Here is a 42,996-nt window from a genome sequence, read left to right on the forward strand (position 1 = left end):
CCTTTACTAATTGACTTACTTCATAAATTACAATTTAATTTCGATATCCACACCCGACGGCAGATCCAAGCGCATCAAGGCATCCACAGTTTGTGGAGTCGGATTAACAATATCGATCAAACGTTTATGTGTACGTTGTTCGAATTGTTCCCGGGAATCCTTGTACTTGTGTACCGCACGGAGAATTGTAACAACTTGCTTCTCAGTTGGAAGCGGAATCGGCCCGGATACACCAGCACCGGAACGTTTTGCAGTTTCAACGATCTTCTCAGCGGATTGATCAAGAATTCTGTGGTCGTAAGCTTTCAAACGAATACGAATTTTTTGCTTTGCCATTTTAGTCCCTCCTTCTATCGCCCAATTTGGTATCGGACATACTCCGTGAAAATTTTCTGACCACTGCTCCATGGCAAAGGGGCCGGGTGTGTCAGTAACCTCTCACATCATCGCAACGTCACAGAACAACATTCATTATTATATAGAAAAGATAGGCGTTATGCAAGCTTATTTTAAAAAAAATGAATAATTCTCAAAGCTAATTATTGCCGGCATCTTCGAGCGTTAGCCCTCTTCACAAACGTCCCATCTATCGACCTATATATAATAGTAAAAAGTCGTTTATTCCGGCCCGCATTCACTTGCTTGCCGCTAGAGTAAAGGGCTGAGTTTTTTTTTTTTTTCAGCCCCTCCTCATCAAACCGTACGTGAGGTTTTCCCTCATACGGCTTTCCGATGTTCGTCATTCATGTGCGTGCGACTTACAAAAGCGTTTTGAGTCCATACATTTGGCAGAGCAACTTAACCTCATTTCCAGAACTGCGCCAGCGACTACGTTGGCGCTTCTTTGCGTACCACTTCGTTAGCCTTGTGCGGATGTACCCATCTAACTTTGTCATCCATTTGGAACTGTATGGCGTCGAATAGTAGTTCTTCCAGCCTTGGATTCTCAGGTTGAGCCAGTCCACATGTTCTTGGAACGAAACGTGCCGCATTTTCGGCGGCGCGAGTCGTTCTTTAACGACTTCCCGAATGTGTTTCTCTGCTTTAACACAGAGCCATTGTTGCGTCGTATAGTACACGCGGTTCTGCCCCGTTTCTGCTTTCGTCTTCCGGTGGTGCATGCCGAGGAAGTCAAACCCTTCTTCTCCCGTCCATATCCCCACAATCCGCGTCTTTTCCGGATGCAAGGTCAGTTCCAGACGCTCCATTATCGCTTGAATGAGTTTGTACCCATGGAGCGCATCTTTCTTTGTCTTGCACACGACGACAAAGTCGTCTGCGTACCGCGTGAGTTCCCCGACCTCTTTGCCATGCTTTTCCCACAATCGGTCGAAGTAGTTCAGGTAGATGTTCGCCAGTAGCGGCGAGATCACCCCGCCCTGCGGCGTTCCCAGATCGGAACGTCTGACCGTTCCTTCCTCCGTCACTCCTGCTCCGAGCCATTGCCGAATGAGCTTGAGAATGCGTCTGTCGCTGATTCGCATTTCTACCAGTTTCATGAGCTTCTCTTGGTTAATGTTGTCGAAGTAGCCTTGGATGTCGACGTCGACCACCCAATTGCCTTTGCGGTTGCAGGCTTTACGGATTTGCTCCAGCGCTTGTTTTGCGCCTCGCTTCGGTCGAAAGCCAAACGAGCATTCCTGAAAATCGGCTTCAAAGATCGGTTCCACTATGAGTTTCGTTGCCATTTGCACGACGCGGTCCCTTACCGTTGGAATGCCGAGCGGGCGTTTCCGTCCGTCTTTCTTCGGAATGTAGTGACGGCGCACGGGCTGGGGGCGGTAGGACTTCTTCTGGAGCCGTTCTCGGCATTCCGCTACGAATCGGTCTTCACCCATCTTCGCTATATCTGCCAAGGTTTCACCGTCGATGCCTGCCGCTCCTTTGTTTGCCCGTACTCTCCGCCACGCTTCCTGTAGCACATCCAATCGATGGACTTTGTCGTACAGTGCATGGAACTTTCTGCTCTTGCTCGTCTTGGCCGCATGACCTAGCTTCTCTTGGAGTTGTTGAACTTTTTCTGTTGGTGTCGTTAGCCTTCTGGCATTCACTCACTCGTACCTCCTTGTGAAGCTTGAACAAAGCAGGGCGCCTTCCCTCCCGCAGGTTGTGTTGTCCTGCGTTCCCCGGTACTATTCGCCCCTCGGACTCCCTTCCTGCAGACGGATCACTTCACCTTTTGGCTTATAGAGCGTCTCTTTACGGTTTCGAAAAAAAAATCTCCGTGCAGGGGAGGGTCTCCCCAGTTCACTGCATCCTCTTTCATCCCATGCCGATCCCTCTACGCCGGAGGATTCTTCGCTGACGCTCCAAGTTCTTATCAGCTTCCATGGCCTTCGCCCATGCTCGCGGGGCTCGGCTTCCTCTTTTCCCTCTTGCGAGGCCTTTTTGACGACGCGGCAGGATTCACTTTATGTTACGGCCTGACATGTTGCTCGCCCTGTCTCCGACAGGTACTTTCGTCGATACGCTTCTACGCACAGCTTTCGCCATACGCAGGTATCCTAGCTACACAGGGGCTTGGCCCCTCCTGTGACCGGACTTTCACCGGCTAGAAGATGCGTGCTTAGCTGGGCACGCCAGGCACAAAAAAATCCGGCACCGCCAAAGCGACACCGGATTCTCTAACTTGCGTTCACAGTACATTGTTACTCTTCACAGCACATTGTTGCTTTATAAAGATAAGGTTAATCAACCTTATTATTTGGAGATTGTAGCTACGGAACCTGCACCTACTGTACGTCCGCCTTCACGAATGGAGAACTTAGTTCCTTCTTCGATCGCGATAGGGGAGATCAGGGATACAGTTACAGTGATGTTATCACCAGGCATAACCATTTCAGTACCTTCTGGCAGATTTATAACGCCAGTTACGTCAGTTGTACGGAAATAGAATTGTGGACGGTAGCCAGTGAAGAAAGGTTTGTGACGGCCACCTTCTTCTTTAGTCAAAACGTACACTTGAGCTTCGAACTCAGTGTGTGGTTTAACGGAAGCTGGTTTAGCCAATACTTGACCGCGTTCGATTTCTTTACGGTCAACACCACGAAGCAGTGCGCCGATGTTGTCGCCGGCTTGAGCGGAGTCCAGCAATTTGCGGAACATTTCTACGCCAGTTACAACGGATTTTTTAGTTTCTTCGTGGATACCCACGATTTCGATTTCGTCGCCAACTTTAACAGTACCGCGCTCTACACGACCAGTAGCAACTGTACCACGGCCAGTGATGGAGAACACGTCCTCGACAGGCATCAAGAATGGCTTGTCAACTTCACGTTCAGGCAACGGAATGTAAGTGTCGATTGTTTCGAACATTTCGACGATTTTTTGAGCCCATTCGCCGTCTGGGTTTTGCAAAGCTTCACGAGCGGAACCGCGAGTGATTGGAGTGTCGTCGCCTGGGAAGTCGTATTCGGACAACAGGTCGCGTACTTCCATTTCAACCAATTCCAGAAGCTCTTCGTCTTCTACCATGTCGCATTTGTTCAAGAATACAACGATGTAAGGAACGCCTACTTGGCGGGACAACAGGATGTGTTCGCGAGTTTGCGGCATTGGGCCGTCAGCTGCGGATACAACCAGGATCGCTCCGTCCATTTGTGCAGCGCCAGTGATCATGTTTTTAACGTAGTCGGCGTGTCCTGGGCAGTCAACGTGTGCATAGTGACGGCTAGGAGTTTCGTATTCTACGTGTGCAGTGGAGATAGTGATACCGCGTTCGCGTTCTTCTGGAGCTTTGTCGATTTGGTCGAAAGCTACCGCTGCGCCACCGTATTTTTTGGACAATACAGTTGTGATTGCAGCTGTCAAAGTTGTTTTACCATGGTCGACGTGACCGATAGTACCGATATTAACATGGGGTTTTGTACGTTCGTATTTAGCCTTAGCCATTTTAAACAATTCCTCCTCAAATTTAAGGTTTGTTATGTTAGGTCAGAGCGAAGGGGCCGCTATGCGGCACTTCCGCTCCAACAGGTGAAACGATTATTCTCCGCCTTTGTTCTTGGAGATGATCTCTTCAGCGATGTTCTTAGGAACTTCTTCGTAGTGGGAGAGTTCCATAGAGAACACACCGCGTCCTTGAGTACCAGAACGGAGGGTTGTAGAGTAACCGAACATTTCGGAGAGAGGCACTTTAGCACGGATAATTTGAGTACCACCGCGGGAATCCATACCTTCGATACGGCCGCGACGGGAGTTCAGCATACCCATAACATCGCCCATGTACTCCTCAGGCACTGTTACTTCTACTTTCATGATTGGCTCAAGCAATACAGGCTTACATTTGTCCTTAGCCGCTTTAAGAGCCATGGAGCCTGCAATCTTAAACGCCATTTCACTGGAGTCGACATCATGGTAAGAACCGTCTACGATAGTGGCTTTTACGTCTACAACCGGGAAGCCGGCGAGCATACCATTTTTCATAGCTTCTTCAATACCTTGTTGTGCTGGTCCAATGTACTCTCTAGGTACAGAACCGCCGACGATTTTGCTGTCGAACTGACTGCCTGTTCCTGGCTCGAGAGGTTCGAATTCAACCCAAACGTGACCGTATTGACCACGACCACCGGACTGACGAACAAATTTACCTTCAACGCGCGCAGGCACTGTAATGGTTTCGCGGTAAGCAACCTGTGGTTTACCCACATTGGTTTCTACTTTGAACTCACGGCGCATACGGTCGATGATGATATCCAGGTGAAGCTCACCCATACCGGCCAGAATGGTTTGACCTGTTTCTTCGTCTGTATGAGCGCGAAGCGTAGGGTCTTCTTCTGTCAGCTTGCTGAGTGCAACACCCATTTTATCTTGGTCGGCTTTGGTTTTAGGCTCAACCGCGATTTCGATTACCGGATCAGGGAAGTTCATGGACTCCAGGATAACCGGATTCTTCTCATCACAAAGTGTATCACCTGTGCCTGTATCTTTCAAACCAACCGCTGCCGCGATGTCACCAGAGTAAACTTCACTGATTTCTTGACGGCTGTTAGCGTGCATTTGAAGGATACGGCCGATCCGTTCACGTTTGCCTTTTGTAGCATTCAATACGTAAGAACCGGATTGCAAAATACCGGAGTATACGCGGAAGAATGTCAATTTACCCACATAAGGGTCAGTCATGATTTTAAATGCCAAAGCCGCGAACGGCTCTTCGTCAGAAGAATGACGAACCGCTTCCGAACCATCTTCAAGGTGACCCTTGATCGCTGGAACGTCTACAGGAGCTGGCAAGTAATCAATAACAGCGTCCAGCATCAGCTGAACCCCTTTGTTACGGTAAGAGGAACCGCAGATAACCGGGAAGATTTTAACTTCAACAACACCCTTACGGAGTGCAGCTTTCAGTTCTTCGACAGTGATTTCCTCGCCTTCGAGGTATTTCATAGTCAGGTCTTCGTCCAGTTCCGCTACTTTCTCAACCAGTTCGTTGCGAAGCTCTTCAACTTGGTCGAGGTATTGTTCCGGAATTTCAATTTCTTCGATATTTTGACCCAAATCGTCTTTATACATATACGCTTTTTGGCCAACAATATCGATAATGCCTACGAAGTCGTTTTCTGCACCGATTGGCAGCTGGATTGCAACTGCGTTCGCTTGCAGACGATCACGCATGTCCTTAACAACGTTCAGGAAGTCGGCACCGATGATGTCCATTTTGTTGACATAAGCGATCCGAGGAACGCCATAACGGTCTGCCTGTCTCCAAACGGTTTCAGACTGCGGCTCAACGCCTTCTTTAGCACTGAAAACGCCTACGGCCCCGTCCAATACACGCAGGGAACGTTCAACTTCTACTGTGAAGTCAACGTGTCCCGGAGTATCAATGATATTGACGCGGTGACCTTTCCATTGAGCGGTTGTAGCAGCGGAAGTGATTGTAATCCCGCGCTCCTGTTCTTGCTCCATCCAGTCCATCGTTGCTGCACCTTCATGCACTTCACCGATTTTATGCGTACGGCCTGTATAGAACAAGATACGTTCAGTGGTAGTTGTCTTACCGGCGTCAATATGCGCCATGATACCGATGTTACGTGTATTTTTCAAGGAGAACTCTCTTGCCATGAATGGGATCTCCCTTCAAAATTGAAGTATTGGTTTTATAGGCCGAATCCTACCAGCGGTAGTGAGCAAACGCTTTGTTCGCTTCAGCCATTTTGTGTGTGTCTTCACGTTTCTTAACGGAAGCGCCAGTGTTGTTGGATGCGTCGATGATCTCAGCAGCCAGACGCTCTTCCATCGTCTTCTCACCGCGGTTGCGGGAGTAGTTGACAAGCCAACGTAATCCCAGGGATGTACGTCTTTCTGGTTTAACTTCGATCGGCACTTGGTAGTTTGCACCACCGACACGACGAGCTTTAACCTCCAGAACTGGCATGATATTCTTAAGCGCTGCTTCAAAGACTTCCATTGGATCGTTGCCAGTACGTTCTTGAATCAGGTTGAACGCATTGTACAAGATACTTTGAGCAACACCACGTTTACCGTCAAGCATGATACGGTTGATCAGACGGGTAACAAGCTTGCTGTTGTAAACCGGATCTGGCAACACGTCTCTTTTTGTAACAGGACCTTTGCGTGGCATGGATATCCCCCTTTCAAAAAAAATTCTAAATCATTGTTATGTTAAACTTAAGATTTTTTAGCTTTAGGACGTTTAGCGCCGTATTTGGAACGAGCCTGCATACGGTTGTTAACACCTGCAGTATCCAAAGCTCCGCGTACGATATGGTAACGTACACCCGGCAAGTCCTTAACCCGGCCACCACGAATCAGCACGACACTGTGCTCTTGCAGGTTATGACCGATACCCGGAATGTAAGCTGTCACCTCTACGCGGTTCGTCAAACGAACACGGGCATATTTACGAAGTGCAGAGTTCGGTTTCTTAGGAGTCATTGTACCTACACGTGTGCAGACACCACGTTTTTGTGGAGCGCTCAGTTCAGTAGCCTCACGTTTCAAAGCGTTAAAACCACGTTGCAAAGCAGGTGATTTGGACTTTTCAACTTTAGCTTGGCGTCCTTTACGGACTAGTTGGTTAATAGTTGGCATGTTGTTGCCACCCCCTTCCTCGAATTTTAAAAGCTCTTTACAAACCAGAATTTTAAGCCCACAGAGCCAGGCGGTTCATAAAAGAACAAAGGAAAAGTTTTTACCTCCAGGCTTCCCCTTCAGCAAAAACGTTTCAAGCCATTATGGTCTTACAATCGCAGCCATTGCTGCACCAACCTCGATGCCGCATGCCTTGCCCAGATTCTTCATCGTATCGACATAAGTAATCTTCACGGATGATTCTTCGCAAAGCGCTACAATCTTTGAAGTAATTCGCGGATCTGCATCCTGCGCTACATATACTTCATCAGCTAGTCCCATTTGAACCATTCTCATGGTTTGTTTGGTGCCGATTCTTACATGAGCATCCTGTAGCCCGTTGTCATTCGACATGGTCAACCCTCCGAAGAAAGACAGGAATTCTCGTACTCACGCACTTTGATATATTATCACTACGGTCAATGGATGTCAAGAATGGTTTCTAATCTTTTTGTAAAAAAAGACCGGCGCAGGCCGAGAGAGAAAACCGGAAACCCGATTTTCTCCCGCGTCCGCGCCAGTACCCTTCCACTGAAGCTTTTCTCTATGCCGGTATTATTCTACCGATACAGTCTCCAGGCCTTCAGCTGTTTCTTCATCCACCGGTCCGTCAAATTCCACATTCCGGTAACGGTTCATACCGGTACCTGCTGGAATCAGCTTACCGATGATCACATTTTCCTTAAGACCCAGCAATTTATCCACTTTACCTTTGATTGCTGCATCAGTCAGGACACGTGTCGTCTCCTGGAAGGATGCTGCAGACAAGAAGGAGTCCGTTTCGAGCGACGCTTTGGTGATACCGAGCAATACCGGCTTCGCAACAGCCGGCTCTTTGCCGGACAGGATCGCTTCTTTGTTCGCTACTTCATATTCATACAGGTCGACGAAAGATCCTGGCAGCAATTGGGTATCACCGGCATCTACGATGCGGATCTTACGCAGCATCTGCTTGATCATAACTTCGACGTGTTTGTCGTTGATTTCTACACCCTGGTTCCGGTATACGCGTTGAACTTCCTGAAGGATGTAGTTCTGTACGCCGCGGATGCCTTTGATGCGCAGAATTTCTTTAGGGTCGATGGAACCGTCGGTGAGCTCGTCGCCCGCTTCGATTTCCATGCCTTCGCTTACGCGCAGGCGGGAACCATAGGTTACGGAGTAAACTTTTGTTTCCGCTTCGCCTTGTACCTCGATTTCACGGCGATCTTTAGCTTCACGGATTTCTTTGATTACGCCGTCGATTTCACTGATGGTTGCTTGACCTTTCGGATTCCGGGCTTCGAAAAGCTCCTGGATACGCGGAAGACCTTGCGTGATGTCGTCGCCCGCAACACCGCCGGTGTGGAACGTACGCATGGTAAGCTGGGTTCCCGGTTCACCGATGGATTGAGCAGCGATGATACCAACCGCTTCACCGATTTCAACGTGTTTGCCTGTCGCCAGGTTGCGTCCGTAACATTTCTTACATACGCCATGACGAGCGCGGCAGCTGAGCACGGAGCGGATCTGCAGCTTCTCGATGCCTGCATTAACAATCGCATTCGCTTTATCCGTATCGATGAGCTCATCACGATGAATGATGATTTCACCGGTTTCCGGATGACGGATGGTTTCGAAGCAATAGCGGCCTTCGATACGGTCGAAGAGATCTTCGATGATTTCTTTACCGTCCTGGATCCGTGTTACCACGATACCTTTATCGGTTCCGCAATCCTCTTCACGGACGATAACGTCCTGCGCCACGTCTACCAGACGACGAGTCAGGTAACCGGAGTCCGCGGTACGAAGCGCGGTATCCGCCAGACCTTTACGCGCACCGTGCGTCGAGATAAAGTACTCGAGGACGGTCAGGCCTTCACGGAAGTTCGCTTTAATCGGCAGTTCGTAGATCCGGCCGGATGGTGTTGCCATCAGACCCCGCATGCCGCCCAACTGGGTAATCTGCGATTTGTTACCCCGCGCTTTGGAGTCGACCATGAGCATGATGGAGTTGAAGCGGTCCATCGATTTCATGAGGACGTCGGTCAGCTGGTCTTTCGCTTTGGACCAGATGTCGATAACGCGGTCATACCGTTCTTCGTCTGTAATCAGACCACGGCGGTACTGATTCGTAACCACCCGGACTTTTTCATCCGAATCGGACATGATTTGTTTCTTCTCTTCTGGAACCACAACGTCGGATACCGCGATGCTGACACCGGCGCGTGTGGAATAAGTGAAGCCAAGCTGTTTGATTTTATCGAGAATCACGGACGTTTCCGTCGTGTGATAAGTTTCGAAGCAGCGGGCAATGATCGAGCCCAGATATTCTTTACCCACGGCGCTGGCTACAGGAGCTGCATCCAGCAGCGCTTTGACGTCGGCACCCTTCTCATAAATGAAATACTTCTCAGGTGTACCGTTGAACAGGTTATCCCGGGTAGCTTCATTGATGTAAGGGAACGTTTCAGGGAAAATTTCGTTAAAGATAATTTTACCCACGGTTGTAATCAGCAAGGCATCCTGCTGTTTCTCGTTAAAGATCACTTTGTTCAGCGCTTTAACCGGAATCGCAACACGGGCATGCAGGGAAGCAGCGCCGCGCTGGTAAGCCGAAACCGCCTCGTTGACACTGCCCAGGATCATGCCGGAACCTTTGGCTTCCTTGTTATCCATAGTCAGATAGAAGGAACCAAGGACCATATCCTGGGACGGCGTTACAACCGGTTTACCGTCTTTAGGGTTCAAAATGTTGCCGGAAGCCAGCATCAAGATACGTGCTTCAGCTTGAGCTTCGGCAGACAAAGGAACGTGCACCGCCATTTGGTCACCGTCAAAGTCGGCGTTATAAGCCGTACATACGAGCGGGTGAAGACGGATCGCGCGGCCTTCGACCAGAATCGGTTCGAACGCCTGGATACCGAGACGGTGAAGCGTAGGGGCACGGTTCAGCAGAACCGGATGCTCCTTGATCACTTCTTCGAGAACGTCCCAAACTTCTGGGCTCACGCGTTCTACTTTGCGTTTTGCACTCTTGATGTTATGAGCAAGGCCTTTATTCACAAGCTCCTTCATGACAAACGGCTTAAACAATTCCAAAGCCATTTCTTTAGGAAGACCACATTGATACATTTTCAGGTAAGGACCTACGACGATAACGGAACGACCGGAATAGTCAACCCGTTTACCGAGCAGGTTCTGACGGAAACGGCCTTGTTTACCTTTCAGCATATGGCTGAGAGATTTCAAAGGACGGTTGCCCGGACCTGTTACCGGACGGCCGCGGCGGCCGTTGTCGATCAAAGCGTCAACCGCTTCCTGAAGCATCCGTTTCTCGTTCTGAACAATGATGTCCGGAGCGCCAAGATCAAGCAGACGCTTCAAACGGTTGTTACGGTTGATTACGCGGCGGTACAGATCGTTCAGGTCAGACGTTGCAAAACGTCCGCCGTCCAGCTGTACCATCGGACGCAATTCCGGAGGGATGACCGGAAGCACGTCGAGAATCATCCATTCCGGCTGGTTGCCGGAGCTCTTGAACGCTTCAATTACTTCGAGGCGTTTGATCGCTCGGTTCCGACGTTGTCCTTGAGCCGTGCGGAGTTCCTCTTTCAGGAACTCCAGCTCTTTATCGACATCCAGATCCTGCAACAATTTCTTAACCGCTTCAGCACCCATGCCCGCCTGGAACCCGTAGCCGTATTTCTCACGGTAGCTGCGGTATTCTTTCTCGGACAAAAGTTGTTTCTTCTCCAGCGGCGTATCACCAGGATCGGTAACTACATAAGATGCAAAATAAATGATCTCTTCCAGCGATCTAGGGGACATATCCAAAGCCAGACCCATGCGGCTAGGAATCCCTTTGAAATACCAGATATGAGATACAGGAGCTGCCAATTCAATGTGGCCCATACGTTCACGGCGCACTTTGGCCCGTGTAACTTCTACACCACAGCGGTCACAGACAACGCCTTTATAACGGACACGTTTGTATTTACCGCAATGACATTCCCAGTCTTTTGTAGGGCCAAAAATCTTTTCACAGAACAGCCCTTCTTTTTCCGGCTTAAGTGTACGATAGTTAATCGTTTCCGGTTTCTTAACTTCTCCGCGGGACCAAGAACGAATTTTTTCTGGGGAAGCAAGCCCAATTTTCATAAACTCGAAGTTGTTGACGTCCAACAAGGAGCATCCCTCCTTAACCAAGTCCTGATTTATACTCTATTCTACGCCGACTTCCGATCCTTCAAGATTCAAGCTCAGCTTATCGCCGGCTGTATCATCCTCATCATCCAGCTCTTTCATTTCGATCTCTTCTTCGTTCTCGCTCAGGATCTTAACGTCCATCCCCAAGCTTTGAAGCTCTTTGATCAAAACTTTGAAGGATTCAGGCACGCCTGGTTCCGGTACATTCTCGCCTTTGACGATGGATTCGTAGGTTTTCACCCGGCCGACCACGTCATCGGATTTAACAGTCAAAATCTCTTGCAGGGTATAGGCGGCACCGTAAGCTTCCAGCGCCCACACTTCCATCTCACCGAAACGCTGACCGCCGAACTGAGCTTTACCACCCAGCGGCTGCTGTGTAACGAGAGAGTAAGGACCTGTGGAACGGGCATGGATCTTGTCGTCGACCATGTGCGCCAGCTTGATCATGTGCATGACGCCGACGGTAACTTCACGTTCAAACGGCTCGCCTGTACGTCCGTCGTACAGCATCGTTTTACCGTTGCGCTGCATGCCGGCTTCTTCCATCGTGTCGAATACATCGTATTCGTTCGCGCCGTCAAATACCGGCGTTGCCACGTGGATACCGAGCTTCATAGCAGCCATACCGAGGTGGATCTCAAGCACCTGGCCGATGTTCATCCGCGATGGTACGCCCAGCGGGTTGAGGACAACCTGTACCGGCGTTCCGTCTGGCATAAACGGCATATCTTCTTCCGGCAGAATACGGGCAACGACACCTTTGTTGCCGTGACGTCCGGCCATTTTATCGCCTTCGGAGATTTTACGTTTCTGCGCAATATAAACACGGACGAGCTGGTTTACACCTGGAGGCAGCTCATCGCCGTTCTCGCGGGTAAACACTTTAACGTCAACAACAATTCCGTCCGTACCGTGAGGCACACGCAGAGAAGTATCGCGAACTTCGCGGGCCTTCTCACCGAATATCGCATGCAGCAAACGTTCTTCGGCAGTCAATTCGGTAACGCCCTTAGGAGTTACTTTACCAACCAGAATGTCACCAGCGGCAATTTCGGCACCGATGCGGATGATACCGCGTTCGTCAAGATTGCGGAGCGCTTCTTCACCGACGTTTGGAATGTCGCGTGTAATTTCTTCAGGTCCAAGCTTCGTATCGCGGGCTTCGGATTCATATTCTTCAATATGAATGGAAGTGTACACGTCTTCTTTAACCAGCTTCTCGCTCAGCAGGATCGCATCCTCGTAGTTGTAACCTTCCCAAGTCATGAAGGCAACGACTACGTTGCGGCCCAATGCCAATTCGCCCATTTCCGTGGACGGACCGTCAGCCAGGATATCGCCTTTCTTGACGATGTCGCCGCGTCTTACGATCGGACGCTGGTTGATGCATGTCCCGTGGTTCGAACGCTTAAATTTGTGTAATTTATGTTTAATGATGTCGCCTTTAACTTCCTTGCCGTCTATAATCTCCGTACGGCGCAGCCAAATTTCATCAGCTGTGGAACGTTCGATAACACCATCATATTTCGAAACGATACATACCCCGGAATCTTTAGCAGCTTTATGTTCCATACCTGTACCTACAAGCGGAGCTTTCGGAATCAGAAGAGGAACGGCCTGACGCTGCATGTTGGACCCCATGAGCGCACGGTTGGAGTCGTCATTCTCGAGGAACGGAATGAGCGCTGTCGCTACGGATACAACCTGTTTAGGGGAGATATCCATGTAGTCGACCCGGTCGCTAGGCATCGTCAAAATGTTATCGGACTGTTTGTTGTAACGAACGATAACCATATCGTCTTTGAACTTGCCGTCTTCGGTAAGCTCTACGTTCGCCTGAGCGATAACGTAGTTATCTTCCTCATCAGCTGTCAGGTAAGCGATCTGCTCGGTGACTTGACCCGACTTCGGATCGACCCAGCGGTATGGCGCTTCAATAAAGCCATATTCGTTGATGCGGGCGAACGTCGACAAGGAGTTGATCAAACCGATGTTCGGACCTTCCGGCGTCTCGATTGGACACATACGGCCATAGTGAGAGTGGTGAACGTCTCGAACTTCCATGCCCGCGCGTTCCCGTGTCAGACCACCAGGTCCGAGTGCGGAGAGGCGGCGTTTATGAGTCAGCTCGGCCAGCGGGTTCGTTTGGTCCATGAACTGGGACAGCTGCGAGCTGCCGAAGAACTCTTTAATGGACGCAATCACCGGACGAATGTTGATCAAGGCTTGCGGCGTAATGACGTTAGCGTCTTGAATGGACATTCTTTCACGAACCACACGTTCCATCCGGGACAAACCGATACGGAACTGGTTCTGCAAAAGTTCACCTACAGAACGCAAACGACGGTTGCCCAAGTGGTCAATATCGTCGGTGCTGCCGATGCCGTGCAGCAAGTTAATGAAATAACTGATCGAGGAAATAATATCAGCAGGCGTAATGTGCTTAACGGATTTATCAATGTTCCGGTTCGCAATGACCTTAACAACCTTGCCATCCTCGATAGGCGAGAAGATATCAATTGTTTGCAGCGGAACATCTTCCGCACCAAGAACACCGTTAGCCAGGTGATAATCCTTGAAGCTTACGCCCTGCTCAAGCAGCGGCAGGATTTCATCCAGCAGTCGGCGGTCAACCAATTGGCCGGCTTCGGCAATGATTTCACCGGTTGTGGTGTCAATCAGGGATTCAGCCAGACGTTGGTTGAACAAACGATCTTTAATATGCAGCTTTTTGTTGATTTTGTAGCGACCTACGTTCGCGAGGTCATAACGTTTTGGATCAAAGAAACGGGCTACGAGCAAGCTTTTCGCATTTTCCAGCGTTGGCGGCTCACCCGGACGAAGGCGTTCGTAGATCTCGATGAGCGCTTTCTCCGTCGAATCCGTGTTGTCTTTATCCAGCGTGTTGCGGATATATTCATCGTTACCGAGCAAATCCAGAATTTCAGCATCCGTACCAAAACCAAGAGCGCGAAGCAATACCGTTACCGGTATTTTACGTGTCCGGTCGATACGGACATAAATAATGTCCTTCGCGTCCGTTTCAAGCTCCAGCCATGCGCCGCGATTTGGAATGACGGTAGCGGTGTACGTCTTTTTGCCGTTTTTATCGACTTTCGTACTGAAATAGACGCTTGGGGAGCGTACCAACTGGCTGACAATAACCCGTTCTGCGCCATTGATAACGAAAGTCCCGGTTTCTGTCATCAGCGGGAAATCCCCCATGAACACTTCCTGTTCCTTGACTTCGCCGGTTTCCTTATTAATGAGCCGAACTTTAACTCTAAGCGGCGCTGCATACGTAACGTCGCGTTCTTTCGCATCGTCTACCGTATACTTCGGTTCGCCTAGGCTGTAGTCGATAAATTCCAAAACCAGGTTACCTGTGAAATCCTGAATCGGCGAGATGTCCTGGAACATTTCCCGCAAACCTTCCTCCAAAAACCACTCATATGATTTCTGTTGGATTTCAATCAGGTTCGGAATTTCGAGAACCTCGTTAATCCTTGCATAACTCCGCCGAGTGCGTCGACCATATTGAACAAGATGTCCTGCCAACTTAAACTCACCCCTCATGTCTACTCACTTAAAAATACATTGCGAACCCGTGTTTGTACGCTTATAATAAAACCCATGAACGGATTCCACAAACAAGCAAAAACGGCTTTACGACCTGTAATTTAGGCCGACACCCGTTTGCGTAACCGAAAGACACATTTTATTCTCCCGGCAAAGAAAAAGCCCCTACCCGATACTTCGAAGAAAGAGCATATTGATTCCGCGTCTTCCTTGACGGAATCCCCCATATTCAATAGATTTGCCCAAAATGTACATATTATACGTAAACAAGCGCCGAAATATACGCCGCTGCTTCAAAATATGCTTGACATCTTCACAAACTAAAGACATAGAGGGCATCCTAATGCTGACATTTTATAATAATATCACGTGCCTAGATACAAGTCAATAGCCCTTTGAGAAAAAAGTCAAGGTTATCTTTTCTTATTTGACAGCTTTGAAAATTCGATAACCTTTATCTTTCGTAACTTCCTCTACGGAACTAAAGAGCTGTTCCAGCTTCTCTTTGGCAGAAGGCGCACCCTGCTTCTTCTGAATCACGATCCAAAGAGATCCACCCGGCTTCAAACGAGCATAAGCCCCTTCAAACACCGCATGAACAACACTTTTCCCGGCCCGGATCGGCGGATTGGTCAGAATTGTATCGAACCTTTCGGCTCCCGGTACATTGGAATAGATATCGCTTTGAAGGACCGTCACATTAGAAATGCTATTAGCTTTGGCGTTGTCGGTCGCAAGCTGAACAGCCCGTTCGTTTACGTCAATCATTGTCACATGTCCGCTATCCGCCATCACCGCTGCCGACAGGCCAATAGGCCCGTAGCCGCATCCTACATCCAGCACCTGATCTCCGCTTCCAACCTGCATCGCTTCAATCAGCACTTTACTGCCGTAGTCTACCCCTTGTTTGGAGAAAACACCTGCATCGCTTGTAAATCGAAACTTGCGTCCGCGAAGGACCGTTTCAATCGTCCGCCTGTCATGTGCCGCTTCGGGTTTACTGGAATAATAGTGATCTGTCATGCTAAACCTCCGTCAAAATAAAAGCCAGATCCATTCCGCACTTTTATTAGGATTTATAAAAACAAACCCCTTGAAAGACTCAAGGGGTTTGTCTCATAAAAGGAAGAAATTATTTAACTTCTACAGTTGCGCCTGCTTCTTCCAATTTAGCTTTAACAGCTTCTGCTTCTTCTTTAGCTACTTTTTCTTTCAATGGTTTTGGAGCGTTGTCTACCAGGTCTTTTGCTTCTTTCAGACCCAGGCCAGTGATTTCGCGAACGACTTTGATAACGTTGATTTTGGAAGCACCAGCGTTAGTCAAGATTACGTCGAACTCGGATTGCTCAGCAGCTTCAGCTGCGCCGCCGCCACCTGCTACTACAACTGGAGCTGCAGCAGTTACGCCGAATTCTTCTTCGATTGCTTTAACCAATTCGTTCAGTTCAAGAACGGACATACCTTTAATTTCTTCCAAGATTGTTTCTTTGCTCATGAGTTAAACCTCCAATATATTAGTTAATTTAATTTGTTGTTACGCTACGAACTTTGGAGCAAATCGCTTACGCGCTTGCTTCGCCTTCGCCTTTGTCTGCAACGGCTTTGACTGCCAGCGCAAAGTTGCGAACTGGAGCTTGAAGCACGCTGAGGAGCATGGAAAGGAGACCTTCGCGGGATGGAAGATCAGCCAGCGCTTTAATTTGATCAACGCCAACTACACGACCTTCAACGACGCCACCTTTAATTTTCAAAGCTTCGTTTTTCTTCGCGAAATCGCTCAGAATTTTTGCGGGCGCTACAGCATCATCCGCACCGAATGCAATAGCAGTAGGACCTGTCAGAACTTCATCAAGTTCAGTCAGTTCCGTAGCTGCAGTCGCACGACGAACGAGCGTGTTTTTCAATACTTGAAACTCAACACCCGCTTCGCGAAGCTGCTTGCGCAGTTCCGTAACTTGGGAAACATTAAGACCACGATAGTCCGCAATAACTGTAGTTGGGCTGGATTTCAGCTTGGAAGCCACCGCGTCAACCGCTGCCTGTTTGGACTCGATTACTTTTGCGTTTGCCAAATTGTACACCTCCTATAAAGATTACTTAATCCGTAAGACACTTGCTTCTTCACAAAGAAGCTCCGGGATATGAAAAGACCTTCGCAGTAGAACTACGAAGGTCTGATGATTCATCATTTGCCAAGCAAATTCCGAACTTATATCACAACACCTCGGTAGGAAATTAAGCTTTACAGCACCTACTGTCTACGGTAAGCATATTCGATTTAATTGAAATCAATGCAACCATTACAGTATAACCGAATTGCCTATAAGAGTCAACCCTTATCCCTAAGCCGAAGCTTGGGAATTATTATCTGTAAACAGAAGTAGCAACGCGGACGCTTGGTCCCATCGTCGAGGAAACGGCGATGTTCTTCAAGTAAACGCCTTTAGCTGCTGCAGGTTTAGCACGGTTCAAAGCATCAACCAATGCTTTCAAGTTCTCGTTCAGCTGTTCAGCGCTGAAGGAAGCTTTACCGATTGGAGCATGGATTTGACCAGCTTTATCCAGACGGTACTCGATTTTACCTGCTTTGATTTCTTGAACGGCTTTAGTTACATCAAATGTAACCGTACCGGCTTTAGGGTTAGGCATAAGGCCTTTACCGCCGAGAAGACGACCCAATTTACCAACTTCGCTCATCATGTCCGGTGTAGCTACGCAGACATCGAACTCGAACCAGCCTTGTTGGATTTTGTTGATCATGTCTTGATCGCCTACGAAGTCAGCACCAGCAGCTTCCGCTTCTTTTGCTTTCTCGCCTTTGGCGAATACCAATACGCGTTGTGTTTTACCTGTGCCGTGAGGCAGGACAACAACACCACGAACGGCTTGGTCTTGTTTACGAGGGTCAACGCCCAGACGTACTGCAACTTCAACGGTTTCGTCGAATTTGGCAGTAGCTGCCTTCTTCACAAGCTCAACAGCTTCTGAAGGCTCATAAGTTGCTTCGCTGTCGATCAGCTTAGCAGCTTCAAGGTATTTCTTACCGTGTTTAGCCATGAAATGTTCCTCCTTATGTGGTGTTAGCGGAAATTCCTCCCACTATCTTTAATTCATTTAGTTACCCGAAGGCTAACAAATGAATTAAAGGCAACTTCTGTTGCAAACGGCAACTTCCGTTGCAAGTCCAAGATTAGTCTTGGATTGTGATACCCATACTGCGGGCAGTACCTTCAACCATACGCATAGCTGCTTCAACGGAAGCCGCGTTCAGGTCAGGCATTTTTTGTTCTGCAATTTGACGAACAGTATCACGTTTAACTGTTGCTACTTTCTTCTTGTTAGGTTCGCCGGAACCTTTCTCGATTTTGGCAGCTACGCGAAGCAATACTGCAGCCGGTGGAGTTTTCGTAATGAATGTGAAAGAACGGTCTTCAAATACGGAAATTTCAACCGGAATGATCAAACCAGCCTGGTCAGCCGTACGAGCGTTAAACTCCTTACAGAAAGCCATGATGTTAACACCTGCTTGACCGAGAGCCGGACCTACTGGAGGAGCTGGATTCGCTTTACCCGCAGGAATTTGCAGTTTGACAACTTTGATTACCTTTTTAGCCATGTAAGACACCTCCTTGACCTAGTAATGCAGAGCACACAATGAAATCTCTGCATAAATCATGTTGCTAGAGCTTTTCGACTTGCGTATAGTCCAGTTCAAGCGGGGTTTCCCGGCCAAACATGTTGACGTGAACCTTGACTTTACTCTTGTCGGCAAGCACTTCTTCAACAGACCCGACAAAATTGGCGAATGGACCCACTTTAATCCGTACGGATTCCTTGATCTCAAACTCAATTGACGGTTTAGGCTCTTGCAGCCCCATATGATGAAGAATTTGTTCCACTTCCTCTGGAAGGAGCGGAGTTGGTTTGGAGCCGGATCCCGTAGAACCTACAAATCCGGTTACCCCAGGCGTATTGCGGACAACATACCAGGAATCGTCGGTCTGGATCATTTCCACCAAAACATAACCAGGGTAAACTTTGCGCATGACAGTCTTCTTCTTGCCGTCTTTGTTTACTACTTCTTCTTCCATAGGAACAAGAACCCGGAAAATCTTGTCTTCCATGCCCATTGACTCGACGCGTTTCTCCAAATTGGCTTTGACCTTATTCTCATACCCGGAATAGGTATGAACTACGTACCATCTTTTTTCCATATCAAGCCACCTAAGGACCCTTCTTAAATTATCGCTTCGATCACAGCGGAGATACCGATGTCAATAACCCAAAAGTAAACGGCGACAACTACAATTGTACCCAGCACAATCAGCGTGTAATTCGTCAACTCTTTACGATTGGGCCAGCGAACCTTTTTAAGTTCAGCCCAGCTTTCGGAGAAAAAAGAAAACATCGACTTGAAACTGCGTTTCATGCGCGACTACACCTCCACAGACTATCTGGTTTCGCGATGAGGAGTTTGCTCGTTACAGAACTTGCAAAATTTCTTCATCTCCATGCGGTCGGGGTGGTTACGCTTGTTCTTTGTTGTCGTGTAGTTTCTTTGTTTGCAATTCGTACAAGCCAACGTAATAATTACCCGCATGATGTGCACCTCCCGAAGACATCTTAATCAAGTTAGAAGTCTCTTAATATCCGGATTAACCGGCAAAAGCAGGTCTTCATTCAGCGCGGTATGGATAAGAAAATAGGGAACTCGCAGCTATACTTTCTTATCCATGCCAAAGAAGCATGAATTTAGGCCTACTCAAAACACTTTATCACATTTTCAACATCGGTGTCAATGCAAGATTAAGATAGCCAAACGTAGGCGCAGCCTGTAAAATCAGACGTTTCCAAGGATCTCCTGAGCTGGTTGACGCACCATTTTCCAAGTATGATCACATAAAGCGTTTGTTAAACCCTGAACAATAAAATGCCAAATAAAAAAAGACCCGGTGCCGAGTCCTTTCCTACAAAAGGCTGCAAAAATCTGATTAGACCAATTCAGACTTGAATTATAAACCGTCACGGACTTCCAGATAACGCTCCAGCTTACGCTTGACTCGCTGCAGCGCATTGTCGATCGACTTCACATGCCGCTTTAAATCGACGGAAATTTCCTGATAGGAACGACCGTCCAGATAAAGCATCAGCACCTTGCGTTCAAGATCGCTCAAGATTTCGGACATCTTGTCCTCAAGACCGGTAAACTCTTCCTGGTTGATGATCAATTCCTCCGGATCACAAACCTGGGAGCCGCAAATGACATCCAGCAGCGTGCGATCGGAATCTTCGTCATAAATAGGCTTGTCCAGCGAGACATAAGAATTGAGCGGGATATGTTTCTGTCTTGTGGCTGTCTTGATCGCCGTGATGATCTGTCTCGTAATGCAGAGCTCGGCAAACGCCTTGAAAGACGAAAGCTTGTCTCCTTTGTAGTCGCGAATGGACTTATAGAGACCAATCATGCCTTCCTGGATAATGTCTTCCCGATCCGCCCCGATCAAGAAATAGGACCTTGCTTTGGCGCGGACGAAACTCCGGTATTTGTGAATCAGATATTCCAGGGCTTCACTGTCCCCAGAGCGGACAGATTCTACGATATCTTCGTCACTCAGAATTTCATAATCTGATGTTATGAATAAGTTGAGGTCGACACTCAATACAATCCCTCCGGCCGCAACGCACGGTGCTCCGTCACTCTAGTCAAGTATACGATCAGTATATAGGAGACCATACACAGCGTCAACCACAAAAGTCCCTAAATTATGTCAGGTCGAACTTTGTCAAGGGCATCTGGAAGGAGTATTTATTTCTGCGCTTTATTGCCTCCGCAAGCGTTCCAGTTCAATTAGCAGCTCCGGAGAAAGCTTGCCGGCTACCGTATTTCGGCTTGAGGTTCGACCCTCCTCGACAATCCTTTCCTTCAGCTCCCGCTCGTTCTGCTCCAGCATCGTATGCAGCTCCCGGGCCGAAAGCCTCAGGGCTCCCTGCCCAAAAATCACATGCTGTTCGATCATATCGCTGGTGGCCACATAGATGCGGCGCAGCCGGTTGCTCAGCTCGCCCACAAGCCGCTCGATGCACTCATCGGCCGTTTCTTTTTCCTTCGTAAAATAAATCTGCACTTTCCGCTGTTTAAAGGCTTTGCCCAACCCAGGCACCTGGTAAGCGTCGAATACGGCAATCACCTTCCAGCCGGAAAAAGCCTGAAAATCGGCCAGCCGCTCCAGCAGCCGGTCCCGCGCCTCCTGCATGCCGATTTTGGCCAGCTCGGCCAGCTCGGGCCAGGCGCCGATCATATTATAACCGTCCACGAGGAGCACATTCTGCACCTCTACCATAGAATCTAGCCCTGCTCGCGCCGGCGCAGCACTTCATACATCACGACACCGGCTGCCACGGACGCGTTCAGCGAATTCAATTTTCCCGCCATGGGGAGTTTGACCAGCACGTCACATTTTTCTTTGATCAGCCTGCCCATGCCTTTGTTCTCGTTCCCGATAACCACCGCTACAGGTCCCGTAAAAATGTTTGTATCGTAAATGCCTTCCTGCGCTTCCACATCCGTGCCGACAACCCAAATGCCCGCTTCTTTCAGCTGGTCAATCGTCTGGGCCAGATTGGTGACTCGCGCTACCGGCACATACTCAACAGCCCCCGCCGAGGTTTTGGACACCGTAGCCGTGATGGAGGCCGAGCGGCGCTTCGGCAAAATTACGCCATGCACCCCGGTACACTCAGCCGTACGCAAGATAGAGCCAAGGTTGTGCGGGTCCTCGATTTCATCCAAAATCAGCAAAAAAGGAGGCCGGCCGGAATCATTTGCCGCTTCCAGCAAATCTTCCACTTCTGCATAAGCATAAGGCGCCACCTGAGCCACAACGCCCTGATGCTGCAAATCAGGCACCATCTGATCCAGCTTGCGTTTATCGACAGTTTGCGTAATAATGCCAAGCTTTCTGGCTTCGGCGATAATCGGTGCTGTCAGATGCTTTTGGGCACCTTCGGCGATCCATATTTTATTGATGGTCCGGCCGGCCCTCAAAGCCTCCAGCAGCGAGTGTTTCCCGCCGATCCATTCCTGTTGTTCCTGTTCCATTCGTATTTTCCTCCCTAAATTTCCCTGCCCGCAAAACTTCCTTTGTATGATCGAAAAAGGTTCCGCCCCTGTCTTAAGACCTTCACATACTCCTGCTTAAGAATCATTAAAACCTTCATTTATATAGGTAAAAAGTAGCGATCGCTCCGGATTATTCGCCTCCGCCGGCCTCCAGCAGCTTCATCCCCTGGTCGACCAGGCGCTGCAGACGTTCATGCTTGCCGCTGTAATACAGAAACCCAATCAGGGCCTCCAGAGCAGTAGCATGGCGGTAGTCAATCACATCAGCATTCTTCGGAACGCTGCCTGATTTGGCATTGCGTCCCTGACGGACCACATCATGCTCTTCTTCCGTCAACTGCGGGTCGATCAGCGCCAGCAGCCTGGCCTGAGACTTCGCAGCAACAAAGCTGGTTGCCTGCACGTGCAGATGATGCGGCTTCAGCTTCGGCCGCGAAATCAGATACTGCCGCACCGCCACTTCAAACACGGCATCGCCGATATAAGCCAGTACCAGCGGCGGCAGCAGGTTAACAGGTTTAGAGGCCGGATAAGGGAACCAGAGCGGCCCGGCAGCGGCGCCGCTCTCTTCCGTCCTCTCATCGCTATGCTCGAGCGGATTCAACTCTTCCCTGCTCATTTGCGGCGCCACCGGATACCCTGCGTCGTATCCTCCAGAATAATGCCTTGTGCATCGAGCTGGTCCCGGATTTCATCCGCTCTAGCCCAGTTCTTCGCTTTGCGTGCTTCCGTACGTTCCACAATCAGCCGTTCGATCTCTTCGCTCGGCAGCTCAGCCGCTTCTTCCTCATAAATCCGCAGCACGCTGTTCATTTCATCGAACACTGCCAATGCAGCAAGCAGGTCGGCCGGGTTGCAGTGTGCGCGCTGCAGCAGCAGATTGGCTTCGCTGACCCAGTCAAATACGGCCGTAATCGCATCCGGCGTGTTGAAGTCATCCTGCATCTTCTCATGGAACCGCTCCAGAACCGCATCCAGCTTGGCCTTGAACTCAGGCGCCGCCTCTTCCGGGTCCCCCTGCTGTCCGTTCAGGCGGTGTTTGACGTTGCCGACGGCGATGGCGATCCGCTCCACGCTGCGCTGCGCCTGGTCCATCACCTCATCCGTATAATTCAGCGGGTTGCGGTAATGGCCGGACAGCATGAAATAACGAATCGCCGTCCGTTTATAGTTTTGACGAAGATCCTTGACCAGAACCCCGTTGCCGAGGGATTTAGACATTTTCTCTCCGCCGATGTTGATATAGCCGTTATGCATCCAGTAACGGGCCAGCGGTTTGCCGGTTAAAGCCTCCGACTGGGCGCATTCGCATTCATGGTGCGGGAACTGCAGGTCCTGGCCTCCGCCGTGAATGTCCAGCGTATCCCCCAACAGGCTGCGGGCCATTGCCGAGCATTCGATATGCCAGCCCGGGCGGCCTTCGCCCCAGGGACTAGCCCAGGAAATCTCGCCCGGTTTGGCCGCTTTCCACAGCACAAAATCCTCCGGGTGCTCCTTGCGGCTATCCACGTCGATTCGGATACCGAACTGCAGCTCGCCGATATTCTGGCCCGACAGCTTGCCGTAATCCTTGAACTTGGCCGTCCGGTAGAAGACGTCCCCGCCATTTTCATAGGCATAACCCTTCTCTACCAGCTCGGAAATAAAATCGATGATCAATCCCATGTTCTCCGTTACCCGCGGATTAGCCGTAGCACGGGGAATACCGAGTCCGTCGAGATCCTCATAATAAGCCTGGATAAACATATCCGCCACTTCAGGAACGGTTTTGTTCATCTCTTTCGCTACCCGGATCAGCTTGTCGTCCACGTCCGTAAAATTCACCACGTAGTTAACGTCATAAGAACGGTTCTCCAAATAACTGCGAACCACGTCGAAAAAGATCATTGGACGAGCGTTGCCGATATGAATATACCCGTAAACGGTAGGTCCGCAAACGTACATGGACACTTTGCCCTCCATTTGAGGAGTGAAAATTTCTTTTTTTCTGGACATCGTATTATAGACTTGAAGAGCCATGAAAGTATCAATCCTTTCGCGCAGCATCCTCGCGGACACCGCATCCCTAGTAAAGATATTGTTCCCCATTGTATCCTTAAACCGCTAAAGTCATTCCGAATGACCGGATGTTCCCTGCGGAACCTGCTGCGGAATCTGCTGCCGAACCTGCTCCTGTTCCCCCAGCCGTCCGCGCAGCTCCAGCACTTCTCTTCGCAGCTGCTCGATCTCGCTGGTCATGCTCTGAAGCGCATCGATAATCGGGTCCGGCAGCTGGTGGTTCAGACGATCCGTCCGTTTGCCGCCCTGCTTGACTACCTTGCCCGGAATGCCTACAACAGTCGTATTTGGCGGAACCTCCCGCAGTACAACCGAGTTCGCTCCGATATTGCTTTGATCACCAACGGTAAAGGAACCCAGCACCTTCGCACCGGACCCGATAACCACGTTGTTGCCGATCGTCGGATGGCGTTTGCCCTTCTCTTTGCCGCTGCCTCCAAGCGTTACGCCTTGATAGAGCACGACATCATCCCCAATGACGCAGGTTTCGCCGATCACCACTCCCATGCCATGGTCGATGAACAAACGTTTGCCGATCACGGCTCCCGGATGAATCTCGATCCCGGTAAAGAAACGGCTGACCTGCGAGATGATCCGCGCCAGCGTAAACCATCTCCGTTTGTACAGCTTATGCGCAATCCGGTGGCTCCAAATGGCATGCAGCCCCGAATAGGTGAACACAACCTCAAACCATCCCCGCGCCGCAGGATCATTGTCGAAGACAGCTTGGATATCCGATTTCAATGATCTGAACATACCTGACCCTCTCCCTTGTTTGAACCCAAGTAGCAACCTGTTTCTTTTGACATATCAAAAAACGTCCCTGCAGCATCATGCTGCAGAGACGTTTCAGGCGCGGTCCCACTCTGCTTATCTGCGCCTTGACCGCTTCCTGCCATGCAGGGACTTCCGGACAAGGACAAGATCCTCTCAGGTGTCCTTAACGGGGACAAAGCGGCGCACTCTACAGCATCAAATGAAAGTGGTTCCTTTGCTTTATGCATTCAAGCGGCAGCTCCAAGGTGCATTTCAGCCGTACGCTCACCGGATGACTCTCAGCCGTGCCGCTTCAATATGAAGCTGCCGGTCATCCTCTCTGTATGGTGCGTAATCAAGCTTACTTCTCCTGTTCATCGCTGGTTTATTTTATTGGATATGACATTATGGTGTATCGTCTTATTTCTACATCTTACTCAAAAGCCTTCCATCTGACAAGAAGCCGGCAGCCATTATCTTAAATCTAGGATTCCCCTTTAATCCGGGCGGAATTTCCCGAATAATGGCCAAAATTTCGAAAGTTTAGCCTTTAATTTGAGCTTTGAGACGATCCAGCACCTTATCTTTGCCAAGCAGATAAATCGTCTGGTTCAAATCGCGGCCGTGCATTTGTCCGGTAAGTGCTACCCGGATCGGCATAAACAGCTGTTTGCCTTTGAAGCCGGTCTCTTTCTGCACTTCCTTGATCAAAGCCGCAATATGCGGAGCGCTGAATTCTTCCGACGAAGTCAGCTTATCCAGGAAAGCCTTAAGCACCGTCGGCACCTGTTCTTCAGCCAGGATCACCGCTGCTTCCGCATCCAGCTCGAGATGCGTCCGGAAGAACAGCTCAGACAGTTCAACAATGTCGGAAGCTGCTGTCATCTGTTCCTGATAAAGCGCCACCAGCGCTTCGGCCCACTGCTGCTGTTCAGCTGAAAGCTGCTGCGGCAGACGGCCGGCCTGCTGCAGATGCGGGATGGCCAGATCGGCAATCCGCTTCGGAGCGGCATTTTTAATATAATAATTGTTCAAATGAGCCAGCTTGTTCGTATCGAATACAGCAGGACTGCGCGACAAACGTTTGGCATCGAAGATCGAAATCAGCTGCTCGCGCGTGAAGAACTCCTCTTCCCCTTCCGGCGACCAGCCGAGCAGGGAAATGTAGTTGAACAGCGCTTCCGGCAGATAACCCAGCTTGTCGTACTGCTCGATAAACTGGATGATCGACTCATCGCGTTTGCTCAGCTTCTTGTGGTTCTCCCCGACGATCAAGGTCATATGCGCAAATACAGGAGGTTCCCAGCCGAACGCATCATAAATCATCAGCTGGCGCGGCGTGTTGGACACATGGTCTTCCCCGCGCAGCACATGCGAGATTTTCATCAGATGATCGTCCAGCACCACGGCGAAGTTATAAGTCGGGATACCGTCTTTCTTGACGATAACGAAATCGCCCGAAATGTCCGATTCGACGCTAATGGTGCCTTTCACCAGGTCGTCCCAGGTAAACGTGCGGCCCTGCGGCACCGTAAATCGAATGCTCGGCACGCGGCCTTCTGCTTCGAAAGCAGCCTGCTGTTCAGCCGTTAAATGACGGCATCTGCCGGAGTAACGAGGCGTTTCCCCTCGGGCCTGCTGCGCTTCACGTTCCGCTTCCAGCTCTTCTTCCGTACAATAACATTTATAAGCAAGCCCGCGGTCCAGCAGATCCTGCCAATATTTCTTATAAATATCGAGACGCTCCGTCTGGCGGTATGGACCGTATTCTCCAGCAACGTCCACGCCTTCATCCCAGTCCATCCCCAGCCATTTCAAATATTTCAGTTGGCTTTCTTCCCCGCCGGCCACGTTTCGTTTCAAGTCCGTATCCTCGATCCGGATGATGAATTTCCCGCCCTGGCTGCGGGCGAACAAGTAGTTAAACAAAGCGGTTCTCGCATTGCCGATATGTAAATGCCCTGTCGGACTCGGTGCGTAACGGACACGTACTTCGCTCATTGGTAAGTCCCCTCCATCATTGACGATTGTTTCTGTAAAAAGTAATTACCCGGCATCAGCGCAGTCTGCGCCTGAAATCCCGGGTTCATTCCACGATCATAGCATATTTTGAACAAGACGGCCAATAGATTATGCCGTCAGACAGACGATGCACTGCGCCGCGATGCCTTCTCCGCGCCCGGTAAATCCGAGCTGCTCCGTTGTGGTCGCCTTAACGTTGACATTAGCCGGATCGGTGTTCAAAGCCTTCGCAATAACCTCAACCATCTGCGGAATATAAGGCGCCATCTTCGGACGCTGGGCAATAATCGTGGCGTCCAGGTTGCCCAGCTTGAGGCCGCGCTTCTCCACCATCGCCCACACCTGCTCCAGCAGCTTCAGGCTGTCCGCATCTTTGAAGGCCTGATCGGTATCCGGAAAATGCCGGCCGATGTCCCCTTCGCCGATGGCGCCAAGAATCGCGTCGCTGACCGCGTGCAGCAGCACATCCGCGTCGGAATGGCCGAGCAGCCCTTTTTCATAAGGAATGGTTACTCCCCCAATAATACATGGCCTGCCTTCCACCAGCTGATGGACGTCGAAGCCCTGTCCCACCTTAATCATGTTTGTCCTCTCCCCGCCTCTGCCGTCCGGACCTGATCCATGCCGCAAAATCCAGATCCTCCGGCGTTGTAATTTTAATGTTCGAATAGTCGCCTTCTACAATTTTAACCCGGGTTCCCCTTCGCTCTACCAGCATCGAATCGTCAGTGCCGGAGAAGCCGTCTCTGCGGGCTGCCTCGTGCGCTTCTATAAGCTCCAAACGCCGAAAAGCCTGTGGGGTCTGAATGGCCCACAAGCTCCGCCTGTCCGGTGTAGCACTTACGAAACCTTCCCCGTCAATCACCTTTACGGTATCCTTGACCGGGACGGCCAGCACGGAAGCGCCGCTCTCCCAGGCTCCTTCGCAGCAGGCATGAATGAGCGCACCGGTCACGAACGGGCGTACTCCGTCATGTACCAGCACCCACTCAGCCGCCAGCTCCTGCAGCCCTTTATATACCGAATCCTGACGTTCGGACCCGCCTGGAATCACCTTGGTCACTTTATTCAGTCCATAGCTGCTCACCCACTGACGGCAGCGCTCCACATCCTGTTCGCCTGTGACAAGCACAATCTCCGAAACGAGGGGCTCCCGCTGGAAAACCTCAAGCGTATGTACAATAATCGGTTTGCCGTCCAGCAGCAAGTACTGCTTGCTTTCCGCCGTACCCATCCGCGTTCCGCGGCCTGCGGCTACAATCACTGCGCCTGCTTGCCGCATTGTTCCCTTATCCGTCACTGGTATCTCCTGCCCTGCTGCATATGATGATGCGGACCCAAGCGTCAGGCCGCCGGATGACAGCGGCAAACGCCGATTAAGCCGGCCGCCGGCTGTTCACGCCCGCCTTTTCCTTCATCCATCATACCTTGTTATTGGGCTTTTTCCAACAGTTTCGGCTTGGCAAAAATCATCCGTCCCGCCGAGGTCTGCAGCACGCTTGTCACCAGCACTTCGGTGATGCTGCCGATAAAATCGCGGCCGCCCTCGACGACAATCATGGTACCGTCATCCAGATAAGCTACGCCCTGGCCGTATTCCTTGCCGTCCTTGATGACCTGCACCATGATTTCTTCACCAGGCAAGACTACCGGCTTCACAGCGTTGGCCAGGTCGTTAATATTCAGCACGGATACGCCTTGCAGCTCGCACACTTTATTCAGGTTGAAGTCATTGGTAACAACTTTGCCGTGCAGCAGCTTGGCCAGTTTGACCAGCTTGCTGTCCACTTCGGAAATTTCTTCGAAATCGCCTTCGTAGATCAGCACCTGCACATCCAGCTCCTTCTGGATTTTGTTCAGGATGTCGAGTCCCCGGCGGCCTCTATTTCGCTTGAGCAGGTCGGACGAGTCGGCAATATGCTGCAGCTCTTCCAGCACAAACTGAGGGATCACAATCGTCCCTTCAATAAATCCGGTTTTGCAAATGTCCGCAATCCGGCCGTCAATGATGACGCTTGTATCCAGAATTTTATGCTCATGCGCCCATTTCTCTTCGGCTTGGACGGCGTTCCATTTGCCCGATTTCCAGAATGCGCCGAGCTCATCCTTTTTCTCCAGCCCGATTCGCAGACCGGCATAACCCAATAAGCAGACGCTGGCCAGCCTCACCCAATCGCTCATATCCCCAAGCCATGTAGTAGCCGGATAAAGCAGCAGCGAAATCAAAAGTCCTGCAATCAATCCCACTGAACCCGCTACGAGCTGGTCCATCGGTTGTCTGGATAAAGAGCTGATGCCTGAAAGCACCCGGTCTGAGATCATGTTGGCAAAAATAGAGAAGATCAGAAGAAACAGACAAGCTCCCACAGCAGCAAAAATAAGATGAACGCTCAACTCATTCATAGAGACCATTGCATGTTGGAAAGACTGCGGCAGAAATGAAAACAGGGCTTCATTGGTATACCCGGCCCAGGCCCCGCAAAGGCCTGCCATAATTTGAAAGGCTCTCTTTAACATGGAGTCCTTTCACCTCCTTTTAGTACCCAGTATGAACCAAATGTTGGAATTTCAATCCGTGGATCACGAAATATTTTTCTGAATGTACCAAGGCTAAACCGGCGGCGGGGCTTCCCATGGAGGAAAGATCGGGGGAGAAACTGTCTTCTTTCTGGTTGAAAATGGTTTTAGGGCTAGACTATAATAAATGCAACTTAACTTAATTAAAGGTGGATGGATAAATGAGCGCATTAACCTTACAGTCTTTTCAGGAACAAGTCTCCGAATTGCTGCTCCGTCACCGCAGTCTGCTGGATGTTCTCTCCAAAAACGGCCAGAGCAGCGCTTCTGTCAATCGAGCTGTGGTCAAAGCGGTAACGGAATGCGGCTGCATTGAACTCCATGCAACCAAACAAGTTCTTGAACCGGAAATGAGCCTTGAGCAGGCCAAGGAAGTCGTGGGCAAACATGTGCACGGGCAGCTTTGCGACCATTGCCGGGAAGCGATCAGCGCCGAACTCGGACGTAATTTGTTCTATATGTCCGCGCTCTGCAATTTGCTTGATATCAATATGGATGAAGTTGTCGAGAATGAGTCCAGAAAGTGCAGTACGCTTGGTTTGTTTAACTTGTCCTGAAGCTAAAATAAATCCAGCCCCCGCTCCTTGTGCAGGGGCCTACTAAAAAAGCCGTCCGCATGCCGGACGGCTTTCTTGTCAGCTATATTATGAGTTCTTGGAGCGATAAATATCTTCCGAGGAATGATTTTTCCGTTTAAAGAATCGTTCAATATTTTGTTTAACACCATACAAGGCATAAATGACAAGCGGGATAAAAATCAGTTTGGATAACTCCTCTGGAAATTTCACGGCAATAATAATCGCTGCAATGACGATCCAGGGCGCAATCCAGATGGCCTTGCGGGGAAGCCCGATTTTCTTGAAATTCGGATATCTGACCGAGCTGACCATTAAATAAGAGAGCAGCAGCATCGCCACAATAAAATAAGGCGCGCTGATTTCTTTGTGGAACAGCGAAAGCGTCGCCAGCACGCTTCCCGCAGCCGGAATCGGCAAACCAACGAAATACCCCGGAATCCCAGGCTTGACGTTGAACCTTGCTAATCGCAGTGCACCACACATCGGGAAGATCGCCGTCACAATCCAGGCAAGCGCCGTAGGCACGCTGTGGAACGAGATGCTGTACATAATCATGGCCGGCGCAATGCCGAAAGAAATGACGTCTGACAACGAATCAAGCTCCTTACCGAATTCGCTTTGGCATCCCAGCGCTCTCGCAGCACGCCCGTCGAGTCCGTCCAGCAGCATCGCCACGATGACCATAATGGCAGCCAAACTATACTTGCCGCTTTGCGTCAACATGATGGCGATCATTCCGATAAACAAGTTACCGAGCGTAAACATGTTCGGAATTGATTTAGTTATCATTTCTTCACCTCTGTAGTTATTGTCCCCAACCCGTCTTCGAATGAGCCCAAAACTGCCCGAAGGTTACTTGGGAATACCAGCAGCTGCTGGCAAACCCGATCCCGTCTAGACTTAAAAAAGATAAGGGTTCGGCTCGAAGCCCAGCCGCATCCCTGTATTTTAGTCGAATCAGATTTGCCTGTCAATAAATACCTGATCTTGCAGCCGTTTTAATCCTTCCTTGATGGCTCTGGCCCGGGACTCCCCGATACCGTCGACTTCATCAAGCTCTTCGATCGTAGCCATCATGATCCCCGGCAGCATTTCAAACCGTTCCACCAGGTTATGAACAATGACGTTAGGCAGACGAGGAATCTTGTTCAGGATCCGGTAGCCTCTTGGCGCGATAATCTCCTCCGAGGTGGCTGCTGACGACGGATAACCGAGCAGGCGGGTGAGGTGATGAACATCCAGCAGTTCGTCATCGCTGGAACGCTTGAGCCCCATAATGATATTGCGGATCGCATCATCATCGTCCTCTTTGGCATAATCTTTATACAGCAGCCACGCCTCTTCCTCCATGTTGCTGACCAGCTCTTCCATCTGCATGCTGATCAGCCTGCCTTCAGTTCCAAGCTCGTTAATAAACCGTTTAATCTCGAGTTTGACCCGGATTACCATTTCCACCCGCTGGATGACATTGATCACTTCAGGCAGCGTTACCAGCTCTTCAAACTCTGACGCCGAAAGGTTGGTCAAAGCCTGATTCAGCACCGATCTGTATTTCTCCAGTGTCTGAATCGCCTGATTGGCTTTCGTCAGGATAACGCCGATCTCTTTCAGGGAATACCGGAGCCCGCCTTGATACAAGGTAATAATATTCCGGCGCTGCGAGATGGATACAACGAGTTTGCCCGTCTGTTTGGCCACCCGTTCGGCGGTACGGTGCCGGATTCCGGTCTCCGAAGAGGAAATGGACGAATCCGGGATCAGCTGGGTATTCGCATATAAAATCCGCTTCAAATCCTCGCTGAGAATAATCGCCCCGTCCATCTTGGCCAGCTCATACAGATAGTTTGGCGAGAAATCGCAGTTGATAAAAAATCCGCCCTCCACAACCTCCATCACTTCGGGGCTGTAGCCGACAACCAGCAGTCCTCCCGTCTTGGCCCGGAGCACATTCTCAAGCCCGTCGCGAAATGCGGTACCCGGCGCGACAAGCCTAAGCAGGTCATTCATTTTGTCCAGTTGGTTCGGTTCCTTCATTCCCTCTTTGCCCCCTAATTTAACGCGGCCGACAGCGCCTCAGCTACCGTGTTCACGCCGATGACCTTTATTTCTTTGGGGCTGTTCCACCCCTTTAAACTTTTCTCCGGTAAAATAACCCGTTTAAAGCCGAGTTTTGCCGCTTCCCGCACACGCTGCTCCGCCCGGGACACCGCCCGGACCTCGCCCGTCAAGCCGATTTCGCCGAAGATCACGTCGTCCGGCTTGGTCGGAACGTCTCTGAAGCTTGAAGCGATGCTGACCGCAATCGCCAGATCGACGGCCGGCTCGTCAAGCCGCACGCCTCCGGCCACATTCAGGTAGGCATCCTGGTTCTGAAGGAACATGCCCATCCGTTTCTCCAGCACCGCAATAATCAGGTTCATCCGGTGAAGATCCACGCCGGTACCCATTCTTCTGGGCGCCGGGAAATGAGTGGCCGCAATCAGCGCCTGGAGCTCTACCAGCATCGGGCGGGTGCCCTCCATACTGGCTACGACTGTTGAACCCGCCGCTCCCGCCGATCTTTCCGACAGGAACAATTCGGAAGGATTCGACACCTCGGCCAAACCGGATTCGTTCATTTCGAAGATGCCGATTTCATTGGTGCTCCCGAACCGGTTCTTGACGGCCCGCAGCAGACGGTACGTATGATGGCGTTCTCCTTCGAAATAAAGCACGCAATCGACCATATGCTCCAACATTCGCGGGCCGGCGATCGCTCCTTCTTTCGTTACATGCCCGACCAGGACGGTGGCAATGCCCTGCCCTTTGGCAATCCGCATGAAACGTCCCGTGCATTCCCGGACCTGCGAGACGCTGCCTGGCGCACTCGTAATTTCCGACAAATACACCGTTTGTATCGAATCTATAACCAGGAAATCCGGTTTTACACTGTCAATCGCTTCTTCAATCCGTTCCACGCTGCTTTCACACAGGACATACAGCTCCGCGGATAAAGCGCCAAGCCTTTCAGCGCGCATCTTCGTCTGGCGGACGGATTCTTCGCCTGAAATATATAAGACCCTTAATCCGGACTTGGCCAGCTCATGTGAGGTTTGCAAAAGCAGGGTCGATTTGCCGATGCCCGGATCTCCGCCGACCAGAATCAGCGATCCCGGCACAAGCCCTCCGCCAAGCACGCGGTTCAATTCGCCAATGCCAGTCTGCACCCTTTGCTCGGTACCACTATCTATGCTTATGATGGGAAGCGGCTTTTCTTTACTTTGGAAAATGCCAGTCGACATGCCCTGCGTCTTGACCACGGTTTCCAATTCTTCGACCATGGAGTTCCAAGCCCCGCATCCCGGACATTTTCCGTACCATTTCGGCGTTTCGTAGCCGCATTCCGAACAGAAAAATTTTGTTTTAGTTTTAGCCATTGATCTCTCCCTATTCAATAGTCACCATTAAAAAGTTTACCACTTCTGCTGACAGAACAAAAGTTCCTCCCGGTCTATTTTCCTTATCCTTTTCATCGGCAAAAAGCGGAAAATCTTTAGCAGAACAGTTCGGGAGGATTAGACCAGGAACAAAGAAGGAACACAGAAAACGCCTCCTCCCCTCTTAAACAATCGAGTAGGAGGGGGTGACTAACCCCCGTCCTCTCACACCACCGTACATGCGGGTCCGCATACGGCGGTTCCAAAAGGTTAACAAAGCTCCAAATAACGAGAAAGCAAACTTTTCAGCCCTTTCGCTTCCCAGTAGGAAGTCGGAAGGGCGTTGTTTGTGTTTCGGGACATTTCCCATGCACCTCGTCTAGAGTTGCCCATCGCAAAGCAAGCCCACTCTGGAACGCCGAGTGCTCTAAGCTCACGGATTCGAGTGCGTACCCGTTTCCACTGCTTCCATAAGCACATACGCAGTCTGCGGCGAATCCATTGATCGAATCTTTCACAGTGGCTCTTCGCCGATGCGATTCGGAAATATCCAATCCAGCCGATGAGGTAGCGGTTTAATTGCATAATCCTGTTTTCCATGGACATCGACCGCGTTCGGCTCGTCAGCTCCCGTACCTTCTCCTTGAATCGCGAGATGGTTTGTGGGGCTAAACAAATTGTCGCTTTCTTATCCCTCAGGAAACTAAAGCCGAGGAACTTTCGGTTCCACGGGCGGTCTACCGCACTTTTCTCTCGATTCACTTTCAGTTTCAGCTTTCCTTCTACAAAGCGTGTTACCGACTCCATGACGCGTTCGCCCGCACGTTTGCTGGCGACGAAGATGTTGCAGTCGTCCGCATAGCGGACAAATCGCAGTCCTCGTTCCATTAGCTCCTTGTCCAAGTCATCCAGCAATATGTTCGCTAAAAGCGGACTCAGGGGCCCACCCTGCGGCGTTCCTTCTCGGCTGCGCTCCAGCTTTCCATCTACCATCACTCCAGCGTTCAGGTAGGCACGGATCAGTGTCAGCACTCTTTTGTCCTCCACTTTCCGCGCCACTCTTGCCATCAGTATGTCGTGGTTTACCCGGTCAAAGAATTTCTCCAGATCGAGATCCACGACCCATCTCAGGCCGCTTTGGATATATCTTTGGGCTTGTTTCACGGCGTCGTGGGCACTCTTTCCCGGTCGAAAGCCATAGCTATACCACGAGAATTGCGTGTCAAAGATCGGGTTCATGACTTGTAAAAGGGCTTGCTGGAGAAAGCGGTCCATCACGGTCGGGATGCCTAACAGCCGTACATCGCCTCCGGGTTTGGGGATTTCCACCCGTTTGACTGGCGCAGGTCTGTAGGTACCTGCTAGAAGTTTAGCTTTCGCCGATTCCCAGTGTGTTTTCAAGTAAGCTTGTAGATTCGCTACCGTTACTTGGTCCACACCGGGCGCTCCTCCGTTCTCTACCACTCGTTTATAGGCGAGCCGAAGGTTATCTCCTTCGAGCATTCGCTCCAGCAAGTTGTTCTTTGCTTCGCGAGAGGAAGGGGCGACTTGTGCCGACAAAGAACTCGGCGCTCCGGCATACCCTGGCGGCTTCACCGCTTCTCTTTGCCGCAAGCTCTCTGGCGAGATATTCTGCTGTCGTTGCTCTTCGTACGAACGCATCGGTTTCCTCTCTCCTTTCGGTTCAGCCCTTCCGTAGGCTGTTGCAACAGCTTACGTACTATGGCCTCTGCTGACTCCTGCCGGTTCAGCGTAGCCTCTCGGCTACGGTTACAAGTTTTTTTTTTCTTGCCTATCCGGCAGGCCTCCCCAGATAAGAACGTCATCTTTCCGCCCGCAACCACTGGAGTCTACAGGATTAGCCCTTGGCGGCTTTGGATTTCGTTGTGTATGGGCAACTCATCCGACTGCTCCTGCCTCAAATCCAGTTCGTGTACCTTGGCTCGTGCTTTTGCCTCCGGCTTCCTTCAGATTCCACCTCACGATGGACACCCTTGCCCTTGGCTAATGGTAGGCGCTCGCCAGCCCCCATTCGGGACTTTCACCCTAGAGATGACGCCCATGCTGGGCGTACAACAAAAGGCCGGCCTGACAGTGTATGTCAGGTCGGCCTTTGTTTCCTTTAGCGCCCCATCGGGCAAATTCTTTTCTGGAGAAATTACGCCTCCGAGGAAATTTTTCCTGCCGGGTTTACGGTCAGTTCGCCGTTCTCCTCATCAATGATGAGCGAATCGCCTTTCTTCACGTTTCCGGTCAGCAGCTCTTCGGACAAGCGGTCCTCGATATGCTTCTGAATCGCGCGGCGAAGCGGACGTGCGCCGTAAGCCGGGTCGAATCCGGCTTTAGCCAGGAACGCTTTCGCTTTGTCGGTGAGCAGGAAATCGACGTCGTATTCACGCAGCCGTTTGCGCAGCTCTTCGGACATGAGCGTAACGATTTCGGCAATGTGAGCTTCCTGGAGGGAATGGAAGACGATAATTTCGTCGATCCGGTTCAGGAACTCCGGACGGAAGCTTTTCTTCAGCTCATCCATCACTTTGCCTTTCATGTTGTCATAATCCGCGCCGGCGTCAACCGCAGCAGTGAAGCCCATGGTTGTGTTCCGTTTGATCGCTTCGGCGCCGACGTTGGACGTCAGGATGATCAGCGTGTTGCGGAAGTCAACCACACGGCCTTTGGAGTCTGTCAGACGTCCATCTTCAAGCACTTGAAGCAGGATGTTGAACACCTCAGGGTGTGCTTTTTCGATTTCGTCGAGCAGAACTACGGAGTAAGGTTTGCGGCGCACTTTTTCCGTCAGCTGGCCGCCTTCTTCATAACCCACATATCCCGGAGGCGCTCCGACGAGTCGGGAAGTCGAATGTTTCTCCATGTATTCGGACATGTCGATCCGGATAACTGCATTTTCGTCACCAAACATCGCTTCCGCCAGCGCGCGGGCAAGCTCGGTTTTGCCTACACCGGTTGGTCCGAGGAAAATAAACGAACCCATCGGACGTTTCGGATCCTTCAGACCCGCACGGGCACGGCGGATGGCGCGGCTGACAGCCTTAACGGCTTCCTCCTGACCGATGACGCGTTCATGCAGGATCTGCTCCATATTCAAGAGGCGTTCGGTTTCTTCCTCTTTCAGTTTGTTTACCGGGATACCGGTCCAGCTGGCGACGACCTGAGCGATATCTTCAGGCGTTACCTCGGAATCGGTACGGCCTTGTTTTTCTTTCCATTGGTTTTTGGTGGTCTCCAGCTCTTCACGGATCTTCTGCTCCGTATCGCGGAGAGCCGCCGCTTTCTCGAATTCCTGGGATTGAACCGCAGCGTCTTTCTCCTTGCGGATGTCCTCCAGACGGCTTTCAAGCTGTTTCAGGTTTGGCGGAGCCGTATAAGAATTCAATCTGACTTTGGAACCCGCTTCATCGATCAAGTCGATCGCTTTGTCCGGCAGGAACCGGTCAGAGATGTAACGGTCAGACAGCTTAACGGCCTGTTCAATCGCTTCATCGGTAATTTTTACGCGGTGATGCGCTTCATAACGGTCACGCAGGCCCATCAGAATTTGAATAGCTTCTTCCGGAGACGGCTGGTCAACCGTGATTGGTTGGAACCGGCGTTCCAGCGCCGCGTCTTTCTCGATATATTTTCTGTATTCATCCAGCGTTGTGGCGCCGATGCACTGCAGCTCGCCGCGGGCCAAAGCCGGCTTCAGGATGTTGGAGGCGTCGATCGCGCCTTCCGCGCCGCCTGCACCGATCAGCGTATGAAGCTCATCAATGAAGAGGATGATATTGCCCGCCTGGCGGATTTCATCCATGATCTTTTTCAAGCGGTCTTCAAATTCGCCGCGGTATTTGGTTCCGGCTACGACAGAACCCATATCCAGCGTCATAACGCGTTTATCTCGAAGCGTTTCCGGAATTTCGTTGTCCACGATGCGTTGGGCTAGGCCTTCGGCGATCGCCGTTTTACCTACCCCTGGTTCACCGATCAGCACCGGGTTGTTTTTGGTCCGGCGGCTGAGCACCTGAATCACGCGTTCAATTTCTTTGGCGCGTCCGATAACCGGATCGAGATTGCCTTCTTTGGCAAAAGCGGTAAGATCACGAGCCAAGCTGTCCAGCGTCGGCGTATTGACGTTTGCCGGCTGGCCGTGGTGGCTGGATACCGCTTCGCTGCTGCCCAGCAGCTGCAGCACTTGCTGGCGGGCCTTGTTCAGGCTGATGCCCAGGTTGTTCAGCACGCGGGCCGCTACGCCTTCCCCTTCACGGATCAGTCCCAGCAAAATGTGCTCTGTGCCCACATAAGTATGGCCGAGCTTCCGCGCTTCATCCATCGACAGCTCGATGACCTTCTTGGCGCGTGGTGTATATGCAATATTGGTCGGCTGTTCCTGGCCGCGTCCAATCAAGGTTTCAACTTCATCTTGAATCTTCTCAAGTCCAAGGCCGAGTCCGACAAGCGCTTTAGCGGCGATGCCTTCTCCTTCACGAATCAGCCCCAGCAAAATATGTTCTGTCCCGATATTGTTATGGCCGAGCCTTACCGCTTCTTCTTGAGCCAAGGCCAGCACTTTCTGTGCACGTTCCGTAAATCGTCCAAACATCATTCTCCTGCACCTCCATGATTGGTGAATTTACCTTTTCTTACTTTAGGTACTTCTTCGGATGTATCTTTAGGTTTCTCTAAGGTGTCACTTTACTTTAAACTTTACCCAGTTTCTCCCGGATCAGTCTGGCGCGGTACATATCCATTTCCCCCGGCTCCACGCTGCCATCATAGCTGTTGTACAGGAAGCCGGGCTGGGTAAGCACCATCAGCTCATTCAGGCATTGAGGGGTCAAACCCTCGATCAGCCCAAGATCTACGCCAAGCCGGACGTCCGACAAACGTTGAGCCGCTTCTTTTGAATCGATCATCGCCGCATGGGACAGAATGCCGAAAGAACGCATCACCCGGTCGGTAACCCGAAGCCGGGATTCCTGGATCAATCTTTCCCGGGCCGCTTTCTCATGCCCGATAATTTGGAGCACTACGCTGCGGAGATTATCAATAATTTCCGCTTCGCTTTGTCCCAGTGTAATCTGATTTGAGATTTGAAACAAGTTCCCCATCGCTTCGCTGCCTTCGCCGTAGATGCCCCGGACAGTCAAGCCGATTTGCGAGACCGCCGACAAAATACGGTTAATCTGCTGCGTCAGCACCAGCGCGGGCAGATGCATCATGACCGATGCGCGGAGACCCGTGCCTACATTCGTTGGGCAGCTGGTCAGATACCCTCTTTTATCATCAAAAGCAAAATTTACATGGTCTTCAAAAATATCATCCACAGCCGTCGCTTTCTCCCATGCTTCCTTCAGTTGGAAGCCCGGATACAAGCATTGAATGCGGAGATGGTCTTCTTCGTTGACCATGATGCTCAAGCTTTCATCATCACTTATAAATACAGCACCGTTTCTGGATTCATTAGCCAGATTCGGACTGATCAGATGTTTCTCCACCAGCATTTTCTTATTCAGCTCATCAAGTCCGGACAGCTCAATCGGATGGATTTCTCCATAAACCTGAAACCTTGGATCGTCCAATACTTCCTTAAGCTCATCCTGAACTTCCTCCAGATGCCGGTTCGTAGCCAGCAGTGGAAAAGGATGCTGCTTCAGATTGCGGGCAATCCGCACCCGGCTGCTGATCACAATTTCCGACTCGGCGCCGGTCGTCTTCATCCAGTGGCTTAACGGCTGTTCAGTAAAACGGATAGCACTCATTGTTTTGACCCCCTGTCACTCGCTGATTTGCCTCTCGAGCTCCCGAATCTGGTCCCGAAGCTGAGCAGCAGCCTCAAATTCCTCATGGTCAATGCTGTCCTGCAAACGGCGTTTCAGATCATCAATCTGCCGTTTCGTCCGGATCGCTCCGCCAACGCGCACCGGGACTTTCCCGGTGTGGACAGTGCTGCCGTGAACTCTTTTGAATAGCGGGTCCAAACGGTCATTAAAATATTTATAACAAGAGCTGCAGCCGAATCTGCCCAGCTTGCTGAACTGGGAGTAAGTCATGCCGCAGACTTCACATCTTAAATTCTCGGGGCTTTCGGCCCGTTTGCCTTGCTCGACCGTCTCGAAATTAAGCAGTCCGGACAAAAGGTTATGAATGGAGAATCCTCCCGATGTTCCGGGAATCAACTCCCCTTTTTCCCTGGCGCAAGCCTCACATAAATGATATTCGCTTTTATCTCCATTTACAATTTTGCTGAAATGAAGACTGGCCGGTCGCTTCCCACATTCCTGGCAAAGCATTCGGCATCCCTCCTTACGAAATATCTGACATGCGGTACAAATTCCTCAAGATACATCCAAATCGAGTTGAGCCTATCTAAAGCCTATTCAAAACCTTGCCATCCGCTACCTGCTTAACAGCGAAATCAACATGGCTTTCATGATATTCGCCCTGATCTGATCCCTATAGGGCAGCTTCAAGGCCAATACTTCTCTGGAGACAGCCGCTCTCATCAGATTGGCTTCGCGAGGCGTCAGCACCTTCGCTTCTTCCAATTGATAAATCAGCCCTTCTGCAGCAGCCTGGCCTATTTCAGAGCCGATCGTCTGATGCAGATGAGTATGGAGCGACATCGGTCCCGGAAGCTCCACGCGCCTGATACGAATATAACCGCCGCCGCCGCGCTTGCTCTCCACAAGATAGCCTTTCTCCAGCGTAAATCTAGTGCTTATTACATAATTGATCTGGGAAGGCACACAGGAGAATTTATCAGCCAAATCGTTGCGCTGAATTTCTACGGCGCCGGAAGGACTTTCATGCATCATGCTTTTTAGATATTTCTCAATAATATCCGAGATGTTGCGCAATTCCTTCCCCTCCTCAGCCATACAGAAACACTTTTGAAGCTTATCCCGATTGTTTCAATCGGTTGTTATTGACTTTGACTTTCTTTGACTTTATTCATATTATAGCACACTTTTTATTTTTGCCAAGAGTTTTCCCGTTTATAATTACATTCCCTTTTATGATTAGTTTGGGTTTTGAAACCCTTATTTATTCTTATCGAAAATCAATTCCGCTTCTCCTTATTATTACCCGTTTCAGCTTTTTGCGAACAGAACAGGCCGGCTTAATCCCATTTCCAGGGTTTATACCCCACATTTTTTTACAGGGCTTTAACCAAACACCCAATCAAGTTAAAATCTGTGGATAACCTCGACAAAAACAATGGTTTGAGCTGATAGCACACTAAAATTATCATTGTCAAAGCGGATAAGCCGTGGATGATGGGGATGAATTGGTGTATTTCTGAAAAATCCCCTCATCTGTTGTTCCGATCTTATCACCGCTATGGATAAACTGTGAATGAAAAGAAGTCAACCGGGAGCTCCAAAGTCGCATGGAAGGGAATTTGGGGATAAACAAGCGGATATTGTTAAACGAAGTTTAATTCTATATAAAAAATAAAGACCACCGTTGAAGTTATCAACAGTGGTCTTCAGTTCGCTTGGCGGCGTCCTACTCTCCCAGGACCCTGCGGTCCAAGTACCATCGGCGCTGGAGGGCTTAACGGTCGTGTTCGGGATGGGTACGTGTGGAACCCCTCCGCCATCGCCACCAAACATGATTTTTGCGCTGCTTCACTTCCGCGTCTTTCGCTTCAGCAAAAGATCAGACCCTAGAAAGGACATGCAGCTTAAAATCGGTTCAGATGTTTGATCACCTGAAAACTGGATACGAAACAATCAATTGTGAATTAGTTGTTCTCGGGGTCCCCGCCAAAGTATTCGGAGTTCGCTTCGTCAGCGTCTCTTCACTTTGGTGGGTCCATTTTGGATAAGCCCTCGACCGATTAGTACTGGTCAGCTCCATGCATTGCTGCACTTCCACCTCCAGCCTATCTACCTCGTCGTCTTCAAGGGGTCTTACATACTGGGAAATCTCATCTTGAGGGGGGCTTCACGCTTAGATGCTTTCAGCGCTTATCCCTTCCGCACTTAGCTACCCAGCTGTGCTCCTGGCGGAACAACTGGTGCACCAGCGGTGCGTCCATCCCGGTCCTCTCGTACTAAGGACAGCTCCTCTCAAATTTCCTACGCCCACGACAGATAGGGACCGAACTGTCTCACGACGTTCTGAACCCAGCTCGCGTACCGCTTTAATGGGCGAACAGCCCAACCCTTGGGACCTACTTCAGCCCCAGGATGCGATGAGCCGACATCGAGGTGCCAAACCTCCCCGTCGATGTGGACTCTTGGGGGAGATAAGCCTGTTATCCCCAGGGTAGCTTTTATCCGTTGAGCGATGGCCCTTCCATGCGGTACCACCGGATCACTAAGCCCGACTTTCGTCCCTGCTCGACTTGTCAGTCTCGCAGTCAAGCTCCCTTTTGCCTTTGCACTCTTCGAATGATTTCCAACCATTCTGAGGGAACCTTGGGGCGCCTCCGTTACTCTTTAGGAGGCGACCGCCCCAGTCAAACTGCCCACCTGACACTGTCCCCATACCGGTTCACGGTACCAGGTTAGAACTCCGATACGATCAGGGTGGTATCCCAACGGCGCCTCCAAGGAAGCTTGCGCTCCCTCTTCCTAGGCTCCCACCTATCCTGTACAAATCGTATCAAAGTCCAATATCAAGCTGCAGTAAAGCTCCATGGGGTCTTTCCGTCTTGTCGCGGGTAACCTGCATCTTCACAGGTATTAAAATTTCACCGGATCTCTCGTTGAGACAGCGCCCAAGTCGTTACGCCATTCGTGCGGGTCAGAATTTACCTGACAAGGAATTTCGCTACCTTAGGACCGTTATAGTTACGGCCGCCGTTTACTGGGGCTTCAGTTCATAGCTTCGGAGTTACCTCCTAACCACTCCCCTTAACCTTCCAGCACCGGGCAGGCGTCAGCCCGTATACTTCGCCTTGCGGCTTCGCACAGACCTGTGTTTTTGCTAAACAGTCGCTTGGGCCTTTTCACTGCGGCCCCCTCGGGCTATTCACCCTACCGAGGCACCCCTTCTCCCGAAGTTACGGGGTCATTTTGCCGAGTTCCTTAACGAGAGTTCTTCCGCGCGCCTTAGAATTCTCTTCTCGCCTACCTGTGTCGGTTTACGGTACGGGCACCTTCACCTGGCTAGAGGCTTTTCTTGGCAGTGTGAGATCATGACCTTCGCTACTGCAATTTTCGCTCCCCATCACAGCCCAAGGTTATGTAGCACGGATTTGCCTATGCTACCCTCTCACTGCTTGGACGGACATCCATCAGTCCGCGTCACTACCCTGCTGCGTCACCCCATCGCTCATAACGGTTTACGGTGGTACAGGAATTTCCACCTGTTGTCCTTCGACTACGCCTGTCGGCCTCGCCTTAGGTCCCGACTTACCCTGAGCGGACGAACCTTCCTCAGGAACCCTTAGGCTTTCGGCGGATCAGATTCTCACTGATCTTTTCGTTACTCATACCGGCATTCTCACTTGTGTACTCTCCAGCGCTCCTTACGGTACACCTTCAACGCATACACAACGCTCCCCTACCCCTGAATCGACTTCACTCCAGCTTCGAAGTGATGTGTCTAGCCCCTGGAGCATTTGGCCGAAACCTCTGAATTATTTCAGATGCTG

Annotated in this window: 36 protein-coding genes, 2 rRNA genes and 1 other annotated feature (1 of these 39 only partly in view); of the genes, 1 reads left to right on the plus strand and 37 read right to left on the minus strand. The window is 50.6% G+C overall.

The annotated features are described in order from the left end of the window. Nucleotides 1-27: 27 nt before the first annotated feature. From rpsJ to AWM70_RS16705, 27 genes are all read right to left on the minus strand, one after another. On the minus strand, nucleotides 28-336 hold the full coding sequence (gene rpsJ / locus AWM70_RS16580; RefSeq protein WP_068698242.1) for a 30S ribosomal protein S10: 309 nt from the start codon (nucleotides 334-336) through the stop codon (nucleotides 28-30). Nucleotides 337-758: 422 nt separating this feature from the next. Continuing rightward, nucleotides 759-1,922 (minus strand): group II intron reverse transcriptase/maturase, encoded by a 1,164-nt coding sequence (gene ltrA, locus AWM70_RS16585; protein WP_237167918.1) that lies wholly within the window; start codon nucleotides 1,920-1,922, stop codon nucleotides 759-761. 778 nt (nucleotides 1,923-2,700) lie between these two features. Further along, nucleotides 2,701-3,891: an elongation factor Tu gene (tuf, locus tag AWM70_RS16590; RefSeq protein WP_068698244.1), complete on the minus strand. Its 1,191-nt coding sequence runs from the start codon at nucleotides 3,889-3,891 to the stop codon at nucleotides 2,701-2,703. A 93-nt stretch (nucleotides 3,892-3,984) separates the two neighbouring features. Next, a complete protein-coding gene (gene fusA, locus AWM70_RS16595) occupies nucleotides 3,985-6,063 on the minus strand; it encodes an elongation factor G (RefSeq protein WP_068698246.1) in 2,079 nt (692 codons plus the stop codon). Nucleotides 6,064-6,112: 49 nt separating this feature from the next. Then, the gene (gene rpsG / locus AWM70_RS16600; RefSeq protein WP_044482526.1) at nucleotides 6,113-6,583 is read right to left on the minus strand and encodes a 30S ribosomal protein S7; all 471 of its coding nucleotides are present in this window, start codon (nucleotides 6,581-6,583) and stop codon (nucleotides 6,113-6,115) included. A gap of 47 nt (nucleotides 6,584-6,630) precedes the next feature. Further along, nucleotides 6,631-7,053, minus strand: a complete 423-nt coding sequence (gene rpsL, locus AWM70_RS16605; RefSeq protein WP_068698247.1) for a 30S ribosomal protein S12 — start codon at nucleotides 7,051-7,053, stop codon at nucleotides 6,631-6,633. A gap of 141 nt (nucleotides 7,054-7,194) precedes the next feature. Further along, nucleotides 7,195-7,446, minus strand: coding sequence for a ribosomal L7Ae/L30e/S12e/Gadd45 family protein (locus AWM70_RS16610; protein WP_068698249.1), 252 nt, complete (start codon nucleotides 7,444-7,446; stop codon nucleotides 7,195-7,197). A 201-nt stretch (nucleotides 7,447-7,647) separates the two neighbouring features. After that, entirely contained in the window at nucleotides 7,648-11,259 is a 3,612-nt protein-coding gene (gene rpoC, locus AWM70_RS16615) for a DNA-directed RNA polymerase subunit beta' (RefSeq protein ID WP_068698251.1), read from the minus strand. A gap of 36 nt (nucleotides 11,260-11,295) precedes the next feature. Further along, nucleotides 11,296-14,841 (minus strand): DNA-directed RNA polymerase subunit beta, encoded by a 3,546-nt coding sequence (rpoB, locus tag AWM70_RS16620; protein ID WP_068698253.1) that lies wholly within the window; start codon nucleotides 14,839-14,841, stop codon nucleotides 11,296-11,298. 444 nt (nucleotides 14,842-15,285) lie between these two features. Continuing rightward, nucleotides 15,286-15,885: a class I SAM-dependent methyltransferase gene (locus AWM70_RS16625; RefSeq protein ID WP_068698255.1), complete on the minus strand. Its 600-nt coding sequence runs from the start codon at nucleotides 15,883-15,885 to the stop codon at nucleotides 15,286-15,288. A 109-nt stretch (nucleotides 15,886-15,994) separates the two neighbouring features. Next, nucleotides 15,995-16,357, minus strand: a complete 363-nt coding sequence (gene rplL / locus AWM70_RS16630) for a 50S ribosomal protein L7/L12 (protein ID WP_068698257.1) — start codon at nucleotides 16,355-16,357, stop codon at nucleotides 15,995-15,997. A 67-nt stretch (nucleotides 16,358-16,424) separates the two neighbouring features. Continuing rightward, on the minus strand, nucleotides 16,425-16,934 hold the full coding sequence (gene rplJ / locus AWM70_RS16635; protein ID WP_068698259.1) for a 50S ribosomal protein L10: 510 nt from the start codon (nucleotides 16,932-16,934) through the stop codon (nucleotides 16,425-16,427). 61 nt (nucleotides 16,935-16,995) lie between these two features. Then, nucleotides 16,996-17,144: a sequence feature (ribosomal protein L10 leader region), on the minus strand. Nucleotides 17,145-17,226: 82 nt separating this feature from the next. Continuing rightward, a complete protein-coding gene (rplA, locus tag AWM70_RS16640; protein ID WP_068698261.1) occupies nucleotides 17,227-17,919 on the minus strand; it encodes a 50S ribosomal protein L1 in 693 nt (230 codons plus the stop codon). 133 nt (nucleotides 17,920-18,052) lie between these two features. Continuing rightward, entirely contained in the window at nucleotides 18,053-18,478 is a 426-nt protein-coding gene (gene rplK / locus AWM70_RS16645; RefSeq protein WP_016310704.1) for a 50S ribosomal protein L11, read from the minus strand. 64 nt (nucleotides 18,479-18,542) lie between these two features. Further along, entirely contained in the window at nucleotides 18,543-19,076 is a 534-nt protein-coding gene (gene nusG / locus AWM70_RS16650) for a transcription termination/antitermination protein NusG (protein WP_068698264.1), read from the minus strand. A gap of 23 nt (nucleotides 19,077-19,099) precedes the next feature. After that, nucleotides 19,100-19,291, minus strand: coding sequence for a preprotein translocase subunit SecE (secE, locus tag AWM70_RS16655; protein WP_068698266.1), 192 nt, complete (start codon nucleotides 19,289-19,291; stop codon nucleotides 19,100-19,102). 21 nt (nucleotides 19,292-19,312) lie between these two features. Next, nucleotides 19,313-19,462 carry a 50S ribosomal protein L33 gene (gene rpmG, locus AWM70_RS22930; RefSeq protein WP_076176720.1) on the minus strand — a complete coding sequence of 50 codons (150 nt, stop codon included), beginning with the start codon at nucleotides 19,460-19,462 and terminating at the stop codon, nucleotides 19,313-19,315. 412 nt (nucleotides 19,463-19,874) lie between these two features. Next, nucleotides 19,875-20,522 (minus strand): RNA polymerase sporulation sigma factor SigH, encoded by a 648-nt coding sequence (gene sigH, locus AWM70_RS16660; protein WP_068698268.1) that lies wholly within the window; start codon nucleotides 20,520-20,522, stop codon nucleotides 19,875-19,877. 159 nt (nucleotides 20,523-20,681) lie between these two features. Beyond that, nucleotides 20,682-21,203 carry an NYN domain-containing protein gene (locus AWM70_RS16665; protein WP_068698269.1) on the minus strand — a complete coding sequence of 174 codons (522 nt, stop codon included), beginning with the start codon at nucleotides 21,201-21,203 and terminating at the stop codon, nucleotides 20,682-20,684. 5 nt (nucleotides 21,204-21,208) lie between these two features. Continuing rightward, entirely contained in the window at nucleotides 21,209-21,961 is a 753-nt protein-coding gene (rlmB, locus tag AWM70_RS16670) for a 23S rRNA (guanosine(2251)-2'-O)-methyltransferase RlmB (protein WP_068698271.1), read from the minus strand. Between the two features lie 151 nt (nucleotides 21,962-22,112). After that, nucleotides 22,113-22,601: a Mini-ribonuclease 3 gene (locus AWM70_RS16675; RefSeq protein WP_068698273.1), complete on the minus strand. Its 489-nt coding sequence runs from the start codon at nucleotides 22,599-22,601 to the stop codon at nucleotides 22,113-22,115. Beyond that, complete coding sequence (gene cysS / locus AWM70_RS16680) at nucleotides 22,598-24,001, minus strand: cysteine--tRNA ligase (protein WP_068700777.1); 1,404 nt, start codon at nucleotides 23,999-24,001, stop codon at nucleotides 22,598-22,600. Before cysS ends, AWM70_RS16675 begins: the two co-directional genes overlap by 4 nt. A gap of 90 nt (nucleotides 24,002-24,091) precedes the next feature. Further along, nucleotides 24,092-24,796 (minus strand): serine O-acetyltransferase, encoded by a 705-nt coding sequence (gene cysE / locus AWM70_RS16685; protein WP_068698275.1) that lies wholly within the window; start codon nucleotides 24,794-24,796, stop codon nucleotides 24,092-24,094. A gap of 543 nt (nucleotides 24,797-25,339) precedes the next feature. Further along, nucleotides 25,340-26,797 carry a glutamate--tRNA ligase gene (gene gltX / locus AWM70_RS16690; protein WP_068698277.1) on the minus strand — a complete coding sequence of 486 codons (1,458 nt, stop codon included), beginning with the start codon at nucleotides 26,795-26,797 and terminating at the stop codon, nucleotides 25,340-25,342. 129 nt (nucleotides 26,798-26,926) lie between these two features. Beyond that, nucleotides 26,927-27,400: a 2-C-methyl-D-erythritol 2,4-cyclodiphosphate synthase gene (gene ispF / locus AWM70_RS16695; protein ID WP_068698279.1), complete on the minus strand. Its 474-nt coding sequence runs from the start codon at nucleotides 27,398-27,400 to the stop codon at nucleotides 26,927-26,929. Then, nucleotides 27,393-28,100 carry a 2-C-methyl-D-erythritol 4-phosphate cytidylyltransferase gene (gene ispD, locus AWM70_RS16700; RefSeq protein ID WP_068700779.1) on the minus strand — a complete coding sequence of 236 codons (708 nt, stop codon included), beginning with the start codon at nucleotides 28,098-28,100 and terminating at the stop codon, nucleotides 27,393-27,395. The genes ispF and ispD overlap by 8 nt, the downstream gene beginning before the upstream one ends. A gap of 149 nt (nucleotides 28,101-28,249) precedes the next feature. Next, nucleotides 28,250-29,335, minus strand: a complete 1,086-nt coding sequence (locus AWM70_RS16705) for a PIN/TRAM domain-containing protein (protein WP_068698281.1) — start codon at nucleotides 29,333-29,335, stop codon at nucleotides 28,250-28,252. Nucleotides 29,336-29,556: 221 nt separating this feature from the next. Here AWM70_RS16705 and AWM70_RS16710 point away from each other — a divergent pair, with 221 nt between their 5' ends. Next, nucleotides 29,557-29,952, plus strand: coding sequence for a nucleoside triphosphate pyrophosphohydrolase family protein (locus tag AWM70_RS16710; protein ID WP_068698282.1), 396 nt, complete (start codon nucleotides 29,557-29,559; stop codon nucleotides 29,950-29,952). A gap of 87 nt (nucleotides 29,953-30,039) precedes the next feature. On the opposite strand, the gene pssA is transcribed toward AWM70_RS16710, so the two are convergent. The 10 genes from pssA to AWM70_RS16760 form a co-directional block, all read right to left on the minus strand. Further along, nucleotides 30,040-30,762, minus strand: coding sequence for a CDP-diacylglycerol--serine O-phosphatidyltransferase (gene pssA / locus AWM70_RS16715; protein WP_068698284.1), 723 nt, complete (start codon nucleotides 30,760-30,762; stop codon nucleotides 30,040-30,042). A 168-nt stretch (nucleotides 30,763-30,930) separates the two neighbouring features. Continuing rightward, nucleotides 30,931-32,007, minus strand: coding sequence for a DNA integrity scanning diadenylate cyclase DisA (gene disA, locus AWM70_RS16720; RefSeq protein ID WP_068698286.1), 1,077 nt, complete (start codon nucleotides 32,005-32,007; stop codon nucleotides 30,931-30,933). A 14-nt stretch (nucleotides 32,008-32,021) separates the two neighbouring features. Continuing rightward, entirely contained in the window at nucleotides 32,022-33,389 is a 1,368-nt protein-coding gene (gene radA, locus AWM70_RS16725; protein ID WP_068698288.1) for a DNA repair protein RadA, read from the minus strand. A 270-nt stretch (nucleotides 33,390-33,659) separates the two neighbouring features. Continuing rightward, entirely contained in the window at nucleotides 33,660-35,051 is a 1,392-nt protein-coding gene (ltrA, locus tag AWM70_RS16730) for a group II intron reverse transcriptase/maturase (protein WP_068694884.1), read from the minus strand. 496 nt (nucleotides 35,052-35,547) lie between these two features. Next, on the minus strand, nucleotides 35,548-37,992 hold the full coding sequence (gene clpC / locus AWM70_RS16735; RefSeq protein WP_068698290.1) for an ATP-dependent protease ATP-binding subunit ClpC: 2,445 nt from the start codon (nucleotides 37,990-37,992) through the stop codon (nucleotides 35,548-35,550). 94 nt (nucleotides 37,993-38,086) lie between these two features. Beyond that, nucleotides 38,087-39,148 (minus strand): protein-arginine kinase McsB, encoded by a 1,062-nt coding sequence (locus AWM70_RS16740; protein ID WP_068698292.1) that lies wholly within the window; start codon nucleotides 39,146-39,148, stop codon nucleotides 38,087-38,089. A 15-nt stretch (nucleotides 39,149-39,163) separates the two neighbouring features. Then, nucleotides 39,164-39,679: a protein-arginine kinase activator protein McsA gene (locus AWM70_RS16745; protein ID WP_068698294.1), complete on the minus strand. Its 516-nt coding sequence runs from the start codon at nucleotides 39,677-39,679 to the stop codon at nucleotides 39,164-39,166. A 105-nt stretch (nucleotides 39,680-39,784) separates the two neighbouring features. Further along, nucleotides 39,785-40,246, minus strand: a complete 462-nt coding sequence (locus AWM70_RS16750; protein ID WP_068698296.1) for a CtsR family transcriptional regulator — start codon at nucleotides 40,244-40,246, stop codon at nucleotides 39,785-39,787. Nucleotides 40,247-40,885: 639 nt separating this feature from the next. Beyond that, a 5S ribosomal RNA gene (rrf, locus tag AWM70_RS16755) occupies nucleotides 40,886-41,002 on the minus strand. 210 nt (nucleotides 41,003-41,212) lie between these two features. Continuing rightward, nucleotides 41,213-42,996, minus strand: a 23S ribosomal RNA gene (locus AWM70_RS16760) (it continues 1,293 nt past the right edge of the window).

Source organism: Paenibacillus yonginensis (assembly GCF_001685395.1).
GTDB classification, from domain to species: Bacteria; Bacillota; Bacilli; order Paenibacillales; family Paenibacillaceae; genus Fontibacillus; species Fontibacillus yonginensis.

Excerpts from the sequence above, each read along its gene's own strand:
- ltrA (WP_068694884.1), bottom strand. The coding sequence starts at position 35,051 with ATGCGTTCGTACGAAGAGCAACGACAGCAGAATATCTCGCCAGAGAGC.
- AWM70_RS16745 (WP_068698294.1), bottom strand. The coding sequence starts at position 39,679 with ATGCTTTGCCAGGAATGTGGGAAGCGACCGGCCAGTCTTCATTTCAGC.
- AWM70_RS16740 (WP_068698292.1), bottom strand. The coding sequence starts at position 39,148 with ATGAGTGCTATCCGTTTTACTGAACAGCCGTTAAGCCACTGGATGAAG.
- rpsL (WP_068698247.1), bottom strand. The coding sequence starts at position 7,053 with ATGCCAACTATTAACCAACTAGTCCGTAAAGGACGCCAAGCTAAAGTT.
- AWM70_RS16610 (WP_068698249.1), bottom strand. The coding sequence starts at position 7,446 with ATGTCGAATGACAACGGGCTACAGGATGCTCATGTAAGAATCGGCACC.
- AWM70_RS16710 (WP_068698282.1), top strand. The coding sequence starts at position 29,557 with ATGAGCGCATTAACCTTACAGTCTTTTCAGGAACAAGTCTCCGAATTG.
- pssA (WP_068698284.1), bottom strand. The coding sequence starts at position 30,762 with ATGATAACTAAATCAATTCCGAACATGTTTACGCTCGGTAACTTGTTT.
- cysE (WP_068698275.1), bottom strand. The coding sequence starts at position 24,796 with ATGTTCAGATCATTGAAATCGGATATCCAAGCTGTCTTCGACAATGAT.
- rplA (WP_068698261.1), bottom strand. The coding sequence starts at position 17,919 with ATGGCTAAACACGGTAAGAAATACCTTGAAGCTGCTAAGCTGATCGAC.
- rplL (WP_068698257.1), bottom strand. The coding sequence starts at position 16,357 with ATGAGCAAAGAAACAATCTTGGAAGAAATTAAAGGTATGTCCGTTCTT.
- rlmB (WP_068698271.1), bottom strand. The coding sequence starts at position 21,961 with ATGGAACAGGAACAACAGGAATGGATCGGCGGGAAACACTCGCTGCTG.
- disA (WP_068698286.1), bottom strand. The coding sequence starts at position 32,007 with ATGAAGGAACCGAACCAACTGGACAAAATGAATGACCTGCTTAGGCTT.
- rpmG (WP_076176720.1), bottom strand. The coding sequence starts at position 19,462 with ATGCGGGTAATTATTACGTTGGCTTGTACGAATTGCAAACAAAGAAAC.
- rpsJ (WP_068698242.1), bottom strand. The coding sequence starts at position 336 with ATGGCAAAGCAAAAAATTCGTATTCGTTTGAAAGCTTACGACCACAGA.
- gltX (WP_068698277.1), bottom strand. The coding sequence starts at position 26,797 with ATGAGCGAAGTACGTGTCCGTTACGCACCGAGTCCGACAGGGCATTTA.
- ispD (WP_068700779.1), bottom strand. The coding sequence starts at position 28,100 with ATGCGGCAAGCAGGCGCAGTGATTGTAGCCGCAGGCCGCGGAACGCGG.
- clpC (WP_068698290.1), bottom strand. The coding sequence starts at position 37,992 with ATGATGTTTGGACGATTTACGGAACGTGCACAGAAAGTGCTGGCCTTG.
- AWM70_RS16625 (WP_068698255.1), bottom strand. The coding sequence starts at position 15,885 with ATGACAGATCACTATTATTCCAGTAAACCCGAAGCGGCACATGACAGG.
- nusG (WP_068698264.1), bottom strand. The coding sequence starts at position 19,076 with ATGGAAAAAAGATGGTACGTAGTTCATACCTATTCCGGGTATGAGAAT.
- ispF (WP_068698279.1), bottom strand. The coding sequence starts at position 27,400 with ATGATTAAGGTGGGACAGGGCTTCGACGTCCATCAGCTGGTGGAAGGC.
- fusA (WP_068698246.1), bottom strand. The coding sequence starts at position 6,063 with ATGGCAAGAGAGTTCTCCTTGAAAAATACACGTAACATCGGTATCATG.
- AWM70_RS16665 (WP_068698269.1), bottom strand. The coding sequence starts at position 21,203 with ATGGTAGAGGTGCAGAATGTGCTCCTCGTGGACGGTTATAATATGATC.
- rplK (WP_016310704.1), bottom strand. The coding sequence starts at position 18,478 with ATGGCTAAAAAGGTAATCAAAGTTGTCAAACTGCAAATTCCTGCGGGT.
- tuf (WP_068698244.1), bottom strand. The coding sequence starts at position 3,891 with ATGGCTAAGGCTAAATACGAACGTACAAAACCCCATGTTAATATCGGT.
- cysS (WP_068700777.1), bottom strand. The coding sequence starts at position 24,001 with ATGGCTCTTCAAGTCTATAATACGATGTCCAGAAAAAAAGAAATTTTC.
- radA (WP_068698288.1), bottom strand. The coding sequence starts at position 33,389 with ATGGCTAAAACTAAAACAAAATTTTTCTGTTCGGAATGCGGCTACGAA.
- secE (WP_068698266.1), bottom strand. The coding sequence starts at position 19,291 with ATGAAACGCAGTTTCAAGTCGATGTTTTCTTTTTTCTCCGAAAGCTGG.
- rpsG (WP_044482526.1), bottom strand. The coding sequence starts at position 6,583 with ATGCCACGCAAAGGTCCTGTTACAAAAAGAGACGTGTTGCCAGATCCG.
- AWM70_RS16675 (WP_068698273.1), bottom strand. The coding sequence starts at position 22,601 with ATGAGCAGGGAAGAGTTGAATCCGCTCGAGCATAGCGATGAGAGGACG.
- AWM70_RS16705 (WP_068698281.1), bottom strand. The coding sequence starts at position 29,335 with ATGTTAAAGAGAGCCTTTCAAATTATGGCAGGCCTTTGCGGGGCCTGG.